Below are 41,433 nucleotides of genomic sequence, written 5' to 3'. Positions count from 1 at the left end.
GTGTTAAAGCTGTACATCATCGGTGCTTCATCGTGCATCCAGGTGGATTCGATGTAGTCGCGGCTTTCTTTCAGGGCAGCGCGGGAAGTAGCGGCTAGCGCTACTTGCGCGTAACTACCGTTCTGTGCGCGTGCTACCTGGATGACCTGCTCTGCTGTCAGGGTGAAGCCGTCTATCGTGATTGTCGTCATGTTGTTTCCTCGTTATATTTTTTATGATGTTTTCAGTATCAGCTAGCCGCACAAAATCTTGCGATTTCTTATTTTGCGCCGGCTTCGAACCAAGTTCCAATCAAGGCCCGCTCTTCATCTGTCATGTGGGTCATATTACCTAATGGCATGTCCTTGGTTTGCACAACACGCTGATACACCTTGGCCGCATGCTGGCGGATCAATTCTGGTGTTTGCAACATCATGCCGGCAGGTGCGGTAGCAAATCCCGCTTGCGTCGGCTGAGCCGAATGGCAACTGGCACAGCGCTGCATGATGACGTTTTGTACGTGTTCAAAATCACTTGCAGTCGTCGGTGTCACTGCTGCAGGGCTTGCTCCTGTCTCTGTCGTTGCTGTAGCCGTGACTGCAGGAGCAGTCGTTGTCACAGCAGCTACTGCAGGCTTTGGTATCGGACGCGGTGCAATCGCAATGGCAACTGCCACCAATAGCAACACACCTGCAATCGGATAAGCCAACGACACTTTTCCGGCATGACGCAAATTAAAGAAGTGACGAATCAGCACACCCGCCGCCATGATCGCTGCCAACACCAGCCAGCTATACGCATGCGTGTATGTCATCGCGTAGTGATTGCTGATCATGATGAACAGTACAGGCAGCGTGAAATAGTTATTGTGCACACTGCGTTGCTTGCCGCGTTTTCCATAGATGGGATCTGGCGATTTTCCGGCTTTCATCGCCTCTACCAGTTTGCGCTGCCCAGGAATAATTACCATCAGCACATTACCGACCATGATCGTACCGATCATCGCGCCGACATGAATGTAAGCGGCACGACCGCTCAGCAAATGCGTCAGCACATAAGTTGCGCCGACGATAAATACGAACATGACGATGCCGAGCAAACCCTCGCGCTTGCCCAGTGGTGAACGACACAGCAGATCATAAACAACCCAGCCGACCAGCAAAGTGCCGAGACCAACGCCGATAGCCTGCCATGAAGACAAATCAGCGACTGACTTGTCTATCATCATGGCTGATGCATTGAAGTAGTAGACGATAAACAACATGGCAAAACCGCTGAGCCAGGTTGCATACGCTTCCCATTTAAACCAGTGCAATTCTTCCGGCAACTCTTGCGGCGCAACCAGATATTTTTGCGGATTATAAAAACCGCCACCATGCACGGCCCACAGTTCGCCGGAGACGCCCTTCTTGGCCAAGTCGCTACCAGGCTTCGGAGGACGGATAGAGTTATCGAGCCAGACGAAATAAAACGACGCGCCGATCCAGGCAATACCGGTAATCAAGTGAAACCAGCGCACCAGCAGATTGAGCCACTCGACGCCGTACGATACGAATAATGCTTCCATGTCTTCCCCACGTTTGATTCTCATCCGCCACTGCGCGCTCTGCAAATGAGCAGGACTATGCGTCCCGAATTGGTCGTATCTGCCAGTAGCTGAGCGGATACTAGCGCATTGCGCCGTACCTTCCCGCTACCGAACATGCCGCTGCGACCTTGTGATCTTCATAACATCCAGCCACACAGATTTATGTACCTGCTTGCAACCAGACTATTGGAACGATAAACGCCCCAGTCACTTAATACATTGCTGATCTCTTATATTTGACATATAGAATTTGATATACAACAATGAGTTCGAAATGTGGGACATTCGGTATTTGATTTATCCCGAATGTTTGCCTGCGTGCAATCACCTACCGGAGACAACGAATGTCCAGGCTGCCCGATCATCTCGATATCCATCTGATTCGTATTCTTTATATGCTGCTGTGCGAAAAGAATGTCTCGCGCGTAGCCTTGAAATTGAATCGCCCGCAACCATCCATTTCAGCGTCCTTGCGTAAATTGCGTGAGCTCACTGGCGATCCTTTATTGGTACGCGGCGCGCGCGGCATGGTTCCGACCCAGCACGGCGAAAGTCTGATGAAGTCGGCCAAGCGCATACTCGATGAAGCAGAACATCTGTTCATTCCAAAGACGGCCTTCGTCCCGCAAGAAGAAGCGCGCACCTTTCATATCGCCGCGCCCGATTACATGAATACGCAGTTCTTTACGGAAGTCATTGCCCGTCTGCGCCGCGAGTCGCCAAAAAGCCACATCGTCATTCATGCACTCGGACCAGAAACTGATTACGTACGACTGCTGTCAGATGGCGAGCTTGATCTGGTGATCGCCAACTGGGATGAAATGCCCGAGCATTTGCACTTATCCAAATTGTTCGATGATCCTATCGTCTGTTTGATGCGTTCCGATTGTGCCTACGCACGACGCACCGGCACTGAAGATATGACGATTGAAGACTATCTCAGTCTGCCGCATGCAGCGCCATCACAAATTCTGCCCGGCTATCACGGCACGATTGATTCATTCCTGGAAAAACAAAATCTGCATCGCAATGTTGTAGTGGAATCAGCACATTTCCGCATGCTGCCTTATATGGTCGCGCAAACGGATCTGGTATTGACTGCAGGCCAGCAATTCGCAAGCTTTTACGAGAAGACGCTAGGACTTAAAAGCTATACGGTACCGATCAAGTTCCCGCCATTACGTTTTTACCTGTTGTGGCATGAGCGCGTGCATCAAGCCACCGAACATAAATGGCTCAGAGCGCAAGTCAGCGCTGCCGCCAAGAGCATGACAAAGTAAGGCTTCCCGGCCTTTTCTTTATATCTGAATCCAGAAGTCGACTATTCGCTATTCCATATATCGTCCTGTGTAATTTACTTTAGTATCGGCTCACAAACCTGCAGCTTGAAAACCTAAGCAGAGTAAATTAAAACATTCAGGAGACAGCCATGGAAAGCAATAGCCATCCGATGGACGCAAGAGTTGCGATAGCAAAACTCGCGACCCAAGCATAGTCATCACTCTGATGATCAGCGGCACTTTTTTAGAAAAATGCCGACCTGCCTGTCCCCCTATTTTTCACAGCAGCCAACGGCGGGATGCACTCGCCCAGCATTCAAGACAAGGATCGGTCAGACCCAAGCTGCCGATAAGAATATGACGACTCTGGAACATCTGAACAACTGCGACACGAAAACCTTCGTGGACACTCTGCACGGCATCTATGAGCACTCTCCCTGGATACCGGAAAGAGCCGCAGCACAACGTCCGCTACGCAACATCACAGCACTCAAGCAAGCCATGCAGGAAGTCGTTGCGAATGCCAGCCGCGAGGAGCAACTCGGCCTGATCCTGGCTCACCCGGAATTGGCAGGAAAGGCAGCGATTGCAGGCGAGTTGACAGCAGAGTCAACTGGCGAGCAAGCACAGGCTGGCTTGCATTTATGCAGCCAGGAAGAATTTACAGCGCTGCAACAACTCAATGCCAACTACAACGCCAGATTCGGCTTCCCTTTCATCCTCGCAGTCAAAGGCGCAACCGGTAAGGGACTGACACGCAAAGCGATCATCGCCACATTTACGCGTCGCCTTAGAAACCATCCTGAAGATGAGTTACAAGAAGCGCTGCGACAAATCGGACGCATCGCAGAAATGCGCATCAATGATTTGCTCGGCCACGTTCCGACACTGGGCAATGCCGTGATGACATGGGCTGAAGAAATCGGTGACTGGAGCGAAGACGAAAATGGCCTTACCTGCACCTACATGACGACTACGCATCGTCGTACTGCTGAACAACTGGCGAGCTGGATGCGCGAAGCAGGTATGTATGCGTACATCGATGCCGTCGGTAACGTGGTTGGCCGCTATCTGTCCACCGATCCGGCAGCCAAGACTTTGATTACCGGCTCACATTACGACACCGTGCGTAATGCCGGAAAATATGATGGTCGAGAAGGAATATTGCTACCAATTTCCGTCGTCAAATACTTGCATGAGCGTGGTGAGACACTGCCTTTTCATTTTGAAGTCATCGGATTTGCAGAAGAGGAAGGCGTACGTTTCAAAAGCACTTTCCTCGGTAGTAATGCCGTGATTGGCCAGTTCGATCTGTCGCTACTCGACATTACTGACCGTGACGGCATCAGCATGCGTGACGTGATCACAGAGGCCGGGCACGACATCAACACGATTCCATCTATTGCCCGCGATGCAAGCGATGTGCTCGGCTATGTCGAGGTCCATATCGAGCAAGGACCAGTATTGTTGCAACATGGCTTGCCGGTCGGCATCGTCACCTCCATCGCTGGTAGTTCGCGTTACCTGATTGAGTTGCAAGGCGTCGCCAGTCATGCCGGCACCACGCCTATGTCCATGCGCAAAGATGCTGCCGCTGCCGCTGCTGAAATCATTCTGTACGTAGAACAACGCTGTGCCCAACATCAAAGCGCATCGCTGGTCGGCACGGTCGGCCAATTGCAGGTACCTAACGGATCAACCAACGTCATCCCCGGTCGCTGTGTACTGTCGCTGGATATACGCGCCGCAGTTGACGAGGTACGCAATGCCGCCGTCGCCGATGTATTGCAACAAATCGCAGATATCTGCGCGCAACGCAATATCGAATACAAGGCCGAACAAACTGTTTCCGCACCAGCAGCACCATGCGCACCTTGGCTGATGCAGCAATTATCAGAAGCAACAGAGCGCGCTGGCGTACGTCCATACAAGCTTGCATCCGGCGCTGGTCACGACGCCATGGCGATCTCCAAAATGACCGATGTCGCCATGCTGTTCACCCGTTGCGGCAACGGTGGTATCAGTCACAACCCGCTGGAAACAATGACAGCAGATGACGCTGAAGTATCAGGCCAAATCCTGCTCGATTTTTTACGCAGCTTCAAAGCAAAGTAATACAACACCACGGCGAATCAAAAACATCCTATGAGTCACAGTCCATCAGCGACTGTGACTTGCGATCACCCTTTCTTAAAGGTAAACCCATGAAGATGCTTGCCAACATGAAAATAGGTCAGAAGTTGACTCTCAGTTTCGGCATCGTGATTGCATTACTGATCGTCATCACCATACTCAGCAATACCCAATTGCTGCAACTTAACAACAGCATCAATCTGATCACCAAAGACCGTTACCCAAAAACGGTGCTAGCCAACACCATACAAATTCAAGTCAACAAGATAGCCTTGAACCTGCGCGACATCATGCTGAGCAGTGATCCGGCCAAAATCAACAATCTGCTGGATGACACACGGCAAGCAGACAAGAAAATGAATGAAGGTCTGAACCAGATCAAGGCCATTGCACAAAACGAAGAAGACAAGCGCTTTATCAACGCTGCCATCAGCGCCCGCGATCAATATGTCCCGGCACGCGACGCCCTGCTGCAATTGGCGCAAGACGGCAAGACAGAAGAAGCCAAAATCTATCTGGATAATGTCTTCATGCCGGTACAGATCAAATACTTTATCGCGCTAGATGCGATGTTCGATTATCAAGGTGGCTTGATGAATGCAGCTGGCAACGCTGCCAGCGGCGACTCCGGACAAGCACGCACCATCATCAATATATTGGCCGGCATCACTCTATTGCTGTCGATTGCAGTGGGCTGGTGGGTAACACGCAGCATCACGCGACCACTCAACACGGCAGTCGGTGTTGCTCGACGCGTGGCTGAAGGCGATCTGAGCGGTACGGTACTCGTGAAGACGACCAACGAGGTAGGCCAGTTGATGGCTGCACTGAAAACCATGAACGACAATCTGCACCGCATCGTCACTCAGGTTCGCAGTGGCACCGGAACCATCGCCAACGCCTCCAGCGAAATCGCCAGTGGCAATATCGATCTATCGTCGCGGACAGAACAACAAGCCAGTTCACTGGAAGAAACCGCATCCGCAATGGAAGAGTTGACCTCGACCGTGAAGCAGAATGCAGATAATGCACAGCAAGCCAATCAGCTTGCCGTCTCTGCCTCGGATGTCGCAAGACAAGGCGGTATGGTCGTCGGTCAGGTCGTCGATACGATGGCAGCAATCAATGCCTCATCGAAAAAAATCGTCGACATTACCGGCGTCATCGACAGCATCGCCTTCCAGACCAATATTCTGGCGCTCAATGCTGCCGTCGAAGCTGCACGCGCCGGTGAACAAGGACGCGGTTTTGCGGTGGTGGCGTCTGAAGTGCGTAGTCTGGCGCAGCGCAGCGCGGCTGCCGCCAAAGAAATCAAGGCACTCATTGATGACTCAGTCGCCAAAGTCGACAACGGCAGCAAGCTGGTACAGCAAGCCGGTCTTACCATGAATGAAGTCGTTGCCAGCGTGGGACGCGTCACCGAGATCGTCGCTGAGATCAGTAGCGCCAGTCAGGAACAGAGTGCGGGTATAGAACAAGTCGGACAAGCCATCACGCAAATTGATGAAGGCACACAGCAAAATGCTGCACTGGTAGAACAATCTGCCGCCGCTGCGCAATCACTACAGGACCAGGCCGATCAACTGATGCAGGTAGTCAGCATTTTCAAACTTGAACGACAAGCTGTGGAGATATCTGCGTCTCGGGTAGCGCCAGAAAAACTGCGTCTGGTTAGCACGCCAACGATGCCGCAGCGAACAGCTATATCCAGTAACGCAGCCTGATGTTGCACTGACGCGCTTAGCCACAGCTAAGCTGCGTCGCAAATAACTGCCTGACTCACTTCAATCTGCACAGGCATTTTCCGCGATCCGATTACGCAACCAGCTCAATGCCTGCTCGTCATCGCGTCGCTGGTGCCAGACCAGCACAAACGAAAATGCAGGTACCTTAAATGGCACCGGAACCACAGCCAGTTCAGGATGCCGTATCTGACGCAAAACCCTGGAAGCAACCGTCAGTATCAGATCGGTGCCGGCTATCAACTGCGGTGCCACACTCCAATGTGGCAGAGCAACGGCTACGCGCCTGTGTTCACGTATTGCAGTCAATGCCTGCCCTACCTCCACTGCACCGCCACCACGCCCTACCCCGACATGCGGGCGCGCAAGATAATCCGCGAGAGTCAATTTACCGCCGGACGATAAAGTGCTTTTATCCAGCAGACAGGCAAAGCTTTCTTCAAACAAACTGGCAGAACGCAACTCTTGCGGCATGTTGGGAAACACACCAGCGGCCAGATCGATTTCACCATTCAACAATTGATCCAGCACTGCATCGCGACTGCCTTGCGTAATCACAAGATCGATGCCCGGTGCTTCACGGCGCAGATCTCTTACCAGATTCGGTAGCAGCAAGGCCGCACCATAATCCGACATCGCCAGACGAAAACTACGTCTAGCCACGGCTGGTTCAAATACATCCGGCGTCAACAATGCCTCTACCTTCGCCAACGCTTCAGCCAGCGGCTCCACCAGATCCAGCGCGCGTGGCGTAGGCACCAGCACACTGCCGACACGCTCAAGCAAAGGATCATCCAGCAACTCGCGCAGACGAGCCAGTGCATGGCTGACTGCCGGTTGACTCAAATGCAAACGCTCGGCTGCCCGCGTGACATGCCGCTCAGACAACAAGGCGTCCAGTATCACCAGCAGATTGAGATCGATGCGACGCAATGTATTCATTTCATGCATGTCCTGGATAGGTAAATGGAATTTCACTTTGCCGAGTGGATGAAATAAAGTTTCAACACATCTTCAAGGAAAAGGATACATGATGCATTTGATTCAATCACTCGTAATGATGCTGATCGCTGCCGGTGTCGGTGCGATGGTGCCATTGCAGGGCGGCGTCAACGCGATACTTGGCAAAGGCCTTGGACATCCGCTGTGGGCTACGCTGGCTTCATTACTGGTCAGCATCTGCGTATTGCTGCCGCTTATCTTGCTGCTGCGCTTGCCCATGCCATCTATGGACTTCGCATCCAAAGCACCACTCTGGATCTGGTCGGGCGGTCTCTATGGTGTGATTTTTATTTCATTGGCGCTGATGCTGATACCGCGATTGGGAGCTATGGGCTTTGTCGGAGCCGCAATGACAGGACAAATCATCGCTTCGCTGGCACTCGATCATTTCGGCATGTTGGGTCTCGCGACCAAGCAGTTAAACAGCGGGCGCGTACTCGGCGCTCTCCTCTTGATCGCAGGCGTAGTCGTGATACAGCTTAGTGGAAACAGCAGCTCTGCTACAGAAAAAGACACAGCCTTGCCCATCGCAGGACAAGCCGCTCTACGCTAGCAGCATGCAAGTGCAGGAAGGTTTTAAATCCATTATTTACGGCATGGCAAACAGCGCCGAGCAACGCAAAATGACCTGGATTTTCATTTGAGATGAAAATCCAACGGTCATGCCTGCTATCTGCAACAATCGAGATTAAAAAACCTGCAAAATAAGCCAGAAAACAACACCGGACAGGGCATGGCAATGCATGTATCAACCGACAGAAGTTGTTTATCTGCAACCGATCAGGCAATACCGCCACAGCCGACGTCCAAGGCTGTGGAAATGCCCTGTGCCATATAGCGGCAATCCTATAATGGATATTCCATCTGCATTACATTGCTTAAGTAAATTTCGACGACATTAGATACGCTGAACGTAATCCACATCAGATGGCAAACGTCCAAGCATACAAAGCATAATAATCAGGAGACAAGCAGATGACATTTTTGGACAAGTATTTCAAGTTAAGCGACCACGGTACGAACGTACGTACCGAGTTATTGGCTGGGCTAACCACCTTCCTCACGATGGCCTACATCATCTTCGTCAACCCATCAATTCTGGGTGACGCGGGTATGCCCAAGGACTCGGTCTTCGTCGCCACTTGCGTGGCAGCCGCGATCGGTACATTGATCATGGGTCTGTACGCCAACTACCCTATTGGTCTGGCTCCCGGCATGGGCCTGAATGCCTATTTCTCGTATGCTGTCGTGCTTGGCATGGGATATTCGTGGCAGGCAGCGCTAGGCGCGGTATTCATTTCCGGCTGCCTGTTCATGCTGGTCAGTTTGTTCAAGATCCGTGAGCTGATTATCAACAGTATCCCGAACTCTTTACGAACGGCGATCCCCGCCGGTGTCGGACTGTTTCTCGGTTTGATTGCACTGAAAAACGCCGGTATCGTCGTCGCCAATCCGAACACTCTGGTTACGCTTGGCGATCTGCATAAAGCTCCAGCCGTTATGGCAGTCATCGGCTTCATCGTGATCGTGGCACTTGACCGCCTCAAGGTCAGAGGCGCAATGCTGATCGGCATTTTGGCCGTGACCATCATGAGCTTCTTCTTCGGCGGCAATCATTTCACCGGCGTATTCGACACTCCTCCTTCGATTTCACCAACATTGTTCCAACTGGACATCAAGGGTGCGTTAGGGATGGGCCTGATCAACGTGGTACTGGTCTTTTTCCTGGTTGAACTGTTTGATGCGACCGGCACCTTGATGGGCGTGGCACAACGCGCTGGTTTGGTGAAAAACGGCAAGATAGAACGTCTGAATAAAGCCTTGCTGGCAGACAGTGGCGCCATCATTGCAGGTTCCATGCTTGGCACTTCCAGTACAACCGCCTATATTGAAAGTGCAGCTGGCGTACAAGCCGGTGGCCGTACCGGTCTGACCGCCGTCACCATCGCCATTCTGTTCCTGCTGTGCCTGTTCATCGCACCGTTGGCTGGTGTTGTTCCTGCCTACGCTACAGCACCTGCTTTATTTTTCGTTGCCTGCCTGATGTTGCGAGAACTGCGCGATATTGATTGGGAAGATACGACCGAATGCATACCGGCAGTCATCACCACCATCGTCATGCCATTCACCTATTCCGTCGCAAACGGTATGGCACTCGGCTTCATCACTTATGCAGCACTGAAATTGCTGACTGGCCGCGCAAAAGAAGTGTCGTTCATGATCTGGATCATTGCCGCCTTGTTCATGTTCAAGCTGATTTATCTGGGTTGAACAAGTAAACAAAGCAACAAGCAGCAGATGTTGCGCCCTCGTCGGTTCTTGCCGTACCAGGTGCGCAATATTCTGCGGCAACGTTAAGAAAAGAGATTGCATCAACAGACGAGAACAGCTGTTGTGTCATTTCTCAAAGAAATAAAAACAGCATGTGATTGTTTTTAATTATCTATACGTCGTACCTCAACAGAGCAAACAGATCATGTCAGAACCGATTCGCTTTTACTTCCGCGGCGCCACTCACGAAGTGACAGGCCAGTCCAATACCCGTACCGTTTTACAACATTTGCGCGAAGACCTGCATTGCACCGGCACCAAAGAAGGTTGTGCCGAAGGTGATTGCGGTGCCTGCACCGTGGTCGTCGGCGAACTGCGCGGCGACAAACTGGAACTGAACACCGTCAACTCCTGCATACAATTTTTACCTACGCTGGATGGCAAGGCATTGTTCACCGTAGAAGACCTGAAGCAGACCGATGGTTGTCTGCATCCAGTACAACAAGCCATGGTCGAATGCCACGGCTCGCAATGCGGCTTCTGTACACCTGGCTTCGTCATGTCCTTGTGGAATTTGTACCTGCAACATGAAAAATCCAATGTAGCCCCGAGCACCAGACAGATCGACGATGCCTTATCAGGCAATCTCTGTCGCTGCACCGGCTACCGCCCTATCATCGACGCTGCGCGTCGCATGGGTGAACTGCCGGAAGTACATTTCGATCGCGCTCACGTTGCCGACGCCTTGCGCGGATTGCAACGCGAAGAACCACTCAGCATCAGTTACGCTGGTCAGACTTTTCACGCACCGCGTACGCTGGCACAACTGGCCGCATTACGCGCCGAACTGCCCAAGGCACGCATCCTGGCCGGCTCGACTGATGTCGGTCTGTGGGTGACCAAACACATGCGCGACCTTGGCGACATTATTTATATCGGCCAGGTCGAAGAGTTGAAAAGCATAGAAGAAAAGAATGGCTGGCTGGAAATCGGCGCTGGCGTCACGCTGGAAAAATCATACGCTGCAGCCCACGAACATTATCCGCAAGAATTGTCGGAGCTATGGCAGCGCTTTGCATCGCTGCCGGTACGCAACGCCGGCACGCTGGGCGGCAATGTCGCCAATGGCTCGCCTATCGGTGACTCCATGCCTTGGCTGATCGCACTCGGCACACACATCGTGTTGCACAGTGTCGATGGTGAACGCAGTATGCCGCTGGAAGATTTTTATCTGGCGTATCAAAAATCTGCCTTGCAAGCCAACGAGTTTGTACAAGCAGTACGGATTCCATTGCCGCGCGCCGGCGTCGTATTCCGCACCTATAAATTATCGAAACGCTTCGATCAGGATATCTCTGCTGTCTGCGCTGCATTCGCTTTCGAACTGGTTGATGGTGAAGTACGTCATGCGCGCATCGCCTACGGCGGCATGGCAGCCACACCAAAACGTGCAGCAGCAGCCGAAGCTGCCCTGAACGACAAAGCATGGAGTGAAGAAAACGTGCGTGCTGCCATCGCTTTGCTGGCGGAGGATTATGCGCCGCTGTCCGACATGCGCGCCTCATCAGCCTACCGCATGAAGACTGCGCAAAATCTGTTGTATCGCTACTGGCTGGAAACACGAGCCGATGCACCCATGCCACCAAGCTCCTTACGCGCCTTTGCGGCAAGCACTGCCACTGCGCAGATTGCTTGAGGAAATCATGATGAACAAGCAAACCGAATTATTCATGTCTGAAAAATTTTCTACCATCGCGCTGCAAAGTGGCAACGCAGTCGGCAAACCGCATCCGCACGAATCTGCCATCCTGCACGTCACCGGCGAAGCAACCTACACCGACGACATCGTTGAGTTACAAGGCACCTTGCATGCAGCACTGGGCTTATCGCAAAAAGCGCATGCCCGCATCCGCTCGCTCGACCTGACAAAAGTCAAAACAGCTCCTGGCGTCGTCGCCGTCCTGACTGCCGATGACATTCCTGGAGAAAACGAATGCGGTGCCATCATTCACGACGATCCGATATTGGCAGACGGTCTGGTGCAGTATGTTGGTCAACCTATCTTTTTAGTCATCGCCGATAGCCACGAATCCGCCCGACGCGCAGCACGACTCGGCGTCATCGACTATGAAGAATTGCCATCGGTACTGACACCGCGCGCTGCTCATGCCGCGCAATCGTATGTCTTGCCACCTATGCACCTGAAGCGCGGCGATGCTGCCGTCGCATTCACCGCGGCACCACACAAGCTGCAAGGCAACTTCAATGTCGGTGGGCAGGAGCACTTCTATCTGGAAGGTCAGGTTTCGTATGCCATTCCAAAAGAAGGTGGCGGCATGCATATACATTGCTCGACGCAACACCCGAGCGAAATGCAACATCACGTCGCACATGTTCTGAATCTGTCCTCGCACGATGTCCTGGTCGAATGCCGCCGCATGGGTGGTGGCTTCGGCGGCAAGGAATCGCAATCAGCATTGTGGGCTTGTGCAGCGGCTATCGGTGCCGCCCGTCTGCGCCGTCCGGTCAAGCTGCGTGCTGATCGCGACGACGACATGATCGTCACCGGAAAGCGCCACTGCTTTGCCTACGATTACGAGATAGGCTACGACGACGATGGTCGTATTCTGGCTGCCAAGATCGACATGATTTCACGTGCGGGTTTTTCCGCCGATTTATCAGGCCCGGTTGCCACGCGTGCGGTCTGCCACTTCGACAATGCCTACTATCTGTCAGACGTTGAAATCCATGCCATGTGCGGCAAAACGAATACGCAATCAAATACGGCGTTCCGCGGTTTTGGCGGCCCTCAAGGCGCGATTGCGATTGAATACATCATCGATGAAATCGCGCGCAATCTGGGTAAGGATGCGCTGCAAGTACGACGTGTCAATTTCTACGGCAGCAGTGATGAGGATGGCCCTGACGCTCGCAATGTCACGCATTACGGACAGAAGGTCGAAGACAATATCATCCACGCGCTGGTCGATGAACTGGAAGCCAGCAGCGATTACCAGGCGCGCCGCATCGCCATCGACGCATTCAATGCCAGCAGTCCGATCTTGAAAAAAGGATTGGCGCTGACACCAGTCAAGTTCGGCATCTCATTCAACGTGCCGCATTTGAATCAGGCTGGTGCGCTGGTGCATGTCTATACCGATGGTTCGATATTGGTTAATCACGGTGGTACCGAAATGGGCCAGGGTCTCAACACCAAGGTCGCTCAAGTCGTCGCGAATGCATTCGGCCTGAAGCTGGACCGCGTGCGCTGTACCGCAACCGATACCAGCAAGGTAGCCAATACTTCCGCTACTGCTGCATCGACCGGTACTGACCTCAATGGCAAGGCAGCGCAACATGCGGCATTGCAGATTCGTGATCGTCTCGCTGCCTTCGCCGCACAGCGTTTCGGCGTCGAGGTCACCGCTATCAGTTTTGCCGATGGCAAGGTAAGCGCAGCCGAACAATCCGTCACCTTCCCCGAATTGGTGATGCTAGCCTACGTCGCGCGCATCCAGCTCTGGTCCGATGGTTTTTACTCGACGCCACGCGTACATTGGAATGCGAAGACCATGAACGGTCATCCCTTCTATTACTACGCCTACGCGGCCTCAGTATCCGAAGTAGTGATCGACACCCTCACCGGCGAGTGGAAGTTGCTGCGTACCGATGCGCTGTACGACGCTGGAGAAGCGCTTAATCCTGCAATTGATCTGGGTCAGGTTGAAGGTGCGTTCATCCAAGGCATGGGCTGGCTCACCACGGAAGAATTGTGGTGGAACAAAGAAGGCAAGCTGATGACACACGCCCCTTCCACCTACAAGATTCCTGCTGTCTCGGATTGCCCTGCAGATTTCCGCGTCAAGCTATTCAAGAACAGCAATGTGCAAGACAGCATTCACCGTTCCAAGGCTGTCGGCGAACCACCATTGTTGTTGCCGTTTTCCGTATTCCTGGCAATTCGTGATGCGATTGCAGCAGTAGGTGACAAGCGCATCAATCCGCCACTACGTGCACCGGCAACCAGCGAAGCGATACTGGATGCAGTCGATGCAGTTCGTGCCGCAGCACACTAGGGAAGGAGCAAGACGATGACTACCTGGTTGCAAGCCTTGCAAAAACCGGAAGCTGCTACCGCACCCTGTGTGCTGGTGACAGTCGCCAGCATTCAGGGATCGACACCACGTGAAGCCGGTGCCCGCATGGTGTTTAACGCCACACAGCAATTCGACACCATAGGTGGTGGTCATCTGGAATGGCGCGCCGCGCAGATTGCACGCGCCATGCTGGCTGAGCACAGCAATGAACATCCGGTGGCGAGAATCGAACGCATCGCTCTCGGGCCTAGTCTTGGACAATGCTGCGGCGGAGTTGTGTTTCTGGCTTTTGAAATCATAGATCAGCATGCCGCTACGATGCTGGCCGGTCTGGAACGTTGCCGTCGTGATGGCGTCAATGTCTGGCGTGCGGTTCCGTTGGAATCCGATGATCCATCCATGCTGTATGAAATCGATGGCGAAGCATACGATTTAAGTGTGCCTAACAATGGCTTGCAGGCAAGCATGTTCCGCACTGCCAGCGCCACGCATATTGCCAAGGATATCCACGGACGTCGCTGGTTGCTCGATTTATGCCACGCCCACCAGCCACAGGTCGTGCTGTTCGGCGCCGGACATGTTGGTACCGCACTGGTACGCATGTTAAGCACATTGCCCTGCCGCGTCATCTGGGTCGATGAACGTGAAGACATGTTCCCGACTGACTTGCCACCGCACGTCACCATCGAAGCGACCGATGTACCCAATGCCATCGTCGCCAAGGCTGATCCCGGCGCCTACTTTATCGTCATGACGCACAGCCACGCACTGGATCAGCAATTGAGCGAACAGATACTGCAGCGCGATGATGTCGCCTGGTTCGGCCTGATCGGCTCTTACACCAAGCGCAAGCAATTCGAACATCGCCTGCAAGATCGCGGCATCACTGCTCAACAGTTAAACAAGATGACTTGCCCGATCGGCATTCCCGGCATTTATGGCAAGGAGCCTGCGAGCATTGCGATCGCGGTCGTTGCGCAACTCATGCAGTTATGGGAATTGCAAAGCCACAAACATCTCGACAAGCATAACGAGCAAGTATTCCCGCTACTGACCTAGCCCTGAAAACTAGCTCTCACTCTTCATTTACTTTTTACCGATTACAACTCGCCATGACTTCTAACGTACAAGCTTACCGCGCCAGCCTGCTGCACTTTTGCAATGATCCTGCATTCGACGAACATGCCACGCTCTGGCATACCGACGGCTTGCTGGTCATCGCCGACGGTAAAGTCGTTGCGGCCGACGATTACGATAAGCTGTTACCTACGCTCCCCGCTGGCACAACGGTCAATGACTGGCGCGGCAAGATCATCACGCCGGGGTTCATCGACACTCATGTGCACTATCCTCAGACTGACATCATCGGTTCACCGGCATCCGGCTTGCTGCCTTGGCTCAATACTTATACCTTCCCGACCGAGGGCCGCTTCGACGATGAAGCGCACGCGACTGAAGTAGCTGATTTCTTCCTCGCGGAATTGCTGCGTAACGGTACCACTACGGCTGCGGTCTATTGCACAGTGCATCCGCAATCGGTGAATGCGTTTTTCGGCCGCAGTCATGCACTCAATCTACGGATGATTGCCGGCAAGGTGATGATGGATAGAAATGCACCCGACTTCTTGCTCGACACTGCGGAAAGCAGTGCCCGTGACAGTGAAACCCTGATCAATCGCTGGCACAACAAAGGTCGCCAGCATTACGCCATCACACCACGCTTTGCACCGACTTCCACTGATGCGCAATTGAGACTGGCGGGAGAACTGGCGTCCCAATATCCAGACACCTATATTCAGACTCACGTTGCGGAAAATACCGACGAGGTCAAATGGGTCAAAGAACTGTTTCCCGACAGCCGCAGCTATCTTGATGTCTACGACCGTTGCGGCTTGATGCGCAAACGCGCCTTGTATGCGCACTGCATCTGGCTGGACGATGGTGACCGCGCAAGAATGGCTGCCACACAATCGGTGGCAACTGTCTGCCCTACTTCCAATTTATTCCTTGGTAGCGGTTTGTTTGATTTTGCCGGTGCCGATAAATTGCACATGCCCGTTTCGCTCGCAACAGATGTCGGTGGCGGTACCACGTTCTCCATGCTGGAAACCATGAACGAGCTGTACAAGGTAGGTCGCATGAGCGGCATCCATCTCGCGGCACAACGCATGTTTTATATGGCAACGCTGGGTGGTGCCCGTGCACTGCAACTGGAAGGAACCATCGGTAGTTTCGCCGCAGGTTGCGATGCCGACTTCATTGTGCTCGATCCGCAATCCACGCCGCTGCTCTCACGTCGCAGTGCAACTACCAACAGTCTTGAAGAGCAATTGTTTGCGCTTGCCATGCTGGGCGATGACCGCACTATCACTGCAACCTACTCGGCTGGCGTCTGCGTACATCAACGTACTGCATGGATATGATCAGTTGCCAGTCTGCTGGCAACCGTTAATTGACACCCAACACTGACCTGCATTTAGAACATAGTCCTGCTTATCAAGGTAAGCAGGACTATCTCAGCAAATACCCCAATACCAAGTCCGTCATATGCGACAGCCGCTCGGCTTTTGCTTTCTGATTCAACAAATCACGACCAAAGACTGTGGAGAGCGTGTGATTGTTTGAGAGGTAAAAATAGGAAAGCGCAGCAATGGAAATATACAACTGCACCGGATCAACACCAGAACGGAATACACCGCTTTTTTGCCCCTGATCCAACACCTTTCCCAGCATCTCTACCAGCGGCGAGTTCATCTTGCGAATATCTTCCGAAGCACGCAGATGCACCGCGTGATGCAAGTTTTCACTGTTGAGCAAGGTCAAAAATTCTGGGTGCTCGATATAGTAGTGCCAGGTAAAAGAAACGAGCTGACGTATCGCGACAGCCGGATCTAACTCATCCAGATGCAAGTTCGCTTCAGCGGAACGAATATTGTTGTACGCCCTCTCCAGCACCGCTTGAAACAAATCTTCCTTATTACCAAAGTAATAGTAGAGCATGCGCTTATTAGTCTCGGCGCGCGCAGCTATCGCATCAATACGTGCCCCACCCAAACCTAGCGTCGCAAATTCCTCTGTCGCAGCGTCTATGATCGCCAGCCGGGTCCGAGCCGGATTACGTTCGCTCGGTTCCGGCATCACATCGCTCGACTGACGTTTCTCGGTAACTTTCATATAACGAATTTCTTTCTCATATGTTGTGAAATCTGCCGCCCCTCAATCAACCGTATTCACCCGTAAGCAGCAGCGCAATGAGCGGGATTGAATGCGAGCGCAAATCAATTTCAGTAACTCAATGCAGCAATCATACAATAACTAAATAGTTAATTAACGATGAAATTAAAACTTTCTCCCAAAACAATTAATTAGCACGCAAAAACAAGTCAATTTAAATACAACTTATTGATATACATACATATTTAACTAATTAAAAGCCTTGTCACCTTCCAATTTCATGTTGTGACGCACAATAAATAATTTTTGCAAACTTGGGATTAAGTTGATATATTTAACCAATTGGTTACTTAGTGAAGTTGCTGATCAAGCTTAATCGCCACACCTGAGGTTTCGATTTCTACAGCGATACCGTCAATTTTTTAATTTGTACATTCAAGGAACAAATGTGAAAAAACTGATTTCTTCAAGTTGGATGAAGCCACTACTGCTTATAGGATTCATCCTGGTGTTGTGGGATGTTTCCATCCGCATTTTCCACATTCCAGAATATCTAGTACCAGCTCCAATTGACGTCCTGCATCGACTGGCTCAGGAATGGCACTTGCTCGCGCATGAAGCGGTACCTACTATCGTGGCGACATTAGGTGGATTCGGGCTGTCAGTCTTGATCGGCGTACCAATCGCCATGCTGATCGCCTATTCAAAACTGGTCGAAAGCTATGTGTATCCATTACTGGTCTTCTCACAAAGCGTCCCGAAAGTAGCGATCGCACCATTGTTTGTTGTCTGGTTCGGCTTCGGCATCCTGCCAAAAATCATAGTCGCCTTCCTGCTCGGCTTTTTCCCTATCGTGGTTTCCACAGTAGTGGGTTTCAAATCCGTCGAGAACGATATGGTTGATCTAGCCCGTTCGATGGGCAGCAGCAAGCTCAAAATGTTTTTGAAAATCAGCCTGCCACAAGCACTGCCTTCCATTTTTTCCAGCATGAAGGTTTCGGTCACTCTGGCTGTAGTCGGCGCCGTAGTTGGTGAGTTCGTCGGCTCCAACTCTGGCATCGGCTTTGTCTTGCAACGCGCCAACGGCAACTTTGATCTGCCACTCATGTTCGCCGCGCTCATCGTGCTATCGCTGATCGGCGTCGTGCTATTCCTCGCAGTTGATCTGATAGAAAAATACAGCATTCCGTGGCACGTATCTCAACGGAGAAATACATCCGGCAATTGAATACCGCATCTCAAAACACATAAAAAATTACCAAAATAGGAGACAGATATGCAACGTAGAAAAATTCTTCATATTGCAGCAGCCATAGGTTTTGGCGTCATGACCTGCAGTAGCGCATTAGCACAATCCAAAGATCGCGTTGTCCTGATGTTGAACTGGTATGTGACAGGCCAGCACGCACCGCTGTTCTTGGGAAAAGAGAAGGGATACTTCGAGCAGGAAGGAATTGATCTCGTTATCCAGGAAGGACGTGGATCAGGTCCCACAACACAAGCCGTCGCCGCTAAAAACGTAACCTTGGGCTATGTAGACATCGGCACCATGATCAAGATCGCAGCCAAAGGCGCACCGGTAAAAGCAATCGGTGTTGCCTTGCAAAAAAGCCCGATGGCAGTCATCAGCCTTGCTGAAAAAGGCATTACCAAGCCCGCCGATATCAAAGGAAAAATTGTAGCCATGACTGCCGGTGATTCACCTTCGCAGATATGGCCATTGTTCTTGAAAAAGACCGGCCTCAAAGAAGGCGACTTCAAAACAGTCAACGGCGATGCGCAAACAAAAATCAACGCAGTCATTAATGGTCAGGCCGATATGTTGATTGGTTATTCGACCGATCAAAATAATGAGATCGAAAGACTGACTAAAAAACGTGTGAACACCATGTTGTTCGCTGATTATGGCGTGAACATGGCATCGTCCAGCATCATCGCCCACACTTCCTTGATCAAGGAAAATCCAGAACTGCTGAAACGCTTCCTTCGCGCAGCAACCAAGGCATTTGAAGAAGCACAGAAGAATCCGGAAGAAGCTGTGAGCGCTGTGCTCAAGGCAGCGCCAAAAACCGGATCAAAAGAAAGTCTCTTAAAAGGATTGAACAGTTCGATCGCCTTGTTCCATACGGCAGACACTGAAAAAAACAAGCCTTTGCGTGTATCGAAAAAAGTCATGGATGACACTGTCACGATGATGATCGAGTCCGGTGGCATACCTCCGTCCGCAGACAATGCGAACAACTATTACACCAACGATTTATTGCCCTGAGCGAACGCCACGAATGATAGTTATTGAATCGCTTCATCATTGAATCAAACTCAGGATCATCATCATGCATACAGCTTACGGACATCATAAAGTGTCGCCCATCAGCGCAGCAGTTATAGAAGAGCGAGACACGCTCATTCAGTTAAAAGACGTTACCAAGGTTTATGACAGCAAGTCTGGGCCTATGCAGTCCATTGCGACGCTCAGCTTCGACATAAAGGATGGAGAATTCGTCTCCATCGTCGGCCCTTCCGGCTGCGGTAAGAGCACTCTTTTAAAAATGGTTGCAGGCCTGTTGCCTATCACCAGCGGCGACTTGAGACTGTCCGGTGACAAGATCGATGGCCCACAGAAAAACGTCGGCATCGTCTTCCAGAGTGCGGTATTGCTGGCCTGGCGCAATGTGCTGGACAACATTCTGTTGCAGGCTGAAATGCGCGATATGCCTATGGCACCTGCACGTGCGCGCGCATTGGCTCTGATAGAAATGGCCGGGCTCAAAGGCTTCGAGCAAAAATATCCATGGCAACTATCCGGCGGCATGCAGCAGCGCGTCGCGATCTGTCGTGCACTGTTGCACGATCCTTCAGTGCTGTTGATGGATGAACCCTTCGGCGCTCTGGATGCAATGACACGGGAAAAGATGAACGTGGAACTGCAGCGCATCTGGCTGGAGTCGAAAAAAACCGTATTCCTGATTACCCACAGTATTCCGGAATCCGTATTTCTCTCGGATCGCGTGCTGGTCATGTCGGAACGTCCAGGTTCGATTGAAGCCATTTACGACATCGATTTGCCGCGTCCGCGCAATCTTGATGTCATGGCGACGCCGGAATTTTCCGCTTATACCAAAGCAATCCGCCGTCACTTTTATGCACAAGGCTCGCTGGATCATTGAATCCAAGACTAGCCATGATCAAGAGCATTTCGCTTTCTACATTTAAATCGATGGAGGCATGACCATGAAATTATTCCCAGCATCCGACTCAGGATGATCCCCATTTTCAGGTGAAGAACAGCTCCTGAAAAACTGATCGTCGGCATGCGCGCTGCCGATCAGATATGACCAACAGCAAACGCACATTAGCCGTTTATCACGGTGATGGATAGCTGCGCGCAAAATTTTTACCGGTACGCCGCAAGGCAATAAACAACATCGATACCGACTGCATTAACAGAACATTTTTTCACACTGATTATTTAAAGAGGATTTTCAAACATGGCACAACGCAAACTCGGAATCATCATGCACGGCGTCACTGGTCGTATGGGCATGAACCAGCATTTGATACGCTCAATCGTGGAAATCCGCGCACAAGGCGGCGTCCTGTTATCGAACGGTGATCGTGTCATGCCAGATCCGATCTTGATCGGACGAGATGCTGACAAGATCGCTGCACTGGCGAAGAAATACAACATCGAGCGTTGGGGCACCGATCTGGATAAAGCTCTGCAAAACGAAAACGACACCGTCTTCTTCGACGCCGCCACGACGCAGATGCGCCCTACTCTGCTGGCCAAAGCGATCCATGCAGGCAAGCACATTTACTGCGAAAAACCGGTCGCTACCAATCTGCGTGAAGCACTGGATATCTACAAGTTGGCGAAGGAAAAAGGCATCAAGCATGGCGTGGTACAAGACAAATTATTCTTGCCCGGCCTGCAAAAACTGAAGCTGCTTAACGATGCCGGCTTCTTCGGAAAAATGCTGTCCGTACGTGGCGAATTTGGTTACTGGGTATTTGAAGGTGATCTGCAACCGACCCAGCGTCCTTCATGGAATTACCGCACTGAAGATGGCGGCGGCATGATACTGGACATGCTCTGTCACTGGCGCTATGTGCTGGACAATCTGTTCGGCGAAGTAAAAGCTGTGTCCTGCCTGGGCGCTACGCATATCCCGGAACGCTTTGACGAAAAAGGTAAAAAGTACAAAGCGACTGCCGACGATGCTGCCTACGCAACCTTCGAACTGGAAGGCGGCGTGATCGCGCAGATCAACAGCTCCTGGACCACACGTGTGCGTCGCGACGATCTGGTGACTTTCCATGTCGATGGCACACACGGTTCTGCCGTGGCTGGCTTGATGGACTGCGTCACCCAATCCCGCGTCAATACGCCGAAACCGGTATGGAGCCCTGATACCAAACAACCTATCGATTTCTTTGATGGCTGGCAAGCAGTGCCTGACACCAAGTTCATCGACAACGGCTTCAAGATTCAATGGGAACTCTTCATCCAGCATCTGGTAGAAGACACACCGTTCAAATGGAATCTGCTGGAAGGTGCAAAAGGCGTGCAAATGGTTGAGCTTGCACTCGAGTCCTGGAAGGAAAGACGCTGGATCGATGTACCAGCGCTGTCCGTATAAACCAGGAGACGAAAATGAACGTACGCAACAACCTCGCACTTTCCATCACCCTGCCAACCGCTGCCGGCAGGCTGGAGCAATACACGCTGCGTCCTCCTCGTGCATTTGAGATTAAAACCGATCAGCCATTTACACGCGTCGCCTATTCGGCAGCGCATGTCGTGGCCGATCCGCTGGCGAACAACAATCCGTGGCTGGATTGCGCCATCGATTGGGACAGCACGATGGAATATCGTCGTTATCTGTGGAGCCTCGGCCTCGGTGTGGCAGAGGCGATGGATACCGCGCAGCGCGGCATGGGTCTCGACTGGACGACCTCACTGGAACTGATCCGACGTTCACTGGATGCTGCCCAGGATTTCCCCAATGCCCTGATAGCAAGCGGTGCCGGTACCGACCAACTGCCGCCAGAAAACGCCAAATCACTGGACGACGTGATTCACGCTTACGAAGAACAAATCGAAGCAATCGAAAAACTCGACGGCAATATCATCCTGATGGCAAGCCGTGCTCTCGCACGCGTCGCCAAATCACCGGAGGATTACCACAAGGTCTACGACCGCATCCTGTCGCAAGTGAGTAAACCAGTCGTGATTCACTGGCTGGGAGAAATGTTCGACCCTGCATTGGCCGGTTATTGGGGTGACGCCGATCACATGCGTGCAATGGATGTAGCTACATCCATCATCAACGGCAACTCGTCCAAAATTGACGGTGTAAAAATATCCCTGCTCGACAAGGACAAGGAAATCATCATGCGCCGCCGCTTGGTGGACGGCGTAAAAATGTACACCGGTGATGATTTCAATTACGCCGAATTGATTGCTGGCGATGCGCAGGGTTACAGCCATGCATTGTTGGGAATTTTCGACGCGATTGCACCAGCGGCATCGGCTGCCCTGTCGGCGCTGGCTGCTGGCAACACGGAGCTCTTCCATGACATTCTTGCACCGACCGTGCCACTGTCACGCCATATCTTCGCAGCACCAACCAGATACTACAAAACCGGTGTGGTCTTCATGGCGTATTTGAATGGATTGCAGGATCACTTCTGCATGATAGGCGGGCAAGAAAGTACACGTTCCTTGCAACATTTAGCAGAAATCTTCCGTCTAGCCGACAAGGCTGGTCTGTTGCAGCAACCGGAACAAGCCGTCATCCGCATGCGGCATGTGCTGGCACTGCACGGAGTACACGATGCGTGATTTCTCCGGTAGCCATGAACAGCTTTCCCTGAACACCGCCACGGTGCGCAAGCAATGGAAGCTGGATCGCATTATCGATGAATGCGCCCAACGCGGCATACGTGCCATCAGTCCATGGCGCGATCAAGTCGCAGAAATCGGCTTGAACAAAGTTGCTGCACAGTTGCGCGATAGAGACATGGTTCTGTCGGGCTACTGTCGTGGTGGCTTCTTTCCTGCACCGGATGCCTCCGGTCTGAAGGCGGCACTGGAAGACAACCGCCGCGCCATGTATGAAGCCAAAACGCTGAATGCACCTTGCCTGGTCATGGTGGTCGGTGCTTTGCCTGGCGCATTGAACGGCAAAGCGGCTTACAACGATATCGCTCGCGCACGCAGCGAAGTACGTGACGGTCTGGCGGACTCGCTGGAATATGCGCGAAAAATCGGCTTGCCACTGGCAATAGAACCGCTGCATCCGATGCAAGCCGCCGAGCGCGCTTGCATCAACACGATGGAACAAGCACTGGATCTGTGCGATGAACTCGATCCAGAAAAAACTGGAGCACTAGGCATTGCGCTGGATGTTTATCACGTCTGGTGGGACCCGAAACTCAAAGCACAAATCGAACGCGCCGGTGCCGAGCGCCTGCTCGCCTTTCACGTCTGTGACTGGTTGACGCCAACCAATGACTTGCTGAATGACCGCGGAATGATGGGCGACGGCGTCATCGAGCTGAAAAAAATCCGCTCGTGGGTAGAAGCGACTGGCTATGACGGTTTTGCGGAAGTGGAAATTTTTTCCGAAAACTGGTGGAAGAAACCTGGGGAAGACGTGCTGGATGCCTGCATAGAACGGCACAGATCGGTGGTGTAAGGCGCAGGTTCCGGCCCTGGGAAATCCGGCGCAAACAAACAATCGATAAAAAAATCAAGGAGACGCAACAATGAAGACGAAGAATGTACTGCGAAGTCTGTGCATCACGGCTGGTTTCGCCCTATTGGCAGCGCCGCATCTGGTACGTGCCCAGAGCAATGTCGAGATCTATGGTTTGGTCGGACTCTATGCCGGCAGCATGCAACGCAGCGATTCACCAGCACGTACTACGCAGGAAGGACACGGCGGCTTGACTACTTCTTATCTGGGTTTTCGCGGCAAGGAAGATCTGGGCGGCGGTTTGAAAGCCATCTTCCAACTCGAAAATTTCTTCCAGCCAGATACCGGCGCATCAGGTCGTAGCGCCGCTGACCCAGTCGGATTTTCACGCAGTTCCTGGGTCGGTCTGGAAGGCGACTTCGGCCGCGTCACCATGGGACGCCACACCACGCAGTATTACTTGGCCATGCAAGCAGTCAATCCGTTTCAGGCATCAACCGTCTTCTCGCCACTGGTATTGCACTCTTACGTCGCCACCTTCGGCGGCACATTGTCTGGTGATTCGGTATGGGACAACACCATCCAGTATTCATCACCTACCATCGGTGGCTTCAGTGCCAGCGTACAACACGCCTTTGGTGAAGTCGCAGGTAGCAATTCCATCGACAATAACGGGCTGAACGTGCGTTACGTCAACGGCCCGCTGTCTGCCACCTTTGCCGCACAACGCGTCAAAGTAGCCAAGGTTGCGCCATCAACATCACAAACGGCTTATCTGGCTGGTGGCTCCTACGATTTTGGTCCTGTCAAAATGTTCGCTTCAGCACAGGCAACCGACCGCAATATCACCGACCTTAAATCAAAGACCTATCAATTAGGTGCATCGGTGCCGGTCACTCCCTCATCGAATATTCTGATGTCCTGGGCACAGACCAAAATCGAAAAACCGGCAACCAACGATATCAAACGCAATACTGCGGCAATCGGATACGATTACTTTTTATCGAAAAGAACAGATATCTATGCGATCTATCTTTACGATAAGTTGACTGCATATTCAGTCGGCAACAGTTATGCACTGGGAATTCGGCATACCTTTTAATTGAATGAAAGATGCGGGCCGTTTTCTGATGCAACTTCCGGTGACTGCCCGCGTTGAATTTTTATAGCACTTCTAATTACATACATTGCCTGGAAAAGATCATGTCAAACAATGCTGCAACCACGTCTACGCTGCCGACCAAACCGTGGAAAATCGCTTTTGAAGAACATTACTTGACGCCTAGTTTTCAAGACAATATTCCAGCCGGTATTAAACCTACCGATGTGCCGCGCGTGTATCGCGAGTTGATGGAAGTGGATGAACGCAGAATTCTAAAGATGGATGCCGCCGGTATCGAATATGCGATTCTGTCTCTCAATTCGCCTGGCATTCAATCTGAACTGACAGCAAACAAGGCCATCGCCTTGTCCAGACTCGCAAATGACGAGTTGAAAACCATTACCGAACAACACCCAAAACGACTAGGCGGATTCGCCGCACTGCCTATGCAGGATGCGCTGGCTGCCGCCGACGAACTAGAGCGCTGCGTCAAGCAACTGGGTTTTCACGGTGCGCTGATTAACAGCTTCAGCAATCTTGGCGACGAAAATACCATCGAGTTCCTGGATGAGGAAAAGTACTTCCCATTCTGGGAACGTGTGCAGGAATTGGATTTGCCGGTTTATTTACATCCGCGCAATCCACCTCTGAGCCAGCAAATGATGTACCGCGACCGGCCAGAATTATTGGCGGCAACCTGGGCTTTTCTGGTCGAGACCTCAACGCATGCGCTGCGATTGATCACCAGTGGATTGTTTGACCGCTATCCCAACTTGCAAATTTGCCTAGGACATCTCGGCGAAGCGCTACCGTTCTGCATCTGGCGACTGTCGACTGTCTATGCGCAAAAAGTACCGAACAGCAAATTGAAAAAAGACATACGTGGCTATCTGTCATCCAATTTCCACTACACCACATCCGGCTTCTTTGACACCACTGCCATGAACAACGTCGCACAACAAGTCGGTGCCGATCGCGTTCTGTTTTCAACTGACCATCCGTGGATGGAGATGGCAAACGGTTCAGCTTGGTTCGATCAGGCAGAACTGAGCGATGCGCTTAAATTGCAGATAGGCAGAGACAATGCGATCAAGCTGTTTCGTCTCGATTTGTAAGAATGTAGATAGCCTGTACTACCGCATTGATATCTATTGGTGTCAGCCACATGATCTGCATCAGAGTTCATTCCTCATGTAGATAAAAATACATGTGGCTACCTCTTGTCCAATTTACTGAGCCTCACTGATTATTGACGAACGAGATGACCATATCGATGCATCAAACTTTCAGATAAGCTCCCCCTTTCCATCACTATTGTGCCAAGCTACCCATCTTTACTGCAGGAAAGATATCCGGCTCGGTCATGTTAATCAAAACCTGGACTGAACCCAAACAGTAAAATCCCTCGCCAACATCGTATCGCTGCAAAAATAATTTAATATGAATCAGCCTTCAAGCGGCAACATCGTCTGGCACCAAAGCCAGGTCACCGCGCAGGATCGTGACAACTTGCTCGGGCAACAACCGCGAACCTTGTGGTTTACCGGATTAAGCGCCTCCGGGAAATCCACACTGGCTTATGCAATGGAGCGTGCGCTCATCGATCAGGGACGGGCCTGCTATGTCCTTGATGGTGACAACGTAAGACACGGATTAAATAAAAATCTGGGTTTCTCCATTGCTGATCGTACAGAAAATATTCGCCGCATTGCTGAAGTTGCGAAGCTGATGAACGATGCCGGACTCATCGTCTTGAGCGCCTTTATTTCACCGTTCCGTGTGGATAGAGAAATGGCGAAAGAAATTATTGGCACACAGAATTTTGTGGAAATCTATGTATCTACACCGTTGGACGTGTGTGAAACACGCGACCCAAAAGGCTTATATGCAAAAGCGCGTTCAGGCTTGATCGACAACTTCACAGGCATCTCCGCAGACTACGAAGCACCGATCAAGGCCGATCTCAACATAGACACGTCCGCTACATCGTTAGGGACAAACATACAAAACATTCTTTCGTATGCAGGTCTTAAGAAGCAGGCTGCTTAAACCATATTTTTCTTACACCAACAGGGCTTACAACATCCTGTTCCTGGCGAATGTTCCAACACCTTGCATCGCACGTAAAAAGGGCACCCGCAGGTGCCCTTTTTCATTCCATCACGCTTGCAGTCTTAGAACATCCAGCGTGCTTTGATAGAAGCAGTCTGGTTATCGAAGTTGCGACGTGCTTCAAAGTCATAGCGCGCCGTCACTTCCATCGTTTGCGTTACTTTGCCAACCACACCGAAACCACCGCGTACCAGCCATGGGCTAGGATCGATACCTTGGGTAGCAAACGTGATCGTTGGCGCACCGGCAAAGGATGAAGTCAGGCTCGATCTGTCGTTGATGAAGTCGTAACCTACGCCGAGGTTAGCTACCAGTGTTGCCTTGCTACTGATCGCATGCGAGACCTTGCCGTCTGCGCCCAGTACCAATGCATCACTTGTGTTTTTACCGACGTTCAGATTCAGTGCACCTGCACCGGTTTCGCTGTAAGCGTCGGAACGAATACGGCTATAGTCGACCCGGATCGATGGAATAAAGTTGGTCTTCTCGGACAAGGCCATGGTGTGCGCCAAGCCCACACCTACATTGGCACTCCAGCTGTCATAACTGGAACTTGCACGACTGTTGGTCGCGCCAATATTGATGGTACGACCACCACTGGTGTTGTTCAATCCGAGACCAGCTTGCGCGCTCAATTCGGTGCTGGCAGTCAAATTATGGGTGCCATAGACCAGTGCCGTGTAGCTATCGACATTGGCGTTTTGAACTGCGACACCTTTGCTATCGATATCGGTCTTGGAGTAAGCGAATGCGACGCCAACACGATTAACGTCCGACAAGTCTGCATCTGCACCAAAGATCATGCCGTATGAACGTGACTTGTAACCTGCTACGCCATTTTGGCTATCTTGATTGGCCCATGAGCCGAATGGTTTGAACCAGAATTTCTTGTCGCCGTAGAAGTTGTCACCGGATGATCTACCTTGTTGGCCATCTTGACGCGATTGAACGATGCGGGTGATGCTGCCCAGGTTGGTCGTGACGGATTGCGATACGACGCCGGCAATCTGCGGCAAGGTTTGGCTCACGGCATTCGAGACTTGACCTGTCCCCACCCCCGCAAAAATAAGTGAGATGGCGCTAGTAGGATTGCTGACGATGATTTGATCCAGCGCAGATGCTGCACCTTGCCCAGCTGTGTTTCCAGCGGTGGTCACTGCGTCCAGCACACCGCTCTTGCTTGCAGCAGCAAACGTCAGGTTCATGTCGGCTCCGGTATACACAGGAGTGAAGTCGAACAAGGCGCTGTTATCGCTGTAAGAAGCAAAGGTGCCGACTATGCCGGTATCTGCATGAATCACACCATTCAGCGTGGCCGTAGTCACGCCATTCACCGTAGTCTGAGTATAACCATGGTCCTTGGTCAACGTGCTGGCATCCACAAAAAGCTTGCTGCCTGACAAGGTTGCCGTACCATCGACGTACAAAGTACCGTAAGTGGTATTGGTGACGACGGTGGTCAATGTACCCGTGTTAGTGAAGTCGGTGCCCACATACAACTGGCTACCGGCTGCAATGGAGACACTGCCAGAGTTCGAGAAATTGCCAGAAATATTGGCATAGCCCGAATCTTTAATGTCGACACGGCCTGAGTTCGAGAAATTGCCATCAATATAGGCCGAGCCCGAAACGGTGGTGACTGCATTTACACCATTAACGTAGTCGTTTGCCACATACAACCTTGTATTCGCTGCAACGGCGACACTGCCTGAGTTCAAGAAACTGCCATAAATTTCGGCATCGCCCGAAACAGTAGTGACTGCATTGCTAATGACATTGCCATTGATCGTCGAACCAGCTTGCAGTTCCAATGTATTGCCAGTGCCAGAAAGGTTGATCGCGGCTGCCTGAACTCCATTACCAGCATCTGCCCAACCACCCGAGATCGTACCGGAGTTGATGATCGTCGCATTGCCGGTAGAGACCACACCGATACCACCTGCACCGCCAACACCCGCGCTACCGTTAGCACCTGCAGTACCATTAGCGCCATAAGGGTTACCATAGCCACCAGAAGCACTGCCGCCATAGCCACCAGAAGCACGACCACCCTCACCACCTGTAATTGCGCCACTGTTGATCAAGGTGAAAGATGATCCGCTTACACCGGCACCGCCGGCACCGCCTGTACCACCGGCACCGCCTTTACCACCCACACCACCAACACCACCAACACCGTTAAGGCTGCCATTCAGATAACCGCCATAGCCGCCATCAGCGCTGCCGCCACGTCCGGCCCCACTATAGCCGCCAGCACCACCGGTAATAGTGCCTGTGTTGGTAACACTAAAGCCACTGCCACTGATACCCGCGCCACCGACACCGCCAGTACCACCAGCACCACCAACACCACCAGTACCACCAGCACCACCAGCACCAGCAGCACCAGTTGAAACGTTACCACCGTAACCACCTATTGCATTGCCGCCATAACCGGCCAGGCTCAAACCGCCTGCGCCACCCGTAATGCCGCCTTGGTTATTAACTGAAAAATTCGAACCAGACACGCCCGCGCCGCCACTCCCGCCCACGCCACCTGCTGCGCCTGTACCGCCTGTACCGCCTATACCACCTGCATCGCCGGTACCGAATTGCCCTTGTAAACCGGAAGCATCAGTTCCATGAGTAGCGTGAGTATTTTGACCGGCACCCCCAACAATCGAACCACTGACAAGGTTGAAAGCGACTTGACCAGTAGAATTTAAAGCAAGGCCAACTTGTCCAATCTGGCTATACACATATCCTGAGAAATTGATGGTGTCGATAGCCGATGCCGTGCCACTAACCAAAATGCCAGGACTGTCGTATGCGTATATGGGGTTATTTGGCGTACTCAACGCTATCGTTTTAGGACTACCCTGAACTGCTGCTGTGTTGCAACTCCCTTGGCCGTTGCCTAAGCTGGGATTGCTATTGGAAGTACAAGCACCAAAAGTAGGAGCCGCGGAAGTATCAATATAAATACCCGGCCCCATCGGGTAACCTGCATATACAACACCAGCCTGCATCAAGGCGACGACAAGTACAGTCATTCTGCCTAATTGAATCTTTTGAGTTTTTTTCATTGAAGTATCTTAATAATGAGGTCGGGGAAGCGAGAACTCCGGCGGTACCGGACTTCATGCGCTACAAACAGGGTTTCTTTTTTTTCTTGTCTTGACTGAATATCTACTGCACATAAATACATCCATTACTTCAACGAAAATCTGAGGATGAATGAGTGACCGACTGGCCATGACAGCTACCAGCAAGACGGTTGCTCAAATAAACACTTTTCATTCATCGCGATGATCCGCTACTTTTTTTGAGGCTCTTGACCGTGCGTCTCATTTTGCAAATTGAGATACTTTCTTTTACACATCGTTGGTTTTTCATCACAAGGTTTTAAAAAAAATAAGCGGAAGCATGCGGTTTCCGCACTGAAAACGCATATGCAATGAGACCGTCATCAGATGGGTGTGCGAGGATGATTCGTTGGCGATCCGTGCTATCGCCACATAACTGATCGTGATTGCGCGACTGAGTCAGGGATGAACTAGAAGAAGAGATCGATGTCTCTATGAGGGGATTTGCCGCGTATGAACAGCGTTCTTATATCAAGCGCAGAATGCTAATCCAGCACACCATCAAGTGGACGCCGATATGCGCTCCCGCTCCAAGGCATTGGAACGCAGCTCTTGAGGAGATAACTCATATGCTCGTCGAAACGCACGCGTAAAGTCTGATGCGCTTTTAAAGCCTAATCCATAGGCAATCTCTTGTATCGGCAAGGTCGGGAATTTGACCAACTCATCTGCGGCTTCTCGCAATCTGCAATTGCGAATATAAGCACCCAATCCACCTTCGTGTTCGAACAGTCGATAAATGGTCGGACGTGGCAGTTGCAAGGCTGCGGTCAAACTTTCTGGAGAAAGCTTCGCTTGATGAAGATTGCTCTCGATATGACGACGCGCCTTGTCAAACATCGCAGCACGCACGGCTGCACGGGCGTTACCTTGCAGATTAGTCTGCTTGCCAAATGCAGCAACGATAAGTTCCGTACATGTATTGAAGGCAGCTGAGGCTGCACCGCGAGACATTTTGGGGAGTGATTGGGCCAGTAACACCACTTGCTCGATCAGAATTTGGGTCAAAGGCGTTGTATTGTCCAAAACGCGACCATGTAGTGTATTTGCGTTCGGGAAAATAGCTTCTACTGCTGCCCGTGGCACAAATAGCGAGAACATCCTGCACTTGCTACGCCGCATACGGAATGGCTGATTCAAGTCCGTCACCACGATGCTGCACGGCGTCCTGCTTTTATGCGATTGCGCGCCCTGCACGTTTATAAATTCAAGGCTGCCTTCTATAAAAATTTGAAAAACATATCCACGCAGACTGTCTGTGGATATACGGGATATCGAACGATCCAGCAACATGGCATCGGATGAGCAATCGGTAAAAAGTCGATCACCTATCGCGTAACGAGTAATTGCAGCATTAAACGGCTGTGCTATTTGCTCTATGGAAGGCAGTACATCGATGATATGACCAACACGATCACGCCAAGCCAGAAGCTGCTTCCCTAAAGGCTCATGATTGACCGTGAAATAATTGCTATTGGAACTATGGGGTTCACTATATGCCCTGCCAGCCATCTCATTCTTCATTGCATATTTCCTTTTTTTCTTATGTCAGACAACTATGCAATAAGGCATTCAACCTTGCAGGTAAGGCACATTATTCCAGCTATTTCGCCGAATAAGCTAACAAAATTTCGCTAGTAATGGTTATAGGCTTGCTTATCAAGCAAGCCTAATAATGATTGCCAAATAAATCCAAAGTACGATAATGGCCCGCTTATACCTCTGCCAAAAAATATTGTGCACATCACTTATCTCGCCATTCATACCGACAATCCGGCTTTCGCTTGTGCACAGAATTTTTTGACCAAGCACCAAATCCATCGTCGACGCTTGATTAAATTGGCGCTTGCAACTAGTGCACTTGCTACGATTCCATCATTTGCGCAAGCAACAAGCATTCCATCAAACTCACCGACTGCAAGTATCTTGCTGCACTCTCTTAATGCATTGGTCGATACATTCATCCCTGCGGATAATTGGACACCTGCTGCTTCAACACTAGGCGTAGGCGACATTATTTTGAAACAGGCAGAGAGCGACATGCTATTTCGACCATGGTTGATGGAAGGCTTGAAATGGCTGGATCAAGGTGCAACGGGTAGCTTCATCATACGCAGTGAAGATGAGCGCACCTTATTGCTTGAGAAACTCGCGAATAATCCAGTCGGAAGCCAGCCGCGTATCTTCTTTGAACTTTTAAGAGTACGCACTATGACTGCCTACTATGCAGATCCACGCAGCCAGCGCGGCTTGGTGATCGATAGACCACCGCAGCCTATTGGCTATCCAGATTTTGCAGACGCCTGATGAATTTCGATGACTTTGACGTAATCGTCGTTGGATCGGGCGGTGGTGGCGGTGCGAGCGCATGGCGTCTCGCAACGCGAGGTTTAAAGGTACTGGTACTGGAGGCGGGCAAAAAGTTCGACCCATTGCGCGACTACACATTAGACACACCGGCATGGGAAGTCAGCGACTTTCCAAAAAAGCCGGGCAGTCAGGGACGTTATACATACGCGCCCATGCAGTCACTTGATTCTGCACACGCCGATCTGCGTTCATGGAATGCAGTGAGTGGCGCAACGAATCAAACGCAATCACGCCAGCCAGCCAATGGCGGCTATCAACATGTACGCGGCGTTGGTGGCAGCACTTTACGCTACACCGGAGAAGCACACCGCCTGCATCCAGAGTCCATGAAGATGAAGACGCACTTTAATGTTGCAGCGGATTGGCCGATGGATTATGCGACGCTCGAACCTTACTATGCACAAGCAGAAAAAATTATCGGCGTTGCCGGGCCAATAGATGCAGGTGCTCGCTGGCGCAGTACGCCCTACCCGCTTCCTCCACATAGGCTCAGCAAAGCATCCCGCAAGCTTGAATCTGCCGCCGCTAAGTTAGGGATGCACTGGACGGCCAACTCACGCGCCGCGCTATCTGTTGCTTACGATGGCCGACCACCGTGCAACTACTGCGGAAATTGCAACCGCGGATGCCCAAGAATGGACAAGGGCTCGGTTGATATCACCTACATCCCCAAAGCTATCGCGACAGGACGATGCACCGTTCTGACGGATCGATGCGTCACCCTTCTGATTGCAAACGGGCGAAGAATTACACATTTCGTCTGCGTCGATAACAAAGGGCAGTCCGTGCATATTCCAGTCAAGCGATTGATACTCGCATGCGGTGCAATAGAAACACCACGCTTGCTGCTTGCATCCGCCTATGACAAGGCACCGAATGGTTTGGCCAATGAGTCCGGACAAGTCGGCAAGAATTTCATGGAAACCTTGAGCTGGGCCAGCACTGGCATGCTGTCGGAACCCATAGAGAGCTTCAAAGGATTGCCGGCAGATTCCATTTCATGGGACTACAACCAACCTGACGGCATACCAAATGTCATCGGTGGATGTCGCTTCTCCAGCTCTATACAGGAATCTGGATTAAACGGCCCCATTAACTACGCAACCAGAATCGTCAGCGGCTTTGGTAAAAGCCATAAAGAAAAGATGCGGCATGCAATCGGCCAGGCAATTTCCGTTGGCTCCATTGGAGAATTCTTGCCCAACAATGGAACGTATATCGATCTTGATCCACAAGCCAAGGATGCATACGGCGTTCCCTTGGCGCGCATTCATTCGGTCTTGGGCGAATCCGAATTGGCAAGGCTGCGCTTTATGGCTGGCATGTGCCGAGAAATTCTGAAGGCTGCAGGCGTAACGCAATTAGTTGAAGAGTACGGCACCATGGATTTTTTTAATTCTACTCATGTGTTTGGCACCTGCCGTATGGGCACTGATCCCCGCGATTCTGTGGTTGACTCATTTGGTCGAAGTCACTCGCTGGATAATTTGTCGATTTGCGATGCGAGCATATTCCCTAGCAGCGGCGGAGGAGAATCCCCTTCCCTCACGATTGCGGCGTTGGCGATCAGAAATGCCGATGCGATTGTCGATCAGTTGAAATGAATCGGCATTTTCACACCGATTCACTACACAAAAAACTGCTTAGACCTTAGACAATTTGAACGCCATGCGGATTCAATTCCGGATTGCGCCAAAAGGCATCATTTGCAAAACGATGAAATACATCTGGCGGCAAAATCGTTTGCCGCGAAGCTGCATGCACCTTAGGACGAATGGCATGCAGGCCAGGTGTGCCTGCTCGAGTATCAAATTCACCTGAGTCATAAACGACATTGTCGAAATCATGCGTGTACTTAGCTTCACCTGTGAACGCATACACCGCATCCAGCACACGCTGAGGGTCAGTTACCAACGTCTCATACGTTACTAACAAGAGCTTGTTGGCTTGCTCACCATAAAAGGCTTCCTTCAATGCGTTATACGCAAATCCAAGCATGCCTTCGCCATTCGCAATCCCATCCGCACGCGAGTAAACGTTATTACCCGGTTGATATTGAAAAATAGAGGAAGGTGAAAAACTATTTCGACGAACCAGTTGCTCGATACTATCAACGATCCATGGCACGTCTCGTACACAGGCAATGACGCGACTTTCAGGAAACAAACTATTGATCAAGGGCATACGCGAACACCATGCTCTATTCGTGTCGAAGATCACTTCCTGTTCAAACTCCGGACCATAATAGTTATCGAAAACACCGTGCAAGATGCGCTTGCGTTGTTCATCCGTGATGAAGACAGAATATTCATTACCTGCGCTCATTTCGCCCAATATACGACCTACGATGCCGGCAACCGGACCGCTCATGCCGGCGTGAAAACGTGGATTTTGTTTTAAGAGTGCAGACAGCAAGGTCGAACCCGAACGAGGCAGGCCAGAGATGAAATGAATCGGACGAATTTTGTAGCCTCTTTAAGGTGAATAACTAAGATCGAATTTGCAAGCTCAGCGATTATATGTTGATTTGCTCGTAAAACTTCCGTCTTCCGCTGACCCCGCTCACAGGACCGCAATACAGCAAACAAACTAAAGACAAATCATTAGATTTAAAAAAAGCCATGAGGAGCAAGCTTGCTCTTCATGGCTTTTTTGTTGAATCCAAATACTTATTTGGATGCGCTCAGCATGCGCTCGACATATCTCGCGATCAAATCTATTTCCAGATTGACCTTGCTACCTGCTTTCAAATGCTTGAGCGTAGTGACTTGAACCGTATGTGGAATCAGGTTAACTGAGAACGTACAGCCATCAGCACTATCGGAAACAGTATTCACCGTCAATGAAACACCGTTTATCACGATAGAACCTTTTACCGCGATAAATTTACCTAATTCTTTAGGCGCAGTTACCGCCAGCAGCCACGACTCACCTACTGGTTCGAACTTGCTGACAACACCCAAGCCATCAACGTGACCAGATACGAGATGACCGCCAAGACGCTCCGATAAGGTGACTGCTTTTTCCAGATTAACTTCACCGACTGCATCCAGCCCGGCGGTGCAATTCAAGCTCTCACGAGAGACATCAACCTCGAATTGCTTGTCTGTCTTGGCCACCACCGTCATGCACGCACCGTTCAGGGTGATGGAATCGCCCAAGGCTACATCCGCCAATGGCAAGCCGCCGGCATCCACTGTCAGGCGATGTCCAGCCTCAGCATCGCCGAGAGGAGAAATGGTAGTGATTTTGCCGATAGCGGCGACGATTCCAGTAAACATGATGAGGACGAAATAAGTTAGATGAAACGAGCAAGGATACGCAAATCGGGGCCGATCTGCTTGACCTCATGGAAAGTCAGATTTCTTTTCTGCTCCAGCGACTCCAGCACTGGTAGATTAAACATGCGTTGTGCGTCGCCCAACAAGGTTGGTGCCAGATACACCAGCAGCTCATCAACGCAGCCTTCGCGGATCAAGGAGCCATTCAATTTAAAGCCGGCTTCCACGTGCAGCTCATTGATTTGACGACGACCTAGCTCCAGCATCAGCGCTGCTAAATCGACCTTGCCACTGGTATTCGGCAAGACGATGACTTCATTGCCAAGATCACGCAGAATTTTTTCTTTTTCGGGATTGGCTTGTGCGGCTACGATTAAAGTGCCACCACCCGTCAATACACGCGCATGCGTACTGATCTGTAATTGGCTATCGATCACGATGCGCTGTGGTTGACGTGGCGTATCGATGGCACGCACATTCAGTTGCGGATCGTCTTCCATCACGGTACCGATACCAGTCAGAATGGCACAGGCGCGCGCGCGCCAGTAATGACCATCAGCGCGCGCTTCATCGCCGGTAATCCATTGGCTGATGCCGTTATGCAAAGCCGTCATGCCATCCAGGCTGGCTGCCGACTTCATGCGCACCCACGGCTTGCCGTGCTGCATGCGTGACAGGAAGCCGATATTGATTTCGCGCGCTTCCTCTTCCAGTACACCGCATAAGACTTGTATTCCAGCGGCTTCCAGTCGCGCCAATCCCTGTCCTGCCACCAATGGATTCGGGTCAGTGATGGCCGCGACCACACGCGCTACACGCGCACGAATCAAGGCATCAGCACAAGGCGGCGTGCGGCCGTGATGGCTGCATGGCTCCAACGTTACATATACAGTCGCACCAGCCACATCAAAGCCGCGATCGGCTGCATCGTTCAACGCTTGTACCTCGGCATGCGCATGACCTACCGGTTGCGTATAACCGGTGCCTATGATTTTGTTTTCCTTGACGATGACGCATCCGACGCGCGGGTTAGGTGTCGTCGTGAACATGCCTTTGGCGGCTAGTTCCAATGCCAGGCGGATACCTTGTACGTCGCTATGAATTTCCACGAGACTCTTTGTGTATGGTGATAAATAATCGATATATGCAACCGTCGCTGATGCTGATCAACAAGTTGCCGCTTCCTTGGTCGGATTACACACGCGTGGCCGACCGAGAAAATTGATCACGATCTTGCGCGATTGCGGCCCCAGTTCCAGCAACCAATTCCCCGATTGCGAAGTCTGGCTGCTCGCATTGGTGCGCGTGCGTCCAGTGCCATTGAATGCGATATATTGTACTTTCGAATCGGTAAAGCTGGGTGTGATCCGCATCTCGCGATCAAGCGCATCGTGGGAATACACAATAATTTCATCCACATCCGGACGTTGATTATTGTTTTCATCGATGAAAACGACCCAGCCATTATTCCATTTCAATCCATCTTTCGGCACCAGATCGACACGCGTACCGCGATGTATCGCTTCCGAGCGTGCCAGATTAACCGACATAAACAAGGCATTCGTCGCTGTTGCCAATCGCTGGCTTTGTATCATGCTGCGGAAACTGGGAATGCCGATGGACAAGGCAATTCCTACGATCGCCAGTATTGCCATCAACTCAACAACTGAGAATCCACTGCACCATTTGATTTTAGTATGCATGGCATCACCAACAATGATTTGCACCAGCCATTTTTTCACCAGTACTGGTCAACATCAATTTTCCACAGACTGGATCACGATAACTGGCATTCACCTTATTCGTTCCCGGGTGTGCGATCAATAACACGCAATTTCGGATTTCTTCGTCATTGCATGCCTGTGCGCTAATTTCATACGCACTCACCTTCGCGTGTTCACCAGAAAACCAGTTGAATCTCTTTTCGTTTACATCTGTGGACGAGGATGAAAATGGCATATAAGTCGTATGCAGGGAATAATAACGCTCTTGCTGTTGCATGGTCTTCATCAATGCTGCACGCCCCTCTGCCCGCTTCGTCTTTAATATTGATTCTTGATATGACGGAAAGGCAATTGCGGAAAGAACTGCCATGATGATTAACACAACCATCACTTCTATCAGTGTGAAACCGCCACTGCTTCGCATGATGTCATCCTATTTTTTGTTGAGTGAGCTACGTAATTCGACCCAGTTGACAATTTCTCGCCAGCTCAGGCGACCAGCAATCTTGACGGTCTCAAGTGCGCTTTCTTTCATCGATTCGCCCACGTTTTTTACCTTGCCGGTCAGAGGATCAATAACTTCCAGTTTTTCCTTGATGCGGCGCTTGCCAGTGGCATCGCGCTCCGTCACTTCGTTTGATGTTGCCACCACCATCATCGGAACATTCACCGCACCCATGTTTGATAGGTAGCCAGTCCAGTTTGCACTGACAGACAAGCCAGTGAGCACATCCAGTACATAGGAGCGCCCACTCGCGTTTTTGCAAGGATCATTACTGGGAATCAAGGTATTGAAGAATAATCTTCCATCGACAATCTGTGCGGAACTGATGCTGCGCTCGCCCGTTTTATCAGAATCAATGAAGTCGAAATACCAACCCTTCTCACCAGAACCAGCGCTACCATATTTGAAAGCGTCGCCGCTGATTTCCAGCATGTCGTTGCTAGCGGCGCTGACTGCCAAACGTCTTTCTGCAAGCTGCTGCCGTCCAGCGATCTTCTCGCCTGCATTATCTAGAATCCCGTAAAAAGATTGTTTTCTGAAGCCGATTTCCTGAATATCACTCGCTTCCATGAACTTCCCCGTACCGAAGGACACTAGATAACCTCGTTCAGGTGCAAATACGACAGTAGCCTTTTGTGTGATGGCTTGCCTATTCTTGTTCGCATCCATGGCGACGAATAAAGGCTTGGACGATGCACCGCCAAAAACATTAGTCCACGGTACGCTTCCGCTGAAATCGAAACGCCACATATTTCCCTGCAAATCGCCAGCATAGATAACATCCACTGCGCCGTCCCCGGCAAAGGTGAGTGCAGGCGCAGCCAAACCATTCGGCAGATTTTGATCGCTGATCGGGACGTTGAATTTGAAATAATTAAGGCCAGCTGTCCATTTTTCCGATAGTGTCTTATCAAGCGCTAACAGAAAAAGTGCACTCGATGCGCTTGCATTGAATTTCCCTTTACCGTCATCCCGATAGTTATTCAGTCCACTGGCAACGACGGCAAAGTATCGGTACGTAGGCACACCTTTGACAACACTCACTTTAAATTTCACAATGCTTGCCGGGCCAAAAACATTACCGATGTCAGGATCATCTGTATCGGTAAATTCCCATACAACGCCGGCTCCTTGCTCAAATTGTTCCGGTGAAGTCACATCCAGTGCAAACACTCCCTGTGCACCGCCGCCCATGCCGGATACCAACACACTGCGCCATTGCTTGCCAACACGCACTTCGGCGACCGTAATCGCGCCATCCACATACGGGAGATGAGTAGTATTCGGCGAAGTCAATTGTCCTAGACGATCAAACAATGCATGTGGAATATAAGCAAACAACTCTTCACCAGTCACTGCATCAAAGGCATGCAACATACCGTCGCTCGCGCCTACATACACCGTTGGACGACGCGCCCTGTGTACCTCATGAAACTCGCGATAATCAGCACCTTGCACATTGCTGGAAGGTGCGCCGACAAATACCGGAACACTATGCACAATCGCACCAAGTACGCGATCACGTGCACGGAAGATGCCTTCTGCCTGACCTAGTTCGTATCTACGCCCACCGCGCAAATAGTCCAGACGTTTTTCGCCTAATTGATCGTTGGTACCGTTAAGTGGTGATGTATTCAGCGCTGCTCTTTGCACAGTGGACAAGTTAGTCCAAGAGAAGGGAATCATGCTCAACGATAGATCGCTGTTTAATCTCGCAGTGTAAATACGGCGTGCATCTGAGTCTGGCCTCGCCGGGGACGATCCATTACCAGTCAACAAATCTGCTGCATCCCACTCGGCAGATGGAGCATTGCCTCCCGTCTGCTTTAATGGCAATTTCTTCAAACTCCCGCTCCATGTCAGCGGGTTGAATCCTGTCTGATACAAATGCGCGCCGTCACCGGACATATTTATCGTAGATACCGTCGCACCCGATATGGTTAATTTTCCTGCGGGATCAGAAGTGCAACGCATAGAAATCAAGGGATCGCTGACAAGATCAACTTCCGGAGCGGCAATCGCATGAGTGCTCATGAACATGGATAACGCGTAAACAAGACAAACTCTCATCGGCCAGCCTTGCGATAAATCGTTTGTAATACCACTTGTGTCGTCTCACGCGTACCAAAACCGATAGCTGTAATTCGATAGAGATACTCAACTTGATCGGTACTTTCACCTATCTTTCTATGCGTTATCAATTCAATGATGTAGCGCGGTGCTCTATCCGGCAGCGAACCAGCACCTGTTTGAAAAGACTGTCCGGTAAATCTGCCGTATGGCACGGACTGGCTTGTTTTATCCATCCCATCCATGAAGTTGACGGTTTGCCATACAGGGGCAACACCTTCTGTCGCAGAGCGACACAAACCCAGATAAATATTCTGTACACCACTACTGCAAACAGCGTCTGCTTCACTCGGAAAACCAAGCGCACTGCTGCGGGAGAAAATATGGCTACGGGATCTATTCACATCCGGTGAATGTTCAATATCCATTTCTGCATCCAGCAACGCAGCTTCGGCAGCCTGGAAAGCAATCTGCCTATCTCTATCGTTGCGCGATGATTTCTCACTCTGCAAGGCAATCTGCGCCGCGGCGATTCCCAGTAGCAAAACCACAACCAGCATCAATAACGTGACGACCAAAGTCACGCCATGCTGATAACGTCGGCAACAAGCTCTCACGCACCGCTACCCGCGACATCATTACGCAACTGTATGGTTTGCGTAAAAACTTTCCTGATCCGATTGCGCACGGAGCTCAGCAATGCATCTTCCTTGATGCGCACACCTTTATCGCTGGATGCATGCATATTCGCATATTCAGCACCAAACAAATCGTGCTCAGCAATCAAGGCATCATCACGCGCTGTTTGCGAACCGCGTATCAATAATGAAAATTTGATTGAACGCACCCGCTTCCAATACGTCTTGCGATTTTTATCTGTTGCACGCGCTACAGCGTTAGCCCCAGTCAGCAACAAACCATCATCCAAATCGTCGACCGCACTTGCATTGATAAAACGATCCGGCAAACCGTCGCCATCCACGTCGATGCCATACAGAACCTGAAAAGACTCCACACCACGCGCAATGGCATCTGCATTCCAGCTTGTTTTAGAACGATATTTGCAACGTAGTTCAGGTTCACCCGCACTATCCTTTGCTACAAAGAAGATGCTCCAGCCACGTTCCTGTTCAGCATCAGTTGATGACGTTGCAGCAGGAACGATCAAGCCAGCACA

At 51.2% G+C, this 41,433-nt stretch carries 33 protein-coding genes and 1 pseudogene (1 of these 34 cut by a window edge); 20 read left to right on the top strand and 14 right to left on the bottom strand.

The genetic code is table 11. From position 1 onward, the window contains the following. Together AC07N2_RS09955 and AC07N2_RS09950 are read right to left on the bottom strand one after the other, a co-directional pair. Window positions 1-191 (bottom strand): annotated as a pseudogene (locus tag AC07N2_RS09955) (aromatic amino acid lyase); the annotation flags it as partial. A 68-nt stretch (window positions 192-259) separates the two neighbouring features. Further along, window positions 260-1,546, bottom strand: a complete 1,287-nt coding sequence (locus tag AC07N2_RS09950; protein ID WP_494778081.1) for a urate hydroxylase PuuD — start codon at window positions 1,544-1,546, stop codon at window positions 260-262. Between the two features lie 365 nt (window positions 1,547-1,911). Here AC07N2_RS09950 and AC07N2_RS09945 point away from each other — a divergent pair, with 365 nt between their 5' ends. The 3 genes from AC07N2_RS09945 (at window position 1,912) to AC07N2_RS09935 (ending at window position 6,704) form a co-directional block, all read left to right on the top strand. Next, the gene (locus AC07N2_RS09945; protein WP_494778080.1) at window positions 1,912-2,847 is read left to right on the top strand and encodes a LysR substrate-binding domain-containing protein; all 936 of its coding nucleotides are present in this window, start codon (window positions 1,912-1,914) and stop codon (window positions 2,845-2,847) included. A 357-nt stretch (window positions 2,848-3,204) separates the two neighbouring features. Then, window positions 3,205-4,962: an allantoate amidohydrolase gene (locus AC07N2_RS09940; RefSeq protein ID WP_494778079.1), complete on the top strand. Its 1,758-nt coding sequence runs from the start codon at window positions 3,205-3,207 to the stop codon at window positions 4,960-4,962. A gap of 89 nt (window positions 4,963-5,051) precedes the next feature. Next, window positions 5,052-6,704, top strand: a complete 1,653-nt coding sequence (locus AC07N2_RS09935; protein WP_494778078.1) for a methyl-accepting chemotaxis protein — start codon at window positions 5,052-5,054, stop codon at window positions 6,702-6,704. Between the two features lie 60 nt (window positions 6,705-6,764). On the opposite strand, the gene AC07N2_RS09930 is transcribed toward AC07N2_RS09935, so the two are convergent. Beyond that, the gene (locus tag AC07N2_RS09930; RefSeq protein WP_494778077.1) at window positions 6,765-7,664 is read right to left on the bottom strand and encodes a LysR family transcriptional regulator; all 900 of its coding nucleotides are present in this window, start codon (window positions 7,662-7,664) and stop codon (window positions 6,765-6,767) included. An 88-nt stretch (window positions 7,665-7,752) separates the two neighbouring features. Between AC07N2_RS09930 and AC07N2_RS09925 the strand changes: the two genes are divergently transcribed. The 6 genes from AC07N2_RS09925 (at window position 7,753) to guaD (ending at window position 16,515) form a co-directional block, all read left to right on the top strand. After that, window positions 7,753-8,277, top strand: coding sequence for a DMT family transporter (locus AC07N2_RS09925; RefSeq protein ID WP_494778076.1), 525 nt, complete (start codon window positions 7,753-7,755; stop codon window positions 8,275-8,277). A 422-nt stretch (window positions 8,278-8,699) separates the two neighbouring features. Next, the gene (locus AC07N2_RS09920) at window positions 8,700-9,995 is read left to right on the top strand and encodes an NCS2 family permease (RefSeq protein WP_494778075.1); all 1,296 of its coding nucleotides are present in this window, start codon (window positions 8,700-8,702) and stop codon (window positions 9,993-9,995) included. A 205-nt stretch (window positions 9,996-10,200) separates the two neighbouring features. After that, window positions 10,201-11,691: a xanthine dehydrogenase small subunit gene (xdhA, locus tag AC07N2_RS09915; RefSeq protein ID WP_494778074.1), complete on the top strand. Its 1,491-nt coding sequence runs from the start codon at window positions 10,201-10,203 to the stop codon at window positions 11,689-11,691. 10 nt (window positions 11,692-11,701) lie between these two features. Next, window positions 11,702-14,071 carry a xanthine dehydrogenase molybdopterin binding subunit gene (xdhB, locus tag AC07N2_RS09910; RefSeq protein ID WP_494778148.1) on the top strand — a complete coding sequence of 790 codons (2,370 nt, stop codon included), beginning with the start codon at window positions 11,702-11,704 and terminating at the stop codon, window positions 14,069-14,071. Between the two features lie 15 nt (window positions 14,072-14,086). Beyond that, on the top strand, window positions 14,087-15,151 hold the full coding sequence (gene xdhC / locus AC07N2_RS09905) for a xanthine dehydrogenase accessory protein XdhC (protein ID WP_494778073.1): 1,065 nt from the start codon (window positions 14,087-14,089) through the stop codon (window positions 15,149-15,151). Window positions 15,152-15,204: 53 nt separating this feature from the next. Continuing rightward, on the top strand, window positions 15,205-16,515 hold the full coding sequence (gene guaD, locus AC07N2_RS09900) for a guanine deaminase (RefSeq protein ID WP_494778072.1): 1,311 nt from the start codon (window positions 15,205-15,207) through the stop codon (window positions 16,513-16,515). Between the two features lie 88 nt (window positions 16,516-16,603). Here guaD and AC07N2_RS09895 read toward each other — a convergent pair whose 3' ends face one another. Further along, a complete protein-coding gene (locus AC07N2_RS09895) occupies window positions 16,604-17,266 on the bottom strand; it encodes a TetR/AcrR family transcriptional regulator (protein ID WP_494778071.1) in 663 nt (220 codons plus the stop codon). A 475-nt stretch (window positions 17,267-17,741) separates the two neighbouring features. On the opposite strand from AC07N2_RS09895, the gene AC07N2_RS09890 reads away from it, so the two are divergent. From AC07N2_RS09890 to cysC, 9 genes are all read left to right on the top strand, one after another. Then, window positions 17,742-18,494 (top strand): ABC transporter permease, encoded by a 753-nt coding sequence (locus tag AC07N2_RS09890; RefSeq protein WP_494778147.1) that lies wholly within the window; start codon window positions 17,742-17,744, stop codon window positions 18,492-18,494. A 48-nt stretch (window positions 18,495-18,542) separates the two neighbouring features. After that, a complete protein-coding gene (locus AC07N2_RS09885) occupies window positions 18,543-19,535 on the top strand; it encodes an ABC transporter substrate-binding protein (RefSeq protein ID WP_494778070.1) in 993 nt (330 codons plus the stop codon). 184 nt (window positions 19,536-19,719) lie between these two features. Next, complete coding sequence (locus AC07N2_RS09880) at window positions 19,720-20,433, top strand: ABC transporter ATP-binding protein (RefSeq protein WP_494778146.1); 714 nt, start codon at window positions 19,720-19,722, stop codon at window positions 20,431-20,433. Between the two features lie 321 nt (window positions 20,434-20,754). After that, window positions 20,755-21,906 carry a Gfo/Idh/MocA family protein gene (locus tag AC07N2_RS09875; RefSeq protein WP_494778069.1) on the top strand — a complete coding sequence of 384 codons (1,152 nt, stop codon included), beginning with the start codon at window positions 20,755-20,757 and terminating at the stop codon, window positions 21,904-21,906. Window positions 21,907-21,920: 14 nt separating this feature from the next. Beyond that, on the top strand, window positions 21,921-23,111 hold the full coding sequence (locus AC07N2_RS09870; RefSeq protein WP_494778068.1) for a dihydrodipicolinate synthase family protein: 1,191 nt from the start codon (window positions 21,921-21,923) through the stop codon (window positions 23,109-23,111). Next, complete coding sequence (locus AC07N2_RS09865) at window positions 23,104-23,967, top strand: sugar phosphate isomerase/epimerase family protein (protein ID WP_494778067.1); 864 nt, start codon at window positions 23,104-23,106, stop codon at window positions 23,965-23,967. Before AC07N2_RS09870 ends, AC07N2_RS09865 begins: the two co-directional genes overlap by 8 nt. Window positions 23,968-24,037: 70 nt before the next feature. Continuing rightward, window positions 24,038-25,069 carry a porin gene (locus tag AC07N2_RS09860; protein WP_494778066.1) on the top strand — a complete coding sequence of 344 codons (1,032 nt, stop codon included), beginning with the start codon at window positions 24,038-24,040 and terminating at the stop codon, window positions 25,067-25,069. A 101-nt stretch (window positions 25,070-25,170) separates the two neighbouring features. Beyond that, window positions 25,171-26,184: an amidohydrolase family protein gene (locus tag AC07N2_RS09855; RefSeq protein WP_494778065.1), complete on the top strand. Its 1,014-nt coding sequence runs from the start codon at window positions 25,171-25,173 to the stop codon at window positions 26,182-26,184. 325 nt (window positions 26,185-26,509) lie between these two features. Beyond that, a complete protein-coding gene (gene cysC, locus AC07N2_RS09850) occupies window positions 26,510-27,118 on the top strand; it encodes an adenylyl-sulfate kinase (RefSeq protein WP_494778064.1) in 609 nt (202 codons plus the stop codon). 125 nt (window positions 27,119-27,243) lie between these two features. On the opposite strand, the gene AC07N2_RS09845 is transcribed toward cysC, so the two are convergent. After that, on the bottom strand, window positions 27,244-30,246 hold the full coding sequence (locus AC07N2_RS09845; protein WP_494778063.1) for an autotransporter family protein: 3,003 nt from the start codon (window positions 30,244-30,246) through the stop codon (window positions 27,244-27,246). 561 nt (window positions 30,247-30,807) lie between these two features. Next, window positions 30,808-31,599 (bottom strand): helix-turn-helix domain-containing protein, encoded by a 792-nt coding sequence (locus AC07N2_RS09840; RefSeq protein WP_494778145.1) that lies wholly within the window; start codon window positions 31,597-31,599, stop codon window positions 30,808-30,810. Between the two features lie 444 nt (window positions 31,600-32,043). Between AC07N2_RS09840 and AC07N2_RS09835 the strand changes: the two genes are divergently transcribed. Together AC07N2_RS09835 and AC07N2_RS09830 are read left to right on the top strand one after the other, a co-directional pair. Beyond that, a complete protein-coding gene (locus tag AC07N2_RS09835) occupies window positions 32,044-32,613 on the top strand; it encodes a gluconate 2-dehydrogenase subunit 3 family protein (protein ID WP_494778062.1) in 570 nt (189 codons plus the stop codon). After that, complete coding sequence (locus tag AC07N2_RS09830) at window positions 32,613-34,280, top strand: GMC family oxidoreductase (protein WP_494778061.1); 1,668 nt, start codon at window positions 32,613-32,615, stop codon at window positions 34,278-34,280. The genes AC07N2_RS09835 and AC07N2_RS09830 overlap by 1 nt, the downstream gene beginning before the upstream one ends. A 46-nt stretch (window positions 34,281-34,326) precedes the next feature. Here AC07N2_RS09830 and AC07N2_RS09825 read toward each other — a convergent pair whose 3' ends face one another. From AC07N2_RS09825 to AC07N2_RS09790, 8 genes are all read right to left on the bottom strand, one after another. Then, a complete protein-coding gene (locus tag AC07N2_RS09825; protein WP_494778144.1) occupies window positions 34,327-35,112 on the bottom strand; it encodes a sulfotransferase family protein in 786 nt (261 codons plus the stop codon). A gap of 233 nt (window positions 35,113-35,345) precedes the next feature. After that, entirely contained in the window at window positions 35,346-35,957 is a 612-nt protein-coding gene (locus tag AC07N2_RS09820) for a riboflavin synthase (protein WP_494778060.1), read from the bottom strand. Window positions 35,958-35,974: 17 nt separating this feature from the next. Next, entirely contained in the window at window positions 35,975-37,066 is a 1,092-nt protein-coding gene (ribD, locus tag AC07N2_RS09815; protein WP_494778059.1) for a bifunctional diaminohydroxyphosphoribosylaminopyrimidine deaminase/5-amino-6-(5-phosphoribosylamino)uracil reductase RibD, read from the bottom strand. A gap of 57 nt (window positions 37,067-37,123) precedes the next feature. Beyond that, window positions 37,124-37,660: a GspH/FimT family pseudopilin gene (locus AC07N2_RS09810; RefSeq protein ID WP_494778058.1), complete on the bottom strand. Its 537-nt coding sequence runs from the start codon at window positions 37,658-37,660 to the stop codon at window positions 37,124-37,126. Between the two features lie 4 nt (window positions 37,661-37,664). Further along, window positions 37,665-38,105: a type IV pilin protein gene (locus tag AC07N2_RS09805; RefSeq protein ID WP_494778057.1), complete on the bottom strand. Its 441-nt coding sequence runs from the start codon at window positions 38,103-38,105 to the stop codon at window positions 37,665-37,667. 9 nt (window positions 38,106-38,114) lie between these two features. After that, complete coding sequence (locus tag AC07N2_RS09800; RefSeq protein WP_494778056.1) at window positions 38,115-40,226, bottom strand: pilus assembly protein; 2,112 nt, start codon at window positions 40,224-40,226, stop codon at window positions 38,115-38,117. 26 nt (window positions 40,227-40,252) lie between these two features. Beyond that, window positions 40,253-40,840 (bottom strand): pilus assembly PilX family protein, encoded by a 588-nt coding sequence (locus AC07N2_RS09795; RefSeq protein WP_494778055.1) that lies wholly within the window; start codon window positions 40,838-40,840, stop codon window positions 40,253-40,255. A 29-nt stretch (window positions 40,841-40,869) separates the two neighbouring features. Beyond that, window positions 40,870-41,433, bottom strand: the 3' portion of a protein-coding gene (locus AC07N2_RS09790) for a PilW family protein (RefSeq protein WP_494778054.1). Its footprint extends 393 nt past the window's final position; 564 of the gene's 957 nt are visible here — the last part of the coding sequence; its start codon lies beyond the right edge, outside the window; its stop codon occupies window positions 40,870-40,872.

The organism is Herminiimonas sp. GW821-FHT09C12 (assembly GCF_059416385.1).
The sequence above is the reverse complement of the archived record's forward strand: the minus strand, read 5'-3'. Positions and strand labels throughout refer to the sequence as shown.

Coding starts and splice junctions, on each gene's coding strand:
- AC07N2_RS09950 (WP_494778081.1), bottom strand. CDS start 1,546: ATGGAAGCATTATTCGTATCGTACGGCGTCGAGTGGCTCAATCTGCTG.
- AC07N2_RS09945 (WP_494778080.1), top strand. CDS start 1,912: ATGTCCAGGCTGCCCGATCATCTCGATATCCATCTGATTCGTATTCTT.
- AC07N2_RS09940 (WP_494778079.1), top strand. CDS start 3,205: ATGACGACTCTGGAACATCTGAACAACTGCGACACGAAAACCTTCGTG.
- AC07N2_RS09935 (WP_494778078.1), top strand. CDS start 5,052: ATGAAGATGCTTGCCAACATGAAAATAGGTCAGAAGTTGACTCTCAGT.
- AC07N2_RS09930 (WP_494778077.1), bottom strand. CDS start 7,664: ATGAATACATTGCGTCGCATCGATCTCAATCTGCTGGTGATACTGGAC.
- AC07N2_RS09925 (WP_494778076.1), top strand. CDS start 7,753: ATGATGCATTTGATTCAATCACTCGTAATGATGCTGATCGCTGCCGGT.
- AC07N2_RS09920 (WP_494778075.1), top strand. CDS start 8,700: ATGACATTTTTGGACAAGTATTTCAAGTTAAGCGACCACGGTACGAAC.
- xdhA (WP_494778074.1), top strand. CDS start 10,201: ATGTCAGAACCGATTCGCTTTTACTTCCGCGGCGCCACTCACGAAGTG.
- xdhB (WP_494778148.1), top strand. CDS start 11,702: ATGAACAAGCAAACCGAATTATTCATGTCTGAAAAATTTTCTACCATC.
- xdhC (WP_494778073.1), top strand. CDS start 14,087: ATGACTACCTGGTTGCAAGCCTTGCAAAAACCGGAAGCTGCTACCGCA.
- guaD (WP_494778072.1), top strand. CDS start 15,205: ATGACTTCTAACGTACAAGCTTACCGCGCCAGCCTGCTGCACTTTTGC.
- AC07N2_RS09895 (WP_494778071.1), bottom strand. CDS start 17,266: ATGAAAGTTACCGAGAAACGTCAGTCGAGCGATGTGATGCCGGAACCG.
- AC07N2_RS09890 (WP_494778147.1), top strand. CDS start 17,742: ATGAAGCCACTACTGCTTATAGGATTCATCCTGGTGTTGTGGGATGTT.
- AC07N2_RS09885 (WP_494778070.1), top strand. CDS start 18,543: ATGCAACGTAGAAAAATTCTTCATATTGCAGCAGCCATAGGTTTTGGC.
- AC07N2_RS09880 (WP_494778146.1), top strand. CDS start 19,720: ATGCAGTCCATTGCGACGCTCAGCTTCGACATAAAGGATGGAGAATTC.
- AC07N2_RS09875 (WP_494778069.1), top strand. CDS start 20,755: ATGGCACAACGCAAACTCGGAATCATCATGCACGGCGTCACTGGTCGT.
- AC07N2_RS09870 (WP_494778068.1), top strand. CDS start 21,921: ATGAACGTACGCAACAACCTCGCACTTTCCATCACCCTGCCAACCGCT.
- AC07N2_RS09865 (WP_494778067.1), top strand. CDS start 23,104: ATGCGTGATTTCTCCGGTAGCCATGAACAGCTTTCCCTGAACACCGCC.
- AC07N2_RS09860 (WP_494778066.1), top strand. CDS start 24,038: ATGAAGACGAAGAATGTACTGCGAAGTCTGTGCATCACGGCTGGTTTC.
- AC07N2_RS09855 (WP_494778065.1), top strand. CDS start 25,171: ATGTCAAACAATGCTGCAACCACGTCTACGCTGCCGACCAAACCGTGG.
- cysC (WP_494778064.1), top strand. CDS start 26,510: ATGAATCAGCCTTCAAGCGGCAACATCGTCTGGCACCAAAGCCAGGTC.
- AC07N2_RS09845 (WP_494778063.1), bottom strand. CDS start 30,246: ATGAAAAAAACTCAAAAGATTCAATTAGGCAGAATGACTGTACTTGTC.
- AC07N2_RS09840 (WP_494778145.1), bottom strand. CDS start 31,599: ATGTTGCTGGATCGTTCGATATCCCGTATATCCACAGACAGTCTGCGT.
- AC07N2_RS09830 (WP_494778061.1), top strand. CDS start 32,613: ATGAATTTCGATGACTTTGACGTAATCGTCGTTGGATCGGGCGGTGGT.
- AC07N2_RS09820 (WP_494778060.1), bottom strand. CDS start 35,957: ATGTTTACTGGAATCGTCGCCGCTATCGGCAAAATCACTACCATTTCT.
- AC07N2_RS09810 (WP_494778058.1), bottom strand. CDS start 37,660: ATGCATACTAAAATCAAATGGTGCAGTGGATTCTCAGTTGTTGAGTTG.
- AC07N2_RS09805 (WP_494778057.1), bottom strand. CDS start 38,105: ATGCGAAGCAGTGGCGGTTTCACACTGATAGAAGTGATGGTTGTGTTA.
- AC07N2_RS09800 (WP_494778056.1), bottom strand. CDS start 40,226: ATGTTCATGAGCACTCATGCGATTGCCGCTCCGGAAGTTGATCTTGTC.